Genomic DNA, 55,915 nt, shown 5'->3' on the forward strand with positions numbered 1-55,915 from the left:
CGAAGGACAGGATCAGCGCGGCGGCCTGTTTGGCCAGCGCGTCGGCCGTGGTGCCATGCGCCGCCCAGCGGGTGACGTGGCGCGGGACGTCGTGGTTGGAGAAGGCCCACATCGGCCAGCCGTTGGGGGCGCCTGTGAAGAAATCCTCGATCTTCTGGCGGAAGGTGGCGGGGGTGTAGTCATTCCCCATCATCTCGAAGCTGTAGCACTGGTGCAGGCGTTTCGGGCCTGTGTATTCGCCCATCAGGCGGATGGCGTGGTGGCTGTCGCCCACTTCGCCCACCGAGGCGCGGGCGTCATAGCTGTCGAGCAGGCTGCGGATGCGTTCCATCCAGCCTGTCGTTTCGGGGCGGTTCTTGTCGAACAGGTGATACTGCATCTCGTACGGGTTGCCGTCGGGGCGTGATTTTTCGCGGAAGTCGGCAGGATTGTCGCGGAGTTGGGGGTCGTGGAAGAAATAGTTGGCGGTGTCGAAGCGGAAGCCGTCCACGCCGCGGTCGAGCCAGAAGCGCATGTTGGCGAGGTGCCAGTCCTGCACGGCGGGGTTGTGGAAGTTGAAGTCGGGCTGTTCTGACAGGAAGTTGTGAAGATAGTACTGCTTGCGCCGTGCGTCCCATGTCCATGCGCTGCCGCCGAAGACGGAGAGCCAGTTGGTGGGGGGCGTGCCGTCCTTCTTCGGGTCGGCCCAGACGAACCAGTCGGCCCGCGGATTGTGGCGGCTGGCGCGGCTTTCGGCGAAGAAGGGGTGCCGGTCGGAGCAATGGCTAAGCACTTGGTCGATAATGATTTTCAGGCCGAGTGAATGGGCGCGTTCGATGAGGGCGTCGAAGTCCTGCAGGGTGCCGAAGGTAGGGTCGATATCGGTGTAATCGCTGACATCATAGCCCATGTCGCGCATGGGCGAGGTGAAGATCGGAGAGAGCCAGACGGCATCGACGCCGAGGTCTGCGATATGGGGAAGGCGGGCGGTGATGCCCGGAATATCGCCTATTCCGTCGCCGTTTGTATCCTGAAAACTGCGGGGATAGACCTGGTAGGTAACCGCCCCTTTCCACCATTCCTGCGATGACATCTGCACCCTTTCCTGCCTGCTTCGGGCAGCCTAGCGGGGTTCGTTTGCCGGAAACAAGCTGTTCAGCATGCGGTGCAGTGCGTCAGTGCAGCAGGCCGTGCATACGCAGCGCGCGCCTGATGAGGAATTGGGCAGGTTGGCGTTAAGGTTTTGGTGAGGGCGGGTGGGGATGCCCCCCTCTCCCTGACCCTCTCCCCCCGTTCCGGGAGGGAGAGGGAAGCGCTTCGTTCCCGAGGGGGCGCGCGGGGTGGTGGGCCTTGCAGGGGGTATTTGGGCCAAGGTGAAGGGGTGGGGGGCGGCGCGGGGTGTCGGGTGGCGCGATTGGGGAGGGAGAGGGAAGCGCTTCGGTCCTGGGGGGGGGCGCGGGGTGGCGGGCTGTGCAGGGGGTATTTGGGCCAAGGTGAAGGGGTGGGGGTGGGGCGGGGTGTCGGGTGGCGCGATTGGGGGAGGGAGAGGGAGGCGCTTCGGTCCGGGGGGCGCGCGGGGTGGCGGGCCGTGCAGGGGGTATTTGGGCCAAGGTGAAGGGGCGGGGGCGGCGCGGGGTGTCGGGTGGCGCGATTGTCTGCATCACAAATCTGCATTTGACCTTGCCGGGGGAGGGGAAGAGAAGGTTCGGGAAAGATCGAGGTTTTCCATGACGCGCAGCGCTGCCCCCCTGATGACCCCTGTCCTGATCGCAGGATGCGTCGTGCTGATGCTGGGCTTTGCCATCCGGGCCAGTTTCGGGGTGTTCCAGATCCCGATTGCCGAGGAATTCGGCTGGGCGCGGGCGGAGTTTTCGCTGGCCATCGCGATCCAGAACCTGGCCTGGGGGATCGGGCAGCCGCTGTTCGGGGCGGTGGCGGAACGGTTCGGGGACAGGAAGGCCATTGTCGCAGGCGCGCTGATGTATGCGGCGGGGCTGGTGCTTTCGGGCTGGGCCGTGACGCCGGGGCAGATGCAGATGCTGGAGATCCTGGTGGGGTTCGGCATCGCGGGAACGGGGTTCGGGGTGGTGCTGGCCATCGTGGGCCGGGCGGCGAGTGCGGAGAACCGGTCGATGGCGCTGGGCATTGCCACGGCGGCGGGATCGGCGGGGCAGGTGATCGGGGCGCCGATGGCCGAGTTCCTGCTGCAATCCTTCAGTTGGCAGGAAGTGTTCGTGATCTTTGCCGTGGTGATCCTGTCCTCGCTGTTTGCGCTGCCTTTCATCCGGTCGCCCAAGGTGGCGACGAAGGCGGAATTGGAGGAAAGCATGGGGGTGGTGCTGAAGCGCGCCTTCAGGGACCCGTCCTATACGCTGATCTTTCTGGGGTTCTTTTCCTGCGGCTATCAGCTGGCCTTCATCACCGCGCATTTCCCGGCCTTTGTGACCGAGCTTTGCGGGCCGATTGATCCCGGCAGCATGATTGCGGGGATGGGGATCGGGACGACATCGGCGCTGGGGGCGGTGTCGATTGCGGTGATCGGGCTGTTCAATATCGTGGGCACGATCCTTGCCGGGTGGCTGGGCAAGAAATACACCAAGAAATACCTGCTGGCGGGGATCTATACCGGGCGGACCATCGCGGCGGCGGTCTTCATCCTGCTGCCCGTCACGCCGGAATCGGTGCTGGTCTTTTCGGCGGTGATGGGGGCCTTGTGGCTGGCCACGGTGCCGCTGACGAGCGGGCTGGTCGCGCATCTTTACGGCTTGCGCTATATGGGCACGCTTTATGGCGTGGTGTTCCTGAGCCACCAGATCGGCGGGTTCCTGGGCGTGTGGCTGGGGGGCATGATGTATGACATGACCGGGGGCTATACGCTGGTCTGGTGGATCGGGGTGGGGGTCGGGGCGTTTTCGGCCATCGTCCATCTGCCGGTGCGCGAGAAGCAGGGGCCGGTGGCGGCGGCGGCCTGAGCCCCCCCCCGGGAGGGGAGGGCGGGATCAGCGCAAAGCGGCCTCGATATTGCCGCCATCCACTGTCATGACATGGCCGGTCGTGCGTTCGGCGCGGGCGAGCATGACGAAAGCCTCGGCGACGTGGCGGGCCTCTACCTCGGCCCTGAGCAGATTGCCCGCCATATAGGTGGCCTCGTCCAGGCCGCGGGCGGTGGAGCGGGCCTTGATCATGTCTGAGGAGAGCAGGCCTGAACGGATGCGATCCGCGTTGATGCCGTTGACGCGGATGCCTTCGGCCCCGAGTTCCAGCGCAAGCTGGCGCAAAAGGAAGAAGGTCGTGGCCTTGGGCAGGCCGTAGGCGGCAAAGCCGCGGCCCGGGTTCACGGCCTGTTTCGAGACGTTGAAGAGGATCTGGCCGGGTTCGGCCCCCCTGGTGCCGCGCGCGGCCTGCTGGGCGCGGAAATGGGCGATGGCGGCCTGGGAGAAGGCCAGATGGGCGAAGAAGTTCAGCTCGAAGCTGGAGCGGAGCGTGTCGTCGGGCAGGGTGGCGATGTCGCCGGTCACGGCGGCGCCTGCGTTGGAAAGCAGGATGTCGATGCCGCCGAAGCGGGCGACGCAGGCGGCGACGGCGGCCTCGGCCGCGCCGGGGGCGGTGATGTCGCAACCATGGCCCGCGTGATCGCGGCCAAGCGAGGCTGTGGCGTGATCCAGCGCCTCGCCCGGGCGATCCACGAGGAAGAGGCTGGCCCCCTGGGCGGCGAAGGCGCGGGCGGAGGCAAGGCCGATAGCCCCGGCGCCACCTGTCACCAGAACGATGCGGCCTTGCAGGGGGGCGGGTTTGCCGCTGCCGAGCTTGGCCTGTTCGAGCGACCAGTATTCCATGTCGAACAGGTCTTGCGCGCCGATGGGGAAGAAGCCGCCCACCGCTTCGCCATCGGCGCGGACGCGGGCGGATTGGCAGCCGATATCGGCGGCGATGCGGGCGGCGGCGGCGGTGGCGCCGATGCCGGCGATGCCCGCGCCTTCGAGCCAGACAAGGCCGGGCATGGGGGCGAGCATGGTTTTCGGCTCAGCCGCGCGGGGGGCGTGGCGTTCGAAATAGGCGCGGTAGCGGGTGGCGTAGTCCTGCACGGCGGCGCGCATCGCTTCGGCCGATTGGGCGGCGCGGCGCAGGAGCAGCGGTTCGGCCTTGGTGCGGATCACGTGATCGGGGGTGGCGACGCCGCGGGTGGCGAGGGTTTCCAGATCGGGGCGGGCGCAGAAGGCGCGGTCGGCCTCGGCCGTGCGGAGGTCGATCAGGGGAAGGGGGGCGTTGTCGGGCAGGGCCGAGGCGAGCGCGCCGCGCAGGGCGGAGAGGAGGGGGGCGCTGGCTGAGGCGGGCAGGGCGGCGGCGGGGACGAGCGGGGCGGGGCGGCGGTCGGCCAGCCAGGCGGCGACAAGGCCGGTATGGGCGAGGATGCGGTCATAGCTGGCGCGGGCATCGGGGCCCCAGGCGAAATGGCCGTGATTGACCAGAAGCAGACCTTCGGCTTCGGGATTTTCGTCATAGGCGCGGGCGGCGGCCTTGGCCAGGGCAAAGCCCGGCATGACATAGGGAACGAGAGTGAGCCGGTCGCCAAAGAGTTCGCGGGTGACGGCGGCGACTTCGGGCAGGTTGGCGAGGGTGAGGAAGGCCGTGGCATGGGTGTGATCCACGACCTTGTGCGGGATCCAGGCATGCAGCAGGGTTTCCACGGATGGGTTGGGGGCCTGGGGATCGAGGAGGTTCAGGCGCTGGACATTGACCATCGCCTCGTCCGAGAGGGCGGGCAGGTCGCGCAGGCGCATCAGGGGTTCCATCCGGACGGCGGGCAGGCCGCGGGCCTCGATCGTTTCGAGATCCCAGCCGGAGCCCTTGATGTGCAGCACATCGACCACCGCGCCGAAGACATCCGTGGCGGTGGATTTGAGCGAGGTGTTGCCGCCGCCATGCATGACCAGATCGGGATCGCGCCCGATGAGGCGCGAGGTATAGACCCGCAGCGCCAGATCGCGGGCCCGAGTCTCTGGCCCGGCGGCGGCGAGGAGGGCCTCGGCTTCGGCATCGTTCCAGAGATTGGTGATCATGGGCATCTCCTGCTAAGGCTGGGCGGCGGGCGGTGACGGGCGCGCTGCGCACTTGGAATTTCTACTTTTGTCAGATACTATTGTCAAAGGTCAAAAAGTGGGGTGGGGATGGCGGTGACGACACGGCGGCGCAATCTGGCGCAGGTCAGCGGCGAGAATGCCGTGATCCAGGTGGCGTGGATGTATTACCAGGATGGCCGGAACCAGCAGGAGATCGCCGAGACGCTGGGGATTTCGCGGGCGACGGTGGTGAATTACCTGCAGGAGGCGCGGGAGAAGGGGTTGATCCGCATCACCCTGGCCGCGCCGGCCTTCACGACGCATCGGCTGGCGCTGGAACTGACGGAAAGGTTCGGGCTGCGGGGGGCCTATGTCATCCCCGATGAGGGCACGGAGGCGGAAGAGGGGTTCCTGCGCGTGGTGCGGGGGGCGGCGAACTGGCTGCCTGACCTGATCGCCCCGGGCGACCGGCTGGGCGTGGCCTGGGGGCGGACGGTCTATGAACTGGCCGAGATGGTGGAGCCGATGCCGGTGGAGGATCTGACGATCCTGCAACTGGTGGGGTCGATGGCGACGCCCTATGGCTTTACCGCCGAAGCCTGTTCGACGCGGCTGGCGCAGCGGCTGCGGGCGCGCTGTCTGAACCTGCATGCCCCCGCCATCGTGAGCCGGGCCGCGCTGGCCGAGGAGTTGCGCGAGGAGCCCATCCTGAAGGCGCAGCTTGATCAGCTGGAGACGGTGAACAAGCTGCTGTTCTCGGTCGGGACGGCGACATCGGACAGCCATATCGTGCTGAGCGGTCTGGCCACGCGCGCGGATCTGGATTGGTATGTGGCGCAGGGCGCGGTGGGGGTGATCTGCGGGCGGTTCATTGATGCCGAGGGGCGGCAACTGCCCGGCCCGATGGAGGACCGGATGATCGGCGTGCCCCTGCCCCGGCTGGTGGGGCTGGAGATGGGCATCCTGATCACGCCGGGGATGGACAAGGTCGCCGCCACGCGGGCGGCGATCCGGGGTGGTTATGTCACGCATCTGGTGACCGGCACGACCGTGGCCGAGGCGCTGCTGGCCGCGCCCTAGGGCGCGACCGCGGCCTTGAGATCGGCGAACATGGCGGCCATGCCTTCGGCGGTGGCCGGGCAGAGGCCGCGTTCGGTGAGCAGGCCGGTGACAAGTTCGGCCGGGGTCACGTCGAAGGCCGGGTTGCGCGCGCCGGTTCCATCGGGCGAGATCTGGACCGAGGTGATAGCCCCATCCGGGCCGCGACCCTGCACCATCGTCACTTCGGCGGGGCTGCGTTCCTCGATCGGGATTTCGCGCAGGCCATCGTGGACGCGCCAGTCGATCGTGGGCGAGGGGAGGGCGACGTAGAAGGGCACGCCATTCGCATGCGCGGCCAGCGCCTTGAGATAGGTGCCGATCTTGTTGCAGACATCGCCGCGCGCGGTGGTGCGGTCGGTGCCGACGATGACCATGTCCACCTCGCCGTGCTGCATCAGATGGCCGCCGGCATTGTCGACGATCAGGTCATGCGGGATGCCGTGGCTGTTCAGTTCCCATGCGGTGAGTTGCGCGCCCTGGTTGCGGGGGCGGGTTTCATCGACGAAGACATGGACGGGAATGCCTGCGGCATCGGCATGATAGATCGGGCTGGTGGCGGTGCCCCAATCGACGGTGGCAAGCCAGCCCGCATTGCAATGGGTAAGGATATTGACCGGCTTGCCCGGCTTGCGCGCGGCGATGTCGCGGATGATGGCGAGGCCATGCAGGCCGATCTGGCGGTTGATTTCCACATCCTCGTCGCAGATTTCGGCGGCGCGGGCGGCGGCGGCGGCGGCGCGGGCGGCGGGGGGCAGTGGGGCGAGGTGGCTGCGCATGGCATCGAGCGCCCAGCGCAGGTTGATCGCCGTGGGGCGGGTTTCGTGCAGGATGTCCCAGGTTTCGGCCAGCGAGGCATCGGAGGGATCCGCGGCCATCTGCACGGCCATGCCCCAGGCGGCGGTGGCCCCGATCAAGGGCGCGCCGCGCACCCACATGTCGCGGATGGCGGTGGCGAATTCGGCGCGGTTGCGCAGGGGGACGATGCGCAGGTCATGCGGCAGCCAGCGCTGGTCGATCACCTGGACCACGCCATCGGCATCCTGCCAGATGGTGCGGTAGGGGGTTCCGTTGATCTTCACAGGTGGGTCTCCTTGTCCATGCGGCGGGCCATGGCGGTGACGGTGCCGATCCCGCGGATCGAGCCCGCGCCCAGCATGAGTTGGCGGCCCATGGCCAGCGCGCGCGCCTCGCAGGCGGCGCGGCGGCCTTCATCCGCAATCCGTTCGAAATCGGCATTGTGGGCGAGGCCGAGGATGCGGCGGTGCATCTCGATCCCGCAGAAGCCGAGCATGTCCTGCCAGATCCGGCCGAGCAGATCGTCAAGCGCCTGTTCGGCGGCGAGGGCGTGGCCCTGATCTTCGTAGAGGCTGGCCTGATAGAGGATGCCGCGGCGTTCCGTGCGCCAGAGGTGGCTGAATTCGGTGGTGAAGCTTTGCCAGAGGGTTTCGACGATGCCGAGGAGCCAGTCCTGGTGATCGGCGCGCTGGCCGGGGGCGGATTCGTGGCCCGGCTGGCTGAAATGGGCCATGAGGAAGTTGGCAATCAGCATCCCGATATCAAAGCCGAAGGGGCCGTAGGTGGCGAATTCCGGGTCGATCACCCGGGTTTCGGTATCGGTCACCATGATGGAGCCGGTGTGCAGATCGCCGTGCAGCAGGGTTTCGGCCCGGCTGGTGAAGGCCAGTTTCAGATGCTGGGCCGCGACCTTGAGCGAGAGATCGCCGCGCAGGCGGGCCACGATGCCATCAAGCCCCGGCGTGTGCCGGTTCAGGGGGGCGGCGAAATAGGGATCGGAGAAGACGAGGTTTTCGGTGATGTCGCAGAGTTCGACATTGGCTGCAAAGAGCGCCAGATCGGCCTTGCGGGCGGGGGCTGGCATGGAAAGATCGGAGCCGCGGAACAGGGTGCGGGCGCAGAATTCGCCCAGCCTTTCGCCAAGCCCCGCGACGCGCCGCCCGGCGATCAGGGCCTGACGCAGGATCACATGGGGGGTCAGGAATTCCATCACGACGATGGCCTGACCCTCGTCGAAATGCCAGACGGCGGGGACGGAGCCGGGATCGCGCGCCTCTTGCCGGATCAGGGCGTTGTATTCGAAGAAGGCGCGGCGCAGCGGCAGGGGCCAGCTTTCGCCCACCAGCCGGACATAGGGCAGGGCCTGCTTGACCACCGCCTGCCCGGCGCTGCCCGTGACGATGAAGACGAGGTTGAGGTTGCCATCGCCAACCTCTTTCACCTGCCAGGTTTCTGGGGGGCCGACCCTTTCGCGCAGGATCGCGAGCCCGCCCAGGCGCCTGGGCAGGCTTTCGGGTGACAATGCAAGATAGCCCTCTGCGGACATGCGGCATTCCTCCCGTTTCCGCCTTCCTCAGGTGCAGCATTTCCAAAATTCCAGCATATGTCAAACGCTATTGACAATTGATGAAGTGAAGGTAGCGTTGGCGTCAGGGAGAGAGACCGCATGACATCGCAGGCCATCACCATACGTGGGCTGACCAAGGCCTTTGGCCGCAACGCGGTGTTGCGTGGCGTGGATCTGGATCTGCCCGCGGGGCAGGTGACGGTGCTGATGGGGGCCAACGGGGCGGGGAAATCCACGCTGGTCAAGGTGCTGTGCGGGGTGCATGCGGCGGATGCGGGCGAGATCCGGCTGGATGGGCGGGCCTTTGCCCCGGCGGGGCCTGCGGCGGCGCTGCGGTCGGGCGTGGTGACGGTGCATCAGAACATCAATGATGGCGTGGTGCCGGATCTGGATGTGGCCTCGAACCTGCTGCTGGATTCGCTGGCCGAAGGGGGCGGGCTGTTCCTGAACCGGCGGCGGATGCGGGCCGAGGCGGGGAAGATCGCCGCGGCGATCGGGCTGGAGCTGGACATGGCGCGCCCGGTGGCGGGGCTGTCGCTGGCCGACCGGCAGCTTGTGGCGATTGCCCGGGCGATGGCGCATCGGCCGCGGCTTCTGATCCTGGATGAACCGACGTCATCGCTTTCGCTGACCGAGGCGCAGCGGTTGTTTGCGCTGATCGACAGGCTGCGGGGCGAGGGGGTGGCGATTCTTTATATCTCGCACCGCATGTCGGATATCCGGCGGCTGGCGGACCGGATCGTTTCCATGCGCGACGGGCAGGTTTCGGGCCTGTTCGAGACGGTGCCGCTGGATTATTCGGGCGCGGTGCGGGCCATGCTGGGGCATGAGATCACCGAGGTGGATATCGCGATCCCGGTGCCGGGGGCGGTGATGCTGGAGGCGCGGGGGCTGCGGTTGAAGCCCGAGGCGCGGGCCTTTGACCTGACCCTCCGGCGGAATGAGGTGGTGGCGATCACCGGGCTGGTGGGATCGGGCAAGTCGGCGCTGGCGGCGGCGCTGTTCGGGCTGGAGGCGCCGGTGGCGGGGGAGATGCGGCTGGACGGGCGGGACTATCGCCCGCGCCGCCCGGCCGAGGCGGTGGCGGAAGGGGTGTTCCTGGCGGCGAAGGACCGGCTGATCAATGCGGTGGTGCCCGGCTTTGACATCCAGCAGAACCTGACGCTGCCCTTCACGCCGCGCCATGCCGGGCCTCTGGGCCTGATCCGGCGGGCGGCAGAGCGGGCGGCGGCAGAGCGGGCCATCGCGGCGATGGGAGTGGTCTGTCAGGGGCCGCGGGACGGGATCCTGACGCTGTCGGGGGGCAATCAGCAGAAGGTGGTCGTCGGGCGCTGGATGGCCGAGGCGAGCCGGTTGCTGATCCTGGACGAGCCGTTTCAGGGCGTGGACATCCAGGCCCGGCGCGATATCGGGCGGCGCATCCGCGACAGCGCGGCCGAGCGCGCCACGCTGGTCCTGTGTGCCGAGATCGACGAGGCGCTGGAAGTGGCGGACCGCATCCTTGTGATGAGCGAGCATACGCTGGTGGGGGACCACCGGAACGAGAATATCGACCTTGCCCGCCTGATGACGGAAGTCTCGGGCGCGGCCGACCGGACGAAGGAACCCGCATGAAATCCCTTTCCCTGACCGAACTGGCGATCCGCTACGGCTTTCTTCTGCTGATGGCTGGGCTGATCGTGGTGTTTTCGGTCCTGCGCCCGGCCTTCCTTTCGCCGCAGAGCGGGGTGTTCATCCTGCAATCGGTGGCGATCACGGGGATTCTGGCGCTGGGGGTGACGGCCACGCTGGTGGTGGACGGGTTCGACCTGTCGATCGGGGCGGTGGCGACATCGGCGATGATGCTGTCGGCCTATGTGATGGTGATCTGGGAGATGGGCGCGGTGCCCGCCGTGCTGCTGTGCCTGGGGATGGGCGCGCTGGTGGGGCTGGTGAACGGGTTGCTGATCGTGAAGATGCGGGTGCCGGACCTGCTGGCCACGCTGGGGATGATGTTCCTGCTGGTGGGGTTGCAGCGCATTCCGACGCAGGGCAATTCCATCTCGACCGGGATGATGCTGCCGGGCGGGCAGGCCGCCGAGGGCAGTTTCGCGCCGGAATTCCTGATGCTGGGGCGGCATCGGATCGACTTCATCCTGCCGGATCTGGTGCCGCTTTCGGTGGTGGTGCTGATCGTGATCGCGCTTCTGACATGGGCCTTCCTGGAACTGACGCGGCATGGCCGGGTGATGTATGCGATCGGATCGAATGCGCAGGCGGCGGGGCTGGCGGGGATCAATGTCGCGGGATACCGGATACTCGCCTATGTGATTTCGGGGGTCATGGCCTCGATCGGGGGGATCCTGCTGGCGGCGCGGCTGGGGCGGGGGGATGTCGCCTCGGGGAACAACCTGCTGCTGGATTCGGTGGCGGCGGCGCTGATCGGCTTTGCCGTGCTGGGCGCGGCCAAGCCCAATGCCTTTGGCACGGCCATCGGGGCGCTGTTCGTGGGGATCCTGCTGCAGGGTCTGACCATGCTGAACGCGCCTTACTACACGCAGGATTTCATCAAGGGTGCCGTGCTGGTCGTGGCGCTTGTCTTCACCTTTGCCCTGTCCGGCCGTGTCGGCCGGGCGCGGCGCTGAGCCTGCCGGAAAGGCTGCCGGAAGAAGCGGCCCGCCGGTCACTGACATTCACGGAGAATGGGAGGAACCAATGATCTCCAGACGGATTTTCGCAGCACTCGTTTCCGGCGTCGCGCTGGTGCCTGGCCTTGCGCTGGCGCAGGATGCGCCCGCGCCCTTTGACAATCCCGGCGATGTGAACATCGCGCTGGTGCGCTATCTTTCGACCGGCGACTTCTTCCAGGCCTATCTTTCGGGCGTGGAGAAGCAGGCGGCGGCGCTGGGCGTGAACCTGCAGGTCTTTGACAGCCGTCAGGATGCGGCGCTGCAGGCGGATATGGTGGATCAGGCCATCGCGCTGGGCGTGGACGGGATCATCATCCAGCACGGGCTGACCGAATCCATGAAGGAGGCCGCGCAGCGGGCCGTGGATGCGGGGATCAAGGTCGTGGCCTTTGACGTGAACGTGGAGAATGCCGCCATTCCGCAGGTGGAACAGTCCGACGCCGCGCTGGCGCAACTGGCGCTGGATCAGGCGATTGCCGACAATGGTGCGGAATGGGTGGCGGGCTTCGTGCATGTTGCGGGGATCGCGCCGCTGGATCGCCGCGCCGCCGTCTGGGAAGAGGTGAAGGCCGCCAATCCCGGGATCAACGAAGTGGCGATGTTCGGCACGCTGGACAACCCCATCGCGAATTCGGTCGCCAATCAGGCGCGTTCGGTGCTGTCGGCCAATCCGAACATCCAGGTGATGTTCGCGCCCTATGACGAATTCGCCAAGGGCGTGAAGATCGCCGTGGACGAGGCGGGCATGTCGGGGCAGGTGTCGATCTATTCGGCCGATATCTCGACCGCCGATATCCAGCTGATGCGCGAGGAAGGATCGGCCTGGAAGGCCACGGCGGCCACCAACCCGGCCGTGGTGGGCGAGGTTTCGGTGCGGTCGCTGGCGCTGCTGCTGGCGGGCGAGAATCCGGGGGCGAGCGTGATCGTGCCGCCGACGCTGATCACCCAGGCGATGCTGAACGAGCTGGACATCAAGAACATGGAAGAGCTGGGCGCGAAGCTGCCCGCCTTTGCCCATGCCGATGTGGCGATGGCGCCGTGGATGACGCTGCCGCCCCGCTGAGGATGCACCAACCGGGCGGGCCGTCGCAGGCCCGCCCCCTGCCCGCACAGGAGAGAGAGCCCTTGCGCAACGAGAAGACCACCGAAGAGATCGCGCGCGGCATCCGTGCCCGCGTCTTCGAACATACGATCCGCAACAATGGTGGATATCTGAGCCAGGCCTGTTCGGCGGCGGAGCAGTTGGCCTTTCTGTATAACGAGGGGCTGAACCTTGGCCCGTCGACCATGCCGATGGTGCCGCCGCCCTTTGGCGGCGTGCCCTCGGCGGACAATCCGGATTATGTGACGGGCGCGGGCTATAACGGGCCCTTCGATGCCGTGCATGACCGGCTGTTCATCGCGCCCGCGCATTACGCGCTGGTCGCCTATGCCTGCCTGATCGAGGTGGGGCGCATGGCGCCCGAGGGGCTTGGGATGTTCAACCGCGACGGATCGTCGGTCGAGATGATCGGGGCCGAGCATTCTCCGGGGATGGAGGTGCATAACGGCACGCTGGGGATCGGGCTTTCGACGGCGGCGGGGCTGGCCTGGGGGCGCAAGCGGATGGGCCATAGCGGGCAGGTCTGCGTGTTCATGTCGGATGGCGAGGTGCAGGAGGGCCAGACATGGGAGGCCGTGCAGGCCGCCGCGCATCACGGGATCGACAATCTGTGGGCGATCATGGACGTGAACCGCCAGCAATGCGACGGCGCGATGGACGAGGTGATGACGGTGGGCGACATCGCCACGAAGTTCCGCGATTTCGGCGCGGTGGTGGCCGAATGCGATGCGCATGACCTGAAGGCGATGCGCGCGGCGCGGGCGACGCCGCATCCGGGGCGGCCGCTGATCGTGCTGGCCCATTCGCGCCCGACGCAGGGGATGGAAAGCCTGATGAGCCGCTTCCCGCGCCTGCATTACGTGCGTTTCAAATCCGAGGAGGAGCGCGCGCGGATGAATATCGAGATCGCCGCCGAGCTTGGCGTGGCGCCCGTTGCCCTGGAGGCCCATTGATGGAGATGGTCAACCGGCCCTATGCGGCCGCCTTTGAAGCCTATGCCGTGCAGCATCCCGAGGTTCTGTGCCTGTCGGCGGACCTGACGTCGAGCTGCGAGATCGACGGGTTCCGCGACCGGCATCCGGATCAGTTCCTGTCGCTGGGGATGGCCGAGCAGAACATGCTGTCTTTCGCGGGCGGCCTTGGCCTTGCCGGGTTCCGGCCCTTTCTGCATTCCTTCGGGGTATTCCTCTATCGGCGGCCCTATGACCAGCTGATGGCCTCGGTCGCCTATCCGCGGCGGAAGGTGCGGCTGATGGGGTTCCTGCCCGGGGTCACGACGCCGGGGGGCATGACGCATCAGGCGATCGAGGATATCTCGGTCATGCGGACGATCCCGAACATGACGGTGCTTGAGGCGGGGGATGCGACCGAGGTGGAAAGCATCGTGGCCGAGGCCGACCGGGTGGATGGCCCGGTCTATTGCCGCATCCTGCGCGGGGCGGTGCCGCGGCTGTTCGATACGCCGATCCGCATCGGGCAGATGCGGGTGCTGGCCGAGGGCGAGGATGTGCTGGTGGTGACCGCCGGGATCACCACGGAAGAGGCGATCCGCGCGCGGGGGGCGCTGGCGCGAGCGGGGGTTTCGGTGCGGCATCTGCATCTGAACACGTTGAAGCCCTTTGACGCGGCGCAGATCGTGGACCATGCCGCCAGCGTGCGCCATGGGGTGATCACGCTGGAGAACCATCTGGTGACCGGGGGGATCGGGTCGATGGTGGCCGAGGCGCTGGCCGAGGCGGGGCTGGCGCGGCGGCTGATCCGGCTGGGCTTGCAGGATACCTATGCGCATGGCGGGTCGCGGCCCTATCTGATGAAGCATTACGGGATGGATGCGCTGTCGCTGGTGCGGGCGGTGGAACGGCTGACCGGGCAGGCGACCGGGATCGACGAGGATGCGCTGGGCGCGGTGCGGATCGACGCGGTGCATTCCATCGTGAAGGCCGAGGCCCTGTGATGACCCGCTTCACGGTGACCTATCGCCTGCGTGCGGCGACGCGGGCCGAGGCGGTGGCGCGGGCCGAGGGGATCGCGCTGGAACAGACGGTGGAGATCCCGCGCGACGTGGTGCCGCCAGGCCCGGTGGAGGACGAAATCCTCGGGCGGGTGGAGGAGATCGGCGCGCTGGCGGACGGGGTCTGGCAGGCGGTGATCAGCTATTCGCCTGACAGCGCGGGGGCGGAGTTCACGCAGTTCCTGAATGTGGTTTTCGGCAATTCCTCGATCCAGACGGGGATCCGGGTGACGGGGATCACGCCGGGGGCCGAGATGGCGGCACGGATGCCCGGGCCGCGTTTCGGGATTGCGGGGATCCGCGCGCTGTGCGGGCGGGCGACGGGCGGGATGATCGCGCCGGTGCTGAAACCCATGGGCCTGACGCCCGAGGATTTCGCGCGGCTGGCCGCGGGCTGTGTGCGGGGTGGCGCGGATATCGTGAAGGAGGATCACGGTCTGGCCGGGCAACCCGCGGCGCCGTTTCGCGCGCGGGTCGAGGCGGTGTGCCGGGCGATGGAGGCGGTGCGGGCCGAGACGGGGCGGCGGGCGCTGTATTTTCCCAACCTGTCGGGGCGGCCCGAAGAGATCGAGGACAATCTGCGCTTTCTGAAGGAGGCGGGGGCGGACGGGGTTCTGGTGATGCCGGGGCTGTTCGGCTTTGGCCTTGTTCACCGGATCGCGGGGGATGCGGCGCTGGGCCTGCCGGTGATGACGCATCCGTCATTTCTGGGGCCCTATGTGCTAGCCCCCGACAACGGGATCGACCATGGCGTCCTGTTCGGCACGATCCAGCGGCTGGCGGGTTCGGATATCTCGGTCTTTCCGAATGTGGGGGGGCGTTTCGGATTCACCGCAGCGGACTGCGGGCAGATCGCGGCGGCCTGCCGCGCGCCCGGGGGGCCGGGCAAGCCGATGCTGCCCAGCCCGGGCGGCGGCATGAGCGTGGCGCGCGCCGCCGAGATGCAGGCGATGTATGGCGAGGATGTGGTCTATCTGCTGGGCGGAAGCCTGTTGCGGGATCCGGCGCGGATCGACGAGGCCGTGGCCGCGATGCGCGCGGCGCTGGATCGCGGATAGGGAGCGCGCCGCCTAGCCGGGCGGCGGGGTGACGATCAGGATTTCGAGATCGCGGTCGGGGGTGAAGTCGCGTTTGCGAACCTCGAATGTGGTGGGGCCTGTCTTTTCCACCCCGGAGGCGCAGAGGGAGATGACGTTCTCTGCCGCGCCCTTGTCGAGCGTGAGGCGGAAATCGCGGATCGGGCCTGCCCATGAATTCGCGGTGCGCAGGACATAGGCGAGGTTGAGGGCAATGCCATAGCCATCGGGGCCAAGCCGCTTTGCGATGGCGCGCGAGGTTCCGTCATCAATGCAGTAGCGGGACTGGAATTCCAGTTCCCAATCATTGCGGGGCGGGTGCGTCCAGCCGAAGAGGCCGCCGGGCGGGCGGTTTTCGTATTCATGCGAGATGGTCAGGGTCTGGCCTGCGGGGAAGGTCTGCGTCCAGTGGTGGCGCAGGACGATGGACCAGAGGGGCCAGACTTCGGCGGGCATGCCGGTTGCGGGATCGCCGTCGTGGAATTCGGCAAAGCCGGCTGCGGTAAGCGCCGCGCGTTCGGCGGGGGTTTTGACGAAGAGGGCGTCGGTCAGGCTTTTGATGTCGATGGTCAGGGGGAGATTGGCCGCGCGGAGGGCGGCGGTGACATCGGTTCCGGGCGTGTCGTATTGGGCGGAGAGGGGGCGGGTTTCATCCCATGGCGGTTCGATCACGGCGATGCGGTCGATGGTGACGGGGACGGGCTGGCCGTTCACCGTGGCGGTGAAGTTCACGAGGTTGTCGCGGTCGCCCTGGTGGATGTTGAAATCCGAGGTCATCAGCGCCTGAAGCGAGATGGGGGGGAGGGGGAAGATCACCTCGCCCGTCACATCGGCATCGGTGAGGTTGTGGAAGGTGTAGGTCACGCGGATGCGGTCGGGGGAGATGTAGAGGTCTTCCGATTCCATCGCGATGGCATCGGTGCGGGCGAAGTGGAGGCCGGTGGCGGACAGGCCGCCGAAGCCGTCATTTGCGCGGGCGGCGGGGGCGGGCAGCAGGGCGGCAGGGCCGAGGATCAGGCCCAGGATCAGGGCGCGGGCAGGGGCGGGCAGGCGGAACGGGGGGCGGAGCATGCGGCGCGATCCCTTGCTGGCTGACCGGGCAAGGATGCGCGCCTTGTCCGGGGCTGGCAAGGGTGATGCTGGGGCGATGCCGGGGGCTATGCCGGGGCTTTGCGGGGTTGCGGTGGCGGCGCGGGGTTGGCAGTGTGCGCGCCGGGATGGAGGAATTTTCACAATGATTGCGGGGATAGCGGCGCTGGTGGCGGCCTATGTGCTGTCACAGTTCTATCGGGCCTTTCTGGCGGTGCTGGCGCCGGTGCTGGGCAGCGAGATCGGGGCAAGCCCCGAGGATCTGGCGGCGGCCTCGGGGGTGTGGTTCCTGGTCTTTGCGGTGATGCAGATCCCTGTGGGATCGGCGCTGGACAGGGTGGGGCCGCGCCTGACGGCGGCGGTGCTGCTGGGTCTGGGCGGTGCGGGGGGCGCTGCGGTCTTTGCCATGGCCGAGGGGCCGGGGGCGGTGACGCTGGCCATGGCGCTGATCGGGGTGGGCTGCGCGCCGGTGCTGATGGCGGCCTATTACATCTTTGCGCGGACCTATTCGGCGGCGGTCTTCGGCACGCTGGCGGGGGTGGTGATCGGGGTGGGCTCAATGGGGAACATCGCGTCGAGCCTGCCCCTGGCTGCGGCGGTGGAGGCCTTCGGCTGGCGCGAGACGCTGTGGGGGCTGGCGGGGGTGACGCTGCTGGTGGCGCTGGCGCTGGGCCTTCTGGTGCGCGATCCGCCCAAGGTCGAGGGGGCGGGACGCGGGTCGCTGATGGACCTTTTGCGGATGCCTGCGCTGTGGCCGGTGCTGATCATGATGGCGGTGTGCTACGTGCCTGCGGCGGGGCTGCGGGGGCTGTGGGTGGGGCCTTACTATCGCGACGTCTTCGGCGCGGATGCGGCGGCGATCGGGGTGACCACACTGGTGATGGGGGTGGCCATGGTGGCGGGCAATTTCGCCTATGGGCCGCTGGACCGGCTGCTGGGCACGCGGAAATGGCTGATCTTCGGGGGCAATCTGGGGGTGCTGGTCTGCCTGATCGGCCTGTGGGCGATGCCCGCTGCCGGGGGGTGGTGGACGCTGGGCCTGCTGGCGGCGCTGGGATTCTTTGGCGCGTCCTTCCCGATGGTGATGGCGCATGGACGGGCATTCGTGCCGCCGCATCTGATGGGGCGGGGGGTGACGCTGCTCAATCTGTTCGGGATCGGGGCGGTGGGGCTGGCGCAGGTGGCGACGGGGCGGCTGCATGCCGTGCTGCAGGCCGGGGCCGGAGGCGCGGCGACCCTGCCCTATCAGGGACTGTTTGCCTTTTTCGCGCTGCTGCTGGCGGGGGGGATGGTGGTCTATCTGTTCTCGCAGGATCGCACTGACTGACGGATTGCCGCGCGGCCTGCGAATCCGCTTTTCCCCCTGACACGCTTGGGGTATGCGGCCCCGTCCCCGATGTTGGGGCGCAAGAAGGAGATCCATGATGGGCTACAAGGTCGTAGTCGTCGGTGCCACGGGCAACGTTGGCAAGGAAATGCTGAACATCCTCGCGGAACGCGAGTTTCCGGTCGATGAGATCGCGGCGCTGGCGTCGCGAAAATCGCTGGGGACGGAAGTCAGCTTTGGCGACCGAACTTTGAAGACGCAGGATCTGGACACGTTCGATTTCACGGGCTGGGATATTGCGCTGTTCGCCATCGGGTCGGACGCGACGAAGGTCTATGCGCCCAAGGCGGCAAGCCAGGGTTGCGTGGTGATCGACAACTCGTCGCTGTATCGCTACGACCCGGAGATCCCGCTGATCGTGCCGGAAGTGAACGCCGATGACGTGGTCCGCTACAAGAACAAGATGATCATCGCGAACCCGAACTGTTCCACCGCGCAGATGGTGGTGGCGCTGAAGCCGCTGCATGACCGCGCGCGGATCAAGCGGGTGGTGGTGGCGACCTATCAATCCGTGTCGGGGACCGGCAAGGAGGCGATGGACGAGCTGTGGAACCAGACCAAGGGCATTTTCGTGCCGGGTCAGGAAGTGGAGCCGAAGGTTTACCCCAAACAGATCGCTTTCAACGTGATCCCGCATATCGATGTGTTCCTGGACTCGGGCGAGACCAAGGAAGAATGGAAGATGGTGGCCGAGACGAAGAAGATCCTTGATCCCAAGATCAAGGTGACGGCGACCTGCGTGCGGGTGCCGGTCTTCGTGGGCCATTCGGAAGCCATCAACATCGAGTTCGAGGATTACCTCGACTGGGAAGAGGCGACGGACATCCTGCGCGAGGCGCCCGGTGTGCTGGTCGTCGACAAGCGCGAGGCCGGTGGCTACATCACCCCCATCGAATGCGTGGGCGAATATGCGACCTATATCAGCCGCATCCGGCAGGACAGCACGATCGAGAACGGGCTGAACATCTGGTGCGTGAGCGACAACCTGCGCAAGGGGGCCGCGCTGAACGCGGTGCAGATCGCCGAAGTGCTGGGAAGCCGCTGCCTGAAGAAGGGCTGATCGCGGATCGAGCGAGACAGGGGGCCGTCCCGGCGGGGCGGCCCTTTTTCATTCCGCGCAGTGATCTTGCGGAGCGGCGTGCCGCCGCGAGCCTTTCCTGTCGTCGGCGCCTGCGCGCCTCCTCCGGTGTCAGGGGGCGTTCCGCCCCCTCTGTCCGCGCGTGCCGCGCGGCCATTCACCCCCTGAGGGTATTTTTCGCCAAGATGAAGGAGACGGGGGCGGATCAGACCGGGATGAAGGCGGCGCGTGAGGGATCGAACTGTTCCAGCGCGCCGGCGCCGGTATCGTTCCAGAGCCCGTGCAGGGTGAGGCGGTCATCCTCGACGGCGGCGCGGACGAAGGGGAAGGTCATCAGGTTTTCGAGGCTGACGAGGACGGCTTCCTTTTCCAGGGCGCGGAGCGGATCTTCCGGCGCGGCCTGGCGGACGCGGTCGAAGCCGGGGCGGAGGATATCCATCCAGCGGCCGACGAAGGAGGATTTCTCCTCCAGGGCCGGGGCGTGGCCGGAGCACATGTCATGGCAGCCCTTGACGCCGCCGCAGTTGGAATGGCCCAGCACGACGATATGGGCGACGCCGAGCGAGGTGACGGCATATTCCACCGCCGCCGAGGTGCCATGGTATTCGCCGTCGGGATTGTAGGGCGGCACGAGGTTCGCCACGTTGCGATGGATGAAGAATTCGCCTTCATCCGCGCCGAAGATCGAGGTGACATGGACGCGGCTGTCGCAGCAGGAGATCACCATGGCGCGGGGATGCTGGCCGCTTTCGGCGAGGCGGCGGAACCAGGCCTTGTTGTCCTGATAGGTGGTCGCCCGCCAGCCGTGGAAGCGGCTGATCAGATAGGCGGGAAGGGGCCGGGCCTGTTGCATGGGGCATCCTTCTTGGGCGGCTGCGATGGGGCCTTCCTAGGATGAAGTATCAGAAAATTCGAGAGTCTATTTTTCCGCGCGGCAACCTTTCGTTCAGTGGCATGAAACATGCTGTCAGCGGGTGTGATGCGCTTTCGGGGGACGGAATGGCGGGCAGTGTGGTGATGCTGCACCCGCAGGAGCGGGTGGATGAGGATGAGGGGGCGATCCTGGCGATCTTTGACAGGCTGGGGCCGGATCCGGCGGCGAAGCTGGTCTCGCGGGCTGTCGGGGAACTGGCGCTGGCAGTCACGGTGATGGCGGCGCAGGTGGACCGACATGAACTGGACGGGTTGCCGCGCGGGTTGAAGCGGATCCAGGTGATGGCGGCAGGCGTCGGCATGGTGAGCCTGTCGCAGGTGGCCGGGGATGCGCGGTCGGTGCTGATGCGCGATGATCCCACGGCCTTTTCCGCCGTCTGGGCGCGGCTGGTGCGGGTGGCGGAGCGGTCGCTGGTGCGCGATTAGGCGCCTGCGCCCGGGCGTGGGTTTGCTCCTTAAGTCGCGCCGGGTGGCGTTTGCGGTGGCCGTCCCTTTCAATGCAGCGCCATGCCCTTTGCAGTGCCCTTGCGGGCGGGGCGGGGTGTTTCTAGGCTGCGGCACCTGCCCGGAGGTGGTTCCGGGCCTGATGCCGGATGCCTTTAGATGACCCTGGATGCGCTGCCTTTCCTGACGCCTGAATTCGCCGATGCCTCTGCCGAGGCGCGGGTGCTGCATGTCGTTTCGCCCGAGGGGGTGGAGGGGCTGGGCGCGGCCCTGGGGCCGGAGGCGGCGGCATGGCTGGCGGCGACGGGTTTCAAGGGCGATATGGGGGAGGTGCGGCTGTTGCCGGGGGCGGATGGGTCTGTCTTGGCGGCGGTGGCCGGGTTCGGCACGGCGAAGGCGCGGCGGCGGCAGCGGTTCGGGCTGGCCCGCGCGGTGGCGGGATTGCCTGCGGGGGCGTGGCGTCTGGCGGGGCTGGAGGCGGTGGCGGATCGGGCGGAGGCGGCGCTGGGGGCCTTGCTGGCAGTGTATCGGTTCGGCCGCTATCGCGCGGCGAAGGATGCGGCGGGGGCGCGGCTGATCTGCCCGGAGGGGGTGGATGCGGGGCGTCTTGTCGCGATGGCGCGGGGGGAGTTCCTGACGCGCGACCTGATCAACACGCCGGCGCAGGATATGGGGCCTGCGGAACTGGAGGCAGAGTTCGTGGCGCTGGCGGGGCGGCATGGGGCGGCCGTGACGGTGGTGCGGGGGGAAGACCTGCTGGAGCAGGGCTTTCCCATGGTGCATGCGGTGGGGCGGGCCAGTCCGCGCGCGCCGCGGATCATGGAGATGCGCTGGGGTGCGGCGGGGCCTCTTCTCACGCTGGTGGGCAAGGGGGTGTGTTTCGACACCGGAGGCCTGAACCTGAAGCCGTCGAACGGCATGAACCTGATGAAGAAGGACATGGGGGGTGCCGCCACGGTGATGGGGCTGGCGCAGATGATCATGGAACTGGGCCTGCCCGTCCGGCTGCGGGTGATCGTGCCTGCGGTGGAGAATGTGGTTTCGGGCAATGCATTGAAGCCGAAGGATATTCTGACCAGCCGGAAGGGATTGACGGTGGAGGTGAACGACACCGATGCCGAGGGGCGTCTGGTCCTTGGCGATGCGCTGGCCTGGGCGGGGGAGGAGCCTTGCGACCTGCTGGTGTCGATGGCCACGCTGACGGGGGCGGCGCGGGTGGCGGTGGGGCCGGATCTGGCGCCCTATTACTGCGACGATGCGGGGATCGTGGCGGCGCTGGAGGCGGGGGCGGTGGCGGGCTGCGATCCGGTCTGGCGGCTGCCCTTCCATGACGCCTATGAAAGCGTGATCGAGCCAGGGATTGCCGATCTGGACAATGCGCCGGGCTTTGGCTTTGCGGGGTCGATCACGGCGGCGCTTTTCCTGCGGCGGTTCGCGGATCATCCGCGCTATGTGCATTTCGACATCTATGGCCATACGCCGACCGAGGCGCCGGGGCGGCCCAAGGGCGGGGTCGGGCAGGGGGCGCGGGCCCTGCTGTGCGGGTTGCCCGCGATGCTGGGGCTGTGATGGACCGGAGGGTGACGCCGCATTCCGGCCGCGTGGCGCTGGAGGCGCTGCGCGGGCGGGTGGAGGCCGAGGCTTTCGTTGCCGGAGAGGCGGGGGCGGTGGCGGTGCCGTTGGTTGATCTGTGTGCAAGCCCCGGCGGGGCGCGGGATCGGCAGGTGGTGCTGGGCGAACCGCTGGTGGTGGTGGAGCGGCGCGGGGGCCATGCCTTCGTGCAGATGGGCAAGGATGGCTATTGCGGCTGGCTGGAGGCGGGGGCGGTCGGGCCTGCGCTGGCGGCGACGCATTGGGTGGCCGCGCGGGGCACGCATCTTTACCCCGAGGCGCGGGTGCAGGCACGGGAGATGGCGGCGCTGCCCTTCGGCGCACGGGTGGTGGTGCTGGAGGAGGATGGCAGATGGGCGCGGGTGGCGGGCGGGTTCTTGCCCGCGATGCATCTGCGGCGGCTGGGGGACTGGTGCGACGATCCTGTTGCGGTGGCCGAGGGGTTTCTGGGCGTGCCCTATCTGTGGGGCGGCAACAGCGCGGCGGGGATCGACTGTTCGGGATTGGTGCAGGCGGCGCTGCTGGCCTGCGGGCGGGACTGTCCGGGCGACAGCGACATGCAGGCGCGGATGGGTGCGCCGGTGGCGGCAGGGGATCTGCGGCGGGGGGACCTGATGTTCTGGAAGGGGCATGTGGCGATGGTCGTGGATGGGGCGCGACTGATCCATGCCAATGGGCACAGCATGGATGTGTGCCATGAGGGTATCGAGGCGGCCATCGCGCGCATCGCGGCGCAGGGGGGCGGGCCGGTGACGGCGCTGCGGCGGGTTTGACGGGTGCGGGCGGGGCGGTCTATGGTCGCGCGTTTCTAGGGGGTGGGTGGCATGGGTGACGAGAGCCAGGTGATCCGGCGGGGGCGCAAGTTCGATCAGGTGCTGGCGGGCGCGCGCGAGATATTCCTGCGCGACGGTTTCGAAGGCGCGTCGGTCGATGACATCGCCCGCGAGGCGGGGGTGAGCAAGGCCACGCTTTACAGCTATTTCCCCGACAAGCGGCTGCTGTTCCTTGAGGTGGCCAAGGCCGAGTGCCGCCGCGCGGCGGATGAGGCGGAGGCGCTGATCGGTGACGATGCCCCGGTGGCCGAGGTGCTGCGTCTGGCGGGGGAGCGGATCGTGGGCTTTGCGCAGTCGGAATTCGGGCAGCGCATGTTCCGGATGTGCGTGGCGGAGAGCGACAGGTTCCCGGCCTTGGGAACCGCGTTCTATGAGAGCGGGCCGGAACTGGTGCGCGGGCGGCTGGTGCGGTTCCTGACCAAGGCGGTCGCGCGGGGAGAGGTGCGGATCGACGATCTGGACCTTGCGGCGGATCAGTTCGCGCAACTGTGCAAGGCCGATCTGCATGACCGCGCGATCTTTGGCCTTGGCGCGGCCGCCCCGCGCGAGGTGAAGCGCGTGGTGGAAGGGGCGGTGGCCATGTTCATGGCGCGCTATGGGGTGAGAGGGGCTGGTTAGCGGACCAGCCGAACCCTGGACTGCGGGCCTTTCGGATCGCAGGTGAAGTGCTGCGGGCGGGCCTGAAGCCATTTACGCCATGACTTTTCCGGCTGAAGCGAGATGCGGACACCTTGGCGGTGCAGCAGCGGGTTGAGTGCCGCGATGGTGATGCCGTCCGGGCCGCCATGTGCCTTGATCGCGGCGCGGACCTTTTCCAGCAAGGATCCGCTGTCCGCCGCGAGGGCGGGGGCAGGGGGGCTGGCGCTTTGTGGTGCGGGCATTGTCTTGGCGGCTTCGGTGCTGGTGGCGGGCTGTGACCTGATCTGTATGGCGGTGCAGCCGATCCTGTGCAGGTGCCGGATCAGGGGTTCGAAATCGCGATCGTTCGAGGCGATGAGAAAGGCCGTCGCCAGCCCGCGATAGGCGAGGTCGAGGGCGGCAATGCAGAGCGAGATATCGGCGCTGTTCTTGCCGGGGCGACCTTTGCAATGGGTCGTGTCGATGCCGGTTTCGGCGGCCCAGTCGGACCTGAGTGAGAGGTCGCAGAAGAGTTGCGTGGAGGCGACGGAGCCCAGTCTGGCGGCTTCGAGGGCGATGCTTGGGCGAGAGGAGGGGGGAATGTGGTCACCGTCGATGAAGACGGCGACGCGGGCTTTGGTCTGGGAGGGAAGGGGGGAAAAGGCTGTCATGGAATGGAACCGTCATGGACAATGCGCCCAGCATGACGGGGATTCGGGCGCAAGTTTGGCCTTGGCGTGGGGAGGACGATTTTTCTGCGAAAAATCGGGATTGTTCGCAGAACAATCTTCGGGTCAGCCGTTCTCGCGGAGGATCGCGCCTGCGAGGTAGAGCGAGCCGCAGATGAGGATGCGGGCTTCGGGGTTTTCGTCCGTGATGGCGGATACTGCCTCGGCCACGGAGGGGGCTGTGGTGGCGTCGATCCCGGCGCTGCGGGCGGCGTCGCGCGTGGCCTCGGCCGGAAGGGTGTTCTTTTCGCCGGGGATGGAGACGGCGTGCAGGCGGGCGACATGGGGCGCGAGGGGGCGCATGTAGCCCGTCACGTCCTTGGTGTTCAGCATGCCGCAGATCAGATGCGTGTCGCGGTCGGGCATCCGGGCGAGGGTGGCGGCGACGGCCTCGCCGCCTGCCGGATTGTGGCCGCCGTCGAGCCAGAGTTCGGCATCCGGCGCGAGGTCGATCAGCGGGCCGCGGCGCAGGCGCTGCATCCTAGCGGGCCATTCGGCGCGGGTGACGGCGGCTTCGCAGGCGGCCTCGTCATGGCCGAGGAAGCGCAGGGCGGTGATTGCGGCGCCGGCGTTCTGGATCTGGTGGGGGCCGGGGAGGTTGGGGAGGGGGAGGTCGAGGAGGCCCGTCTCATCCTGATAGATCAGGCGACCGCGTTCTTCCCACACCTGCCAGTGCTGGCCATGGGCGAGGACGGGGGCGCCGAGGCGGGCGGCGGTGGTTTCCATGACCTGCAGCCCGTCGGGGTGCTGTGGGCCGAGGATGACCGGGATGCCGCGCTTGATGATGCCCGCCTTTTCGGCGGCGATCTTCGCCAGCGTGTCGCCGAGGAAGGCTTCGTGATCCATCGAGACGGGGGTGATGATCGACAGGCGGGGCGTGATGACATTGGTGGCGTCGAGCCGGCCGCCGAGGCCGACTTCGAGCAGCGTCCAGTCGGCTTGGGTACGGGCGAAGGCGAGGAAGGCCGCGCAGGTGGTGATTTCGAAGAAGGTGATCTCGTCCGGGCCGTTCTTCGCCACGCATTCGTCGAGCAGGGCGGCGAGGGCGGGTTCCTCGATAAGCGCCCCGGCGAGGCGGATGCGTTCTTGGAAGCGGGCGAGATGGGGCGAGGTATAGGCGTGGACCTTTTGGCCCGCCGCCTCGAGCCCGGCGCGGATCATGGCCTGGGTGCTGCCCTTGCCATTGGTGCCCGCGATATGGATCGCGGGGGGGATGGCGCGTTCGGGGTTGCCGAGAAGGGCGAGGAGGCGGTGGACGCGGTCAAGCGTCAGGTCGATGACCTTGGGGTGCAGGGTCATCATCCGTTCGAGGATGGCGTCGGAGGGGAGTGAGGTCACGGGTTCCGGTCTCTGCGGATCAGGCTTCGGCGGGTTGCGCGGTCAGTTCGCCCTTGATCGCCGGGGGCTGGTTGGTGAGCATCCGGAGGATGGTGACCAGTTCCTCGCGCAGGGCCTTTCTGTGGGTGACGCGGTCAAGCATGCCGTGGTCGAGCAGGTATTCTGCGCGCTGGAAGCCTTCGGGGAGTTTCTCGCGGATGGTCTGTTCGATGACGCGGGGGCCGGCGAAGCAGATCAGCGCATTGGGTTCCGCGATCTGGACATCGCCCAGCATGGCATAGGAGGCCGTCACCCCGCCCGTGGTGGGATGGGTGAGGACGACGATATAGGGAAGGTTCGCTTCCTTCAGCATCTGCACGGCAACGGTGGTGCGGGGCATCTGCATCAGCGAGAGGATGCCTTCCTGCATGCGCGCGCCGCCTGCGGCGGAAAAGAGGACGAGGGGACGTTTCATCTTCACCGCGCGTTCGGCGGCGGCGAGGATGGCGTTGCCGACATACATCCCCATGGAGCCTGCCATGAAGGAGAAATCCTGCGCCACGGCGACGATGGCTGTCTTGGCGATTTCGCCTTCGGCGACGAGCATCGCCTCTTTTTCGCCCGTTGCTTTCTGCGCGGCCTTGAGGCGTTCGGGGTATTTCTTCTGATCGCGGAAATGCAGGGGATCGGTGACGGGTTCGGGGACCTTCACCTCGGTGAAGATGCCGCCGTCGAAGAGGGCGGAGAAGCGGTCGCGCGGGCTGATCGCCATGTGATGGTCGCAGGAGGTGCAGACGTTCAGATTGGCGGCGAGTTCGCGGTGGAAGAGCATCGTCCCGCATTCGGGGCACTTCGTCCACAGGTTCTCGGGCACTTCCCGGCGGGAGAAGAGCGAGTTGATCTTGGGGCGGACGTAGTTGGAGATCCAGTTCATGCGGGCTTGGCCTTTATGCGCGGGTCCGTCGGTTGGCTGGCAGAGATAAGCCGAGGGGGTGGGAATTGCAATCGGGGCTTGCCGGGCGGGGCAGGAAGGCGCGCGGAGGATGGCCCGGGGCGCCCGGGGCGGCCAAATCGCGGCGTTGCGCCTTTGGTGATAGGGAAACGGGTATTTGGGCCAAGATGAAGGGGCGGGCGGCGGTCAGGTGGTGGGGACGGAATAGAGGATGAAGGGGGTTCGGGGGCGGTAGCTGTCGTAGAGGTGCCGTGCGGTCCTGTTGTCCTCGGCGGTGAGCCAGCGGACATTGGGCAGGCCGCGGTCGCGGGCGAAGGCGAGGACATGGTCGATCAGGGCGCGGCCTATGCCCTGACCGCGGGCCTCGGGCGTGGTGAAGAGGTCGGAGAGGTAGCAGACCATGGAACCGCCCAGGGAGCGGTGCATGAGCTGGTACTGGACGAGGCCGAGAGGGTGGCCGTCGTCGGAGAGTGCGAGGGCGCACCAGAAGGGGTTGGCGGGATCGTGGATCCAGCCCCAGACCGTGTCGCGCGTCTGATCGGTGAGCGGGGTTTGGTAGAAGGCGGCATAGGCGTCGAAGAGCGGGGTCCAGAGGGCGCGGTCGGACGGGGTGGCGAGGCGGATCAGGGGCATGGGTCAGACCTTGAAGGACGCGGCGGGAAGGCGGAGGAGGAGGTTCGGATCGGGGCTGATGTCGGACCAGACATCCATGAGGCCGCCATGGCCGACACCGAAGAAGTTGCCATCGGTGGCGAGGAGGTCGGTGATGATCTGGAAGTGGATATGCGGCGCCCAGCCGCCGTTTTCGGGCCAGTCGCCGAGATGGGCGATGATCTGGCCGGGTTCCACGCGGCCTGTCGGGTGGAGGCCCGGCAGGGTGGCGGCGAGGTGGCCGTAGAGGGTGAAGAAGCGCGTTCCGTTCAGGGCATGTTCGAGGATCAGCGTATGGCCGTAATCGAGCGGGTCGGCATTGTAGGTGAGATGCCTGACGCGGCCCGGAAGTGGGGCGTATACGGGGGTTCCGGCCGGGGCGAAGACGTCGATGCCGAGATGGATGGTGCGGCGTTCGGGGCTGGCGGCGTCGGCGAATTGCGGTGTGGCATAGACGGTGCGGTTTTCGCCGTAGAGGCCGAGGCCGTAGCGGATGCCGCCTGCCTGATGTGCGGCGAACCATGGATCGAAGGCCGGGTCCGAGAAGGCGGGCATGTCGGGGCGGGGGCCGGTCGTGGGCAGGGCCATCGTCAGGCTTGCGGCCGGATCGGGCAGGAAGAGGGGATGGGTCGGGACCTGTGCGAGATCGGCGCGCAGGCGGTCTGCACCGGGCACGGCAGAGCCGGTGGTGGCCTTGCGGGCAATGGCGGCAAGCAGGCCCGCATCGACGGCGGCAAGGCGGGCGGCGGTGGCGGGGTCGCAGGCGGCGATCAGGGCGGGAATGTCGGGCATCGCCTCGCCCGGGGCGAGGCCATGGCGCAGGGCGGCATAGAGATCCGCCTGCCCGGCAAGGCTGCGGGCCAGGCGCTGGACGGGATCCTGGGGCGGGGCGGTCTGTGCGGGCATGTCGTCCTGGGGATGGCGGTGCATGGGTAGCGGTTCGGCGGGCGCGGTTCGGCTGTGAGTGAAGACCTTTCCGCGCGGGGATGCAACCGGGGACGGGGGAGAGGGGGTTGGGGGAGAGGGGGCAGGGACGGAGAGGGGGCAGGGAAGGAGAGGGCGCAGGGAAGGAAAGGGGGTTCGGGTCGCGGATGGCAGCGTGGGGGGAAGGGTTCGCTGCACAGCGGTTGCAGGATCGTGGCGAGAGGGCGCTTTGGCGGGCGGGCTGGCGGGCGATTGCAGGGGAGACGGGGCGGCGTGGGGAGACGTGGGGCGGGGCCATGGCGAGAGGGCGCCCTGGCGGGAAGGGTTGGCAGGTGCAGGCGAGGGCTTGCCGGGGGCAGGGAGCGGCAATGGACGGGGCGCGGGCCGGGCGCTATGGAGGCGGTGCCGGGGTGGGGCGCGCGGATGCGTGCCGCTTGCAGACCGGACAGGAGGACAGGCGGGATCATGGTGGTAAGGGGTGTGGCTGCGCTGGTGCTGGCGGTCGGGCTGGCGGGATGCGTGGCGGAGGAAGGTGGTGGGATCCGGTCGGTCGCGCTGCTGGACGGTCAGATCACGGCCACGGCGCCGGCGGGCTATTGCATCGCGCCGGGGGCAGGACGCCGCGATGCGGACAGTGCGGTGATCCTGATGGGGCCTTGCCGCGCCGGGGGCGCGACGGTGCCCTCGCTGGTGACGGTGACCGTGGGACCGGGGGCCTCGGCCGGGGCGATGGCCGGGGGCGGCGAGGCGCTGGCCGCTTTCTTTGCATCGGAGGCGGGGCGTGCGACGCTAAGCCGGTCGGGCCGGGGGCGCGATGTCGTGGTGCTGGAGGCCAAGGCGCAGGGGGATGTGTTCCTCTTGCGGTTGCGTGACAGGATCGCAGGCGATTACTGGCGGGCCATTTCCGGGTTGCGCGGGCGACTTGTCAGCGTCACGGCGGATGGACCCGGGGGGGAGACGCTGGATCCGGCGGCGGGCAAGACGCTTGTGCTGGCGGCGATGGCGGCGATGGCGCGGGCCAATGCCGGCAAGGGGCCGACCAACGGGGTGGCGACGGGCGGCTGAGAACTTCGCATTCGAGGCGAAAAGGCGGTGGCGCGGTGCGGCCTTTCCGGCGATAGATAGGGTCGGGGTCGTGCAAGGACATGATCTGTCGGTGCTGTTTCGGGACAGGGTATGGTGGGGAAAGTGCAAGGCGTGCTGGATCGGCTGCTGCACAGGCGGTTTGTCCGGCGCTGGGAAGAAATGGCCGAGGCCGCGCCCTTGGCGGAGGCGGATTTGCTGCGGGGATGGCGGTCGCGGGCGCGATCGCTGCGGCGGCAGCTGGACCGGGTGATCCATGAGGCAGAGCATCGGCTGGCCCTGCCGGTGATCGGATCGAATGCGATGAAGAAGCCCCTGGGCACGGATTGGGCGTGGCGGCCTGATCTGTGGCGGGGGCCGATGCCGGTGCCGGGGCAGGCCTCGGTGCCGAACCGCATGGCCTTTTGCGAGGGGGCGACGGTCTTTCACGACTGCCGGCAGAGCGAGCTGACCGTCCGCCAGATCCGCAACGAACGCGAGAGCGATGTCGCCCCCTTCGGCTTTCGCATGGATGTGTTCCGCTTTGACGGATCCTTCCTGTCGCTGGTGATCGACCTGCCGGACCAGGCGGCGCAGGGGTTGAAGCTGCGCCATCTGATCCGGCTGGATGTGATCGTGGAACTGGAGAAGCCGCTGGAGATCTTTGCCCGGCTGAACGTGAAGCATGGGCCGAATACCGAGCAGATCGTGCTGGAACTGCCGCTGGGCGCGGAAGAGGTGATGGTGGAGTTCGACCTGACCTATACCAAGATCAACGAGAAGCGGATCGAGAGGCTGTGGATCGACCTGATCTTCGAGGGGCCGGAGATGAACCAGATCATCCTGCGGGATGTGACGGTCAGTCGTCGGCCGCGGGCGGAATTGTGAGGGGGTGGCGATGGACGGCGTGAAACTGACCAAGACGCGCATTCGGGCCGGCGTCTGGGAGGGTGTGCTGTCGGGCAGTGCCAGCCCGGCGCTGGAGGTGCGGCATCTCGAGGCCGAGGTGCCGGGCGTGACGGTGACGGCGATTCCAGAACGGCCCGGGGAATGGGCCGTGCGGGTGCCGGTGCCGGTGGCGTCGCTGACCGAGGGGGTTCAGACCTTCCTGATCCGCGACAAGGCGCTGGGCGAGACGCTGGCGCATTTCACCATCATCACCGGCGTGGCGATGGAAGATGACCTGCGGGCTGAGGTCGATCTGTTGCGGGCGGAACTGGACATGCTGAAGCGGGCCTTCCGGCGGCATTGCGTGGAAACGCTGGGGTAGCGCCTTTTGGGGGCGGCGGACCGGGGGCGCTTCGCCCCCCGGACCCCCCGAGGGTATTTTTCCCAAGATGAAGGGGCAGGGCCTTTTGCGCCGCTTGCGGGGTTTGCGCGCATGACGTCGCGTTGCCCGTGACAGGGCGCTGCGGCTGCGGCACTGTCGCAGGCCGGAGGATCTGAGCCATGACTGAATATCCGAACCTGTTGTCGCCCCTGGACCTTGGCCATGTGGTTCTGCCGAACCGTGTGCTGATGGGGTCGATGCATACCGGGCTGGAAGAGCGCGGCGACTGGAACCGGGTGGCGGAGTTCTATGCCGCGCGGGCGCGGGGGGGCGTCGGGCTGATGGTGACAGGGGGGATGGCGCCGAACCCGGAAGGGGGCGTCTTTCCCGGCGCGGCGGGGCTGTATTCGGCGCTGGACATTGCCAATCACCGGGTGGTGACGGAGAGGGTCCATGCGGCGGGCGGGCGGATCGCGATGCAGATCCTGCATGCGGGGCGCTATGCCTATGGCAAGGAATGTGTGGCGCCGAGTGCGATCCGGTCGCCGATTTCGCCTTTCGTGCCGCGCGAACTGGACGCGGCGGGGATCGAGAAGCAGATTGCCGATATCGTCACGGCGGCCTTGCGGGCGCGCGAGGCGGGTTATGACGGCGTGGAGGTGATGGGGAGCGAGGGCTATTTCCTGAACCAGTTCCTTGTCGCCCATACCAACCGTCGTGAAGACGACTGGGGCGGGAGTTATGAGAACCGGATGCGGCTGCCTGTCGAGGTGGTGCGGCGGGTGCGGGCGGCGGTGGGGGCGGATTTCATCCTGATCTATCGTATCAGCCTGATCGATCTGGTTCCGGATGGCAGCACTTGGGACGAAGTCGCACTTCTTGCGCGGGCGGTGGAGGCGGCGGGGGCCACGATCCTGAACACAGGCATCGGCTGGCATGAGGCGCGGGTGCCGACCATTGCCACCAGCGTGCCGCGCGCGGCTTTCGCGCATCTGACGGGGCGGCTGCGGGGGGAGGTGTCGATCCCGGTGATCACCTCGAACCGGATCAATACGCCGGAGGTGGCAGAGGGGCTGCTGGCCGATGGGATGGCCGACATGGTTTCCATGGCGCGGCCCTTTCTGGCGGATGCGGATTTCGTGGCCAAGGCGGCGGCGGGGCGGGCGGAGGAGATCGCGCCCTGCATCGCCTGCAATCAGGCCTGTCTGGACCATACGTTCAGCGGCAAGCTGACAAGCTGTCTTGTGAACCCGCGCGCCTGCCATGAGGTGGAGTTGACCTATGAGCCGGTGGCGGTGGCGAAATCCGTGGCGGTGGTGGGGGCGGGGCCTGCGGGCCTGATGGCGGCGGCGGTGGCGGCGGAGCGGGGGCATCGCGTCACGCTGTTCGACCGGGCGGACCGGATCGGGGGGCAGTTGAACCTGGCCAAGCAGGTGCCGGGGAAGGAGGAATTCCACGGTCTGGTGCGCTGGTTCGCGGCGCGGATCGCGCGGGCGGGGGTGGAGTTGCGGCTGGGCGCAGAGGTTTCGGTGCAGGATCTGCGCGGGTTTGACGAGGTGGTGGTGGCGACAGGGGTTACCCCGCGATCGCCGGGGATCGAGGGCGAGGAGCGGGCGCTGGGCTATGTCGACGTTCTGAACGGTGCGCCGGTGGGGCGGCGGGTGGCCGTGGTGGGCGCGGGCGGCATCGGCTTCGATGTGGCGGAATATCTGGTGCATCGCGGGGTATCCCCGAGCCTGGACCCGGCGCTGTGGCGGCGGGAATGGGGTGTGGGCGATCCGGCCGAGGTGCGGGGCGGGCTGGTGGCGCCGGAGCCGGAGCCTGCGGCGCGCGAAGTCTGGCTGTTGCAGCGCAAGGCCGAAAAGCCGGGGCGGGGCCTGGGCAAGACGACGGGATGGATCCACCGTGCGGCGCTGGCGGCGAAGGGCGTGAAGATGATCGGGGGCGTCAGCTATCGCCGGATCACGGAAGAAGGGCTGGTGGTGCAGCGCGACGGGGTGGAAGAGGTGATCGAGGTCGATTCGGTCGTGCTGTGCGCGGGGCAGGAACCAGCGCGGGGTCTGGCCGAGGATCTGGCGGCGGCGGGGATCGCGGCCCATGTCATCGGGGGGGCGGATGTGGCCGCCGAACTGGATGCGAAACGGGCGATTGATCAGGGCGCAAGGCTGGCTGCGCAGCTTTGACAGGGAATTTCCGGGACTTGCGGGCCGGGGCCTGTGTTTCCCCGCCTTCAACGATCCCAAGGAAAACCCCGGATCGGCCCCGCCTGCGCCCCGATCCTGCCTGAATTCGCGGTCAATCCTCGTCCACACGACCTCATAGCTTGCCAGAGGGTAACAATGGACCGACTGACGGAAATGGAAGCCTTTGCCATGGTCGTGGACCAGGGCGGCTTCACCGATGCGGCCAAGAAGATGGGAATTTCGAAATCTGCGGTGTCAAAGCATGTATCGGCACTGGAGGCGCGGCTGGGGGCCCGCCTTCTGAACCGGACCACGCGCCGCGTTTCGCCCACCGAGATTGGCCTTGCCTATTACGACCGCGCGCGCCGCGTCCTGAATGATGCAGGAGAGGCGGATGCGCTGGTCACATCCATGCAGTCGGCCCCTTCGGGCCTGTTGCGCATCAGTGTCGCCACCGATTTCGGGGTGAACCTCTTGTCGCCGATCCTGGGGGATTTCCTGCTGGAATACCCGGATATCACGGTGAACATGGTGCTGAACAACCGCTATGTCGAGTTGATCAGCGAAGGGTTCGACATGGCGATCCGGGTGGGGGAGCTGGAGGATTCGTCCTTGCGCGCGCGCAAACTGACGGAGACGACGAAGCGGATGATCGCCTCGCCCTCCTATTTCCAGCGCTATGGCCGCCCGATGAAGATCGACGATCTGAACGAGCACAAGCTGCTGCACTATTCGAATCAGGCCAATGGCAATGTGTGGAAGATCACCGCGCCATCGGGGGAAAAGCGGCAGGTGCGATCTGTCGGCTGGCTGACAGTGAATGACGGGCAATCCCTGCTGAATGCCGCGATTTCCGGGCTGGGCATCGCCTATCTGCCGTCCTTCCTTTACGCCGATGCGATGCGGCAGGGGTTGGTGGAAGAGGCGATCCCGGGACTGCCGACGGAAGTTCTGGGGATCTATGCCGTCTATCCGCCGGGGCGGTTCACGCAGCCCAAGGTGCGGGCCTTCATTGATTTTCTGGCGCGGCAACTGATCGACAAGGGGCCGGACAGCTGGTGAAATTCGCCGGTTTCCCGAAAGGGGGACCGTCAACTCCTGGGGGAGTTCACAGGGTCGGGGTCGCCAAGACCTCGACCCTTCTGTTCTGGGCGCGGCCTTCGGCCGTGTCGTTGCTGGCGACGGGCTCTGCCGGGCCTGCGCCGCGCGTGGAAATGCGGGCGGGATCCGCACCATAAAGCGTGACGAGCGCGTCGCGCGTGGCGTCCGCCCGGGCGAGGGAGAGGGCGGTGTTGGTCTGCGCGTTGCCCGAAGCATCGGTATGGCCGACAAGTTCGATCCGCGCTGCGGGATTTGCAGAGAGCCAGTCGGCCAGGGCCGCGAGCGAGGGATAGGTGCCGGGTTCGAGGCTGGCGCGGCCCGAAGCGAAGGCCAGGTCGGCAAGGGCATGGGGCCGCCCTTCGGCCAGGGCCGCGGCGAGCGGATCATCGGCCGGAAGCAAGGAAAGGGTTGGGGCGTCTGGCGCCGCGGGCAGGGTGCCTGTGGTCAGATCCGGGGCCGGAGAGAAGGGTGACTTGGTCGAGATGGTCAGATCCGGGGTGCCGATGCTGGGCGCGCTGATGCGGGTGAGCTGGACGAAGCCGGTATCAGCGCTGCGGCTGACGATCAGCGTCAGCCATTCCGGGGTCTTGCCGGTGCCACCGTCGCGGCGGGCGGCGAGAAAGCGGAAGTCGCCCAGATCCACATGCATTTCCGGTTCCGGCAGGATGTCGGTTCCATAGCGGAAGTCGAAGCCGCCGCAGGCGACGGTTTCGCATTCGAACAGGGTTTCGAAGCCCGCCGCGCGGATCTGTTCGCGCAGGGGTTGCAGGATCTGCAGGGTTGTCTGCTTCGCGGCCGGGATCTGCCAGGCGGTCTGGTCAAGGCGGCCTTCGGCAGTTTCGGCGGGGATCGTGCCAGCGCGCCAGGGGCCGGTGGCAACGGTGTAGGAGGCCAGCACCTCATGCCGCTTGCCCGAGGGGATGGCGGGCGTGCCGAAATCCAGCTCCATCGCCTGCGCGGGAAGCGCGGCCGAGAGGATCAGGGCAGGCATGGCCATGAGGCGGCCAAGCCGTTTGAGGACGTGCGGGCGCGTTTGGTTCACTGCTCAGCCTTCTGCGGGGCCTACAACTTGCGGTAGTGATAGTGTCCCACAATCTGCATGTTCAGGGAAGCATAGAGCGCGCGGGCGGCGGTGTTCCGCTCAGTCACCAGAAGCGCGATGGCTTCGGCCCCGTGATCGCGTGCCCAAAGCGCGGCTGCCCGCAAGATGTTGTGGCCGCAGCCATTTCTGCGCAGGGCGGGGGCGACCTCGAGCGCGTGAAGCATTGCAATATTTCCATGGATCGCCGTGAAGGCGATGCCCGCCGCGCGGTCGCCGCTGCGCCCGAGAATGGCGGTCTTCGGCCCCTGGACGCGGTGCATGACGGCAAGGCGGGCGGGGCCGATTCCGCCTTCGGCCCAGATCTGGGCGCCGACGGCGAGAGGGGGCCAATGCGGAAAGGCGGTGAGAAAGGGCGGTTCCGTGGCGGCGAGATCGGCGGTGGAGCCGGCATAGGCGACGACGGGATCGTGATGGGCGTAGCCGCGCGCGGCGAGGGCCTGGTCCAGCGCGGTTTCGGAGGGGCGCAGGACGAAAAGGGGCGATTGGCCAAGGGCGCGCATCGCGGATTCGGCCAGGGGAATGTCATCGGGCTGCCAGTCGCCGATGGCGGAGGCGGCCGAGACGCGCTGTCCGCCGCCCTTGCCTTCGCGGATGAGCCAAGGCCCCTGCCGATGGGTGGCGGCGGGGGGCCATGTCGCCTCGGCCAGTTGGGCGAGATCGTCTTCGGTCATGGGAAGAGGGCGGCGAGGCGGGTCATGGCGGCGTCGATCCGGCCCGGATCGGTGCCGCGGATGACAAGGTTGGTGCCATAGACGCCATTGGTGTTGAAGGGATAGCTGCCCATGGAGAGATCGGGGAATTCGGCGGCCAAGGCGCCGAATTCGGCCGCGATCTCGCCCTCGCCCCGGTTCACGCGCAGCGATTGCGACAGGAGCGGCGCGCCGCCGGTGAGGGTGGGGAGGATGCCTTCGAACATCGCTTCGAAGATGTTGGGGACGCCTGCCATGACATGGACATTGCCCAGCGTGAAGCCCGGCGCGGTGGAGATCGGGTTTTCGATCAGGGTTGCGCCATCGGGGATGCGGGCCATGCGCTGGCGCGCCTCGTTGAAGGGGAGGCCCGCGCGGTCGTAATGCGCCTGCAGGAGGGCCATGGCATCGGCGCGCTGGGTGATCGGGGTGGCGAAGGCGGCGGCGATGGCCTCGGCCGTGATGTCGTCATGGGTGGGGCCGATGCCGCCAGAGGTGAAGACATGGTCATGCCGGGCGCGCAGGTCGTTGACGGCGGCGATGATGGCGCCGTGATCGTCGGCCACGACGCGGGCCTCGGTCAGGCGGATGCCGTGATCCGTCAGGCGGCGGGCGAGATGGTGCATGTTCGAATCGCGCGTCCGGCCCGAGAGGATTTCGTCGCCGATCACAAGCATGGCTGCGGTGGGATTGGGCATGGCGATTCCTTCTGAGGCGGCAGAGAGGGGTATAGGCCGCGACGGGCGGCTTTCAAAGGGGATGCGGTGGCGCAGGTCTGGCCTTTGCGGGCGGCTTTGCTTATCTAGGCCGGGAAGCAGAAGGGGTGACAGGCGGTGGACGAGACGCGCGGGCGCATCACCAAGGACGGAATCCGGGTCCATGAGGATGCGGATTTCGCGGGCATGGCCAGGGCGGGCCGCGTGGCGGCGGAGATCCTTGATGCCATCGGGCCGCTGGTGGTGCCGGGGGCCACGACGGGCGAGATCGACGCCTTCATCACCGCCGAGGTGGAGCGGAGGGGGGTGACCTCGGCCACGATCGGTTACAAGGGCTATCGCCATGCGTCCTGCATCAGCGTGAACCATGTGGTCTGCCACGGGATCCCGGGGGCGAAGATCCCGGGGCGCAGCAGCGATGTGCTGCAGGCGCAGGACATCCTGAACGTGGATGTGACGGTGATCGTGGACGGTTGGTATGGCGATACGAGCCGGATGTATGTCGCGGGCACGGCCAAGCCCTTTGCGCAGCGCCTGATCAATGTGACGCATGAGGCGCTGATGCGGGGGATCGCGGCGGTGAAGCCGGGAAATACCTTTGGCGATATCGGTCATGCGATCCAGTCTTACGTGGAAAGCCAGCGGATGAGCGTGGTGCGCGATTTCTGCGGCCATGGGCTGGGACGGGTGTTCCATTCGCCGCCCAATGTGCTGCATTACGGGCGGCCCGGCAGCGGGCCGGTGCTGGAGGAAGGCATGTTCTTCACCATCGAGCCGATGGTGAATCTGGGGCGGCCGGAGACCAAGGTTCTGGCCGATGACTGGACAGCGATCACGCGGGACAAGTCGCTGTCGGCGCAGTTCGAGCATTCGGTTGGGGTGACGGCGACGGGCTGCGAGATATTCACCCTGTCGCCCGCCGGGAAATTCCATCCCACGCAGTGACGTTTCGGGCGCGGGCCGGGGGGGCATGCGCCCCCCCGGACCCCCCCCGTTCCCACCCCCCGATGTGGCGCCCTGTTGTCAGGTCGGATCGGGTATTTGGGCCAGGACGAAGGGGCGGTGGCTTGCATCCCTGTGCGGGGCATGGAAGCTTGCGCCAAAAGAGACGAGGTGAGGCATGAAGACCCTTTCGGAGAACCGGGCATTTGGCGGCGTGCAGGGGGTTTATTCCCACCCCTCGGCGGCCTGCGAATGCGACATGACCTTCGGGTTGTTCCTGCCCGAACAGGCCGAGGATGGGCCGGTGCCGGTGCTGTGGTATCTGTCGGGGCTGACCTGCACGCATGAGAATGCCATGGTGAAGGCCGGCGCGCAGCGCTGGGCGGCCGAGGCGGGGATTGCGCTGGTCTTTCCCGATACCAGCCCGCGCGGGCCGGGCGTGGCGAATGACGAGGCCTATGATCTGGGACAGGGGGCGGGGTTCTATGTGAATGCCAGCCAGGAGCCCTGGGCGCCGCATTTCCAGATGTGGGACTACATCACGGACGAATTGCCGACCGTGCTGTTTTCGGCCTTTCCCCTAGCCGAGGCCGCGCAGGCGATTACGGGCCATTCGATGGGGGGGCATGGTGCGCTGACCATTGCGATGAGCTTTCCGGGACGGTTCCGGTCGGTTTCGGCCTTTGCGCCGATCTGCAATCCGACCGCGAGTGACTGGGGGCGGAAGCAATTCACGGCCTATCTGGGCGCGGATGAGGCGGCCTGGGCGGGGTATGACGCGACGCTGCTGATGCGGCGCTATGGGTTTGACGGGCCGATGCTGATTGATACGGGGACGGCGGACCAGTTTCTTGATCTGCTGAAGCCCGAAGCGCTGGCCGAGGCGATGGCGGCGCGGCGGCAGGGGGGCGCGTTCCGGATGCAGAAGGGCTATGATCACAGCTATTTCTTCGTCTCGACCTTCATGGAAGAGCATGTCGCCTTCCACGCGGCGGCGCTGCTGGGATAGGCGATGGCGCGGCTGTTCGTGGATGCCGATGCCTGCCCCGTGAAGGAGGAATGCGAGCGCGTTGCCACGCGGCATGGGGTGCGGATGCTGGTGGTTTCCAATGGAGGCATCCGACCGAGTGCCAACCCCTTGGTGGAGAGCGTGTTCGTGGCAGCAGGGCCAGATGAGGCGGACAAGTGGATCGCGGATCAGGCGGGGCCGGGGGATGTGGTGGTGACGGGGGATATCCCCTTGGCCGCGCGTGTCATTGCGGGCGGCGCGGTGGTGGTGAAGCATAATGGCGAGGTGCTGACGGACCGCAATATCGGCAATGTGCTGGCGACGCGCGACCTGATGGCGGATCTGCGCAGCGCCGATCCGTTCCGGCAGGGGGGCGGACGGCCCTTTTCCAAGGCGGACCGGTCGCGGTTCCTTGAGGCGCTGGAACGGGTGATGCGGGGCGCGCTGGCGGGCGGGTGATCTGCGGCATGCCCGTGTCGCGGGGGGGACAGATTTCGCGCGGCGGCAGGGGTTTGCTGCTCCCATCATGACCGAGATTTCCAGCCGGGCCACATTGACCGGCATCCTTCTGGCGATTGGCGGCAGCGCGATGCTGTCGGTCAATGACGTGGCGATCAAGTTCCTGTCGGGGGATTATGCGCTGCATCAGGTGATCCTGATCCGGGCGGGAGTGGGGATGATCTTCCTGCTGGGCCTGATGCATTTTTCCGGCACCGGATTCCGGCAGATCCTGACGCGACGCGGGCGGGATCATCTGATCCGGGTCGGATTCGTGATGGTGTCGAATGTCTGCTATTTCCTTGGGCTGGCGGCGCTGCCCCTGGCGGATGCGGTAGCGATTGCCTTCGTGTCGCCCTTGCTGGTGACGCTGCTTTCGGTGGTGGTTCTGGGCGAGGCGGTGGGGCCGAGGCGCTGGGCGGCGGTGGCGGTGGGGATGCTGGGCGTGGTGGTGATGCTGCGGCCGGGGACGGGGGTGATCCAGCCTGCGGCGATCCTCGTGCTGATTTCGGCCTTCTGCTATGCGTCGAGCCATATGATGACGCGGCGGATGAAGGATACGGAAAGCGCGATGACGCTGTCCTTCTATGTGCAATGCGGGTTCATTCTGGTGTCCACCTCCATGGGGCTGGTGGTGGGGGATGGGCATCTGGCGGGGTCGTCCGATGCCTCGCTGGCCTTTCTGTTCCGGACATGGGTCTGGCCGCCGATGGCGGATTGGCCCTGGTTCCTGGCGACCGGGCTTTCGGTGGCGATCGGGGGGCTGATGGTGAGCCAGGCCTATCGGACGCTGGAGGCGGCGCTGGTGGCACCGTTCGAATATGCGGCGATGCCGCTGGCGATCTTCTGGGGGGTGTTGATCTTTGGCACCTGGCCCGATCTGATGGCGGCGCTGGGGATTGCCCTGATCTGCGGGGCGGGCCTTTACACGCTGTGGCGCGAGACGGTGCGCCGGAAGAAGGATGTGACGGGTGATCCCAGAGGCGGTGGTCTTTGACATCGGCAATGTGCTGCTGGAATGGCAGCCGGAGCGGTTCTATGACCGCGAGATCGGCGAGGCGCGGCGGCGGCGGCTGTTTGCCGAGGTCGATCTGGCAGGGATGAATGACGGGGTCGATCTGGGCGCGCCCTTTGCCGCATCGGTGGAGACGCTGGCCGAGACGCATCCGGACTGGGCGCCGGAGATCCGGATGTGGCGGGATCGGTGGTTCGAGATCGCGCATCCGCCCATCGACGGGTCGATCCGGTTGCTGCGGGCGCTGAAGGCGCGGGGGGTGCCGGTGTTGGCGCTGACGAATTTCGGGCGCGAGACATTCGATGCGGCGGTGGAGCGGTTGCCGTTTCTGGCAGAGTTCGACAGGGCATGGGTCAGTGGCCGGATGGGGGTGATGAAGCCCGATCCGGCGATCTTTGCCGCGCTGGAGGCGGAAAGCGGGATTGCGCCGGAGCGGTTGATCTTTACCGATGACCGGGCGGACAATATCGCCGCCGCGGCGGCGCGGGGCTGGCAGACGCATCTGTTCGAGGGATGGCAGGGCTGGGCGGCGCGGCTGGTGGCGGCGGGTATGCTGGACAGGACGGAGGCAGGGTTGTGAGCGTGGATTTCGTGCCCTTCGAGGCAGAGCGGCTGTTGACCTGGGCGGGGCTGCTGGCGGCCTTCGAGGTGGGGCATCGGCTGCCCAAGCCCGATATCAAGGATCTGTTCGTCTATCGCGGGGCGGACACGATCCTGGACCGGGCGACATGGATCGACGGGCTGGGCGCGCTGGTGAAGGTGGCCACGGTGGTGCCGGGGAATGTGGCGCGGGGCAAGCCCACGATCCATGGGGCGGTGACGCTGTATGACGATGTGACCGGGGAACTGACGGGGCTGGTCGATTTCCATCTGGTGACGAAGTGGAAGACGGCGGGGGACAGCCTGTTCGCGGCCAGCCGCCTTGCGCGCAGGGATGCGCGGCGGTTCCTGCTGGTGGGGGCGGGGAATGTGGCGCGGTCGATGGTGGATGCCTACCGGTCGATCTTTCCAGAGGCGGAATTCACGGTCTGGAGCCGGTCGCGCGAGAGTGCGGCGGCGATGGGCCTGCCGGTGGCCGATGATCTGGAAACTGCGGTGAAGGCGGCGGATGTGATCTGCACCGCCACGATGGCGACAGAGCCGCTGATCAGGGGAGAGTGGTTGCAGCCGGGCCAGCATCTGGATCTGATCGGGGCCTACAAGCCCGGCATGCGCGAGGTGGACGATACCGCGATGCAGCGGGCGCGGGTGTTCGTCGATGCGCGGGCGACGACGCTGCATCACATTGGCGAGTTGATCGAGCCGCTGAAATCGGGCGCGATCACGGAAGGCGATATCGTGGCCGATTACTATGATGATCCGGCGACGTTCTCCCGCCGGTCGGCGGAGGAGATCACCCTCGCCAAGAATGGCGGCGGGGCGCATCTTGATCTGATGACGGCGCTGTACATCCAGAGGGCCTGGCGCGCGCGCTGAGGCGCGAAAGGCGGCGGGGCGGGAAGGGATCGGGATGGACATACGCTGGTTGCAGGATTTTCTGGCGCTGGCCGAGTTGCGCAACTTCACCCGCGCGGCCGAGTTCCGCAATCTTTCGCAGGCGGCGTTTTCGCGGCGGATCCAGTCGCTGGAACATTGGGTGGGCACGGCGCTGGTGGTGAAGGGATCGCAGCCCGTGCGGCTGACCGAGGCAGGCGAGCAGTTCCGCGAAGGGGCGGGCGCGTCGGTGGAGCGGCTGCTGGAGACGCGGGCCGCGATCCGGGGCAGCCAGTTCGAAGTGATGAGCCAGATCCGGCTGGCCATGCCCAATGTGCTGGCGCGCAGCGATTTCCGGCGGATTCTGGCGGTGATCGGGCCGAAGGTGCGCAGTTCCTTTTCGGTGATCGTGGGCACGACGGCCGAGGTGACGGCGCGCTATCTGGCGGGGGATGCGGATATCCTTCTGGCGCATGATTGCCCGGCGCTGCCCAGCCATGAGACATTGGCCACGCAGGAAAGGGCGGTGCTGCGGGCGGACCGGTTCCTGCCCTATGCGGCGCGGGGGCAGGATTTCGGCTTTCCCGGCACGCCGAAGGCGCCCTTTCCCCTGATCGCCTATGCGCAGCGGGCCTATTTCGCGCGGCTTTTCGAACATGTGATCGAACGGGGCGGGGGGGTGCTGTCCTATCGGCTGGCGGTGCAGTGCGACATGTCGGATGTGCTGAAAGAGGTCATCGCGGCGGGGCATGGCGTGGGCTGGCTGCCCGAAAGTGCGGTGGAGCCGGGGGCGGGTCTTGTGGCGCTGGGCGGGGCGGAATGGGAATTGCCGCTGGAGATCTGCGCCTTTCGCCCGCGCCGGGCGGCGGGGCCGAAGCTGGATGCGCTTTGGGGGGCCTTGCAGGGCTAGGTGGTTCAACGTCTTTGGGGCCTGCATGGGCCATGCAGGATTTGCATTGGACCGATGGGCGGGTGCCGGTGCAGGTCTGCGCCAATGCGATTGGCCAGAGGATGCGCCCCATGATGATGCATGATATCCGCCGCGAGGAAGACAGCCTTGGTCCGATGGACCTGCCGCGAACCTGCCTCTGGGGGATCCATACCCAGCGTGCGATCGAGAATTTCCCGATCTCGGGCCTGCCGCTTTCGACTTTCCCGGAATTCATCCGTGCGCTGGCCTGGGTGAAGAAGGCGGCGGCGCGGGCCAATCTGGCGCTTGGGGTGCTGTCGGCGGAAAAGGCGCGGGTGATCGAGGAGGTCTGCGACGAGATCGCCGCCGGGCGCTGGCATGAGGCGTTCCGCGTGGACATGATCCAGGGCGGGGCCGGCACATCGACCAACATGAATGCCAATGAGGTGATCGCGAATCTTGGCCTGCTGAAGATGGGCCATCGCGCGGGGGATTACGCGCATCTGCACCCGAATGACGATGTGAACCGGTCGCAATCCACCAATGACGTCTATCCCACGGCGATGCGGCTGGCGATCGTCAGCCAGTGCGAGGCGTTCCGCGCGGCGCAGTCGCGGCTGGCGGATGCCTTTGGCGAAAGGGCGGTGGCCTTTGCGCAGGTGCGCAAGATCGGGCGGACGCAGTTGCAGGATGCGGTGCCCATGACGCTGGGCCAGGAATTCGCGGGCTTTGCCGTGACGATCCGCGAGGATGTGGAGATCATCGGGCGGCTGTCGAACCTGCTTCTGGAGGTGAACCTGGGCGGCACGGCCATCGGGACGCGGGTGAACACGCCCGACGGCTATGCCGAGGCGGCGGTGGCGGAACTGGCGCTGGTGACGGGGCTGCCGGTGAAGCTGGCGGGCGACCTGATCGAGGCGAGCAGCGATTGCGGGGCCTATGTCACCTTTTCCGGCGTGCTGAAGCGGATCGCGGTGAAGCTGTCGAAGATCTGCAACGATCTGCGGTTGCTGTCATCCGGGCCAAGGTCGGGCTTCAACGAGATCCGCCTGCCTGCGGTGCAGGCGGGATCGTCGATCATGCCGGGCAAGATCAACCCGGTGATCCCGGAAGTGGTCAACCAGGTGGCGTTTCAGGTGATCGGCAATGATCTGACGGTGACGATGGCGGCCGAGGCGGGGCAGTTGCAACTGAACGCGTTTGAGCCGGTGATCGTGCTGAACGTGCTGCAATCCATGCGGATCCTGATGCAGGCGATGGATACGCTGGCCACGCGCTGCGTGGCGGGGATCGAGGCGAATGTCGCGCAATGCGAGGGGGCGCTGGAGAACAGCCTGGTGCTGGCGACGATGCTGGTGCCCCATATCGGCTATGCCAAGGCCGCCAGCGTGGCCAAGCTCGCGCTGGCCGAGGGGGCATCGGTCGCGGCGACGGTGGTGAAGCTGGGCTATGCCGATGAGGCGGGGGCGGCGGCGATGCTGGCCGATCTGCCGGCAGGGTGATCCGCGCGGATCAGGCGGGGGTCAGGAAGGCGCGGATTTCGTCGGCGCGGGACAGCGTATCGGCATGGCCAAGGTCGATCAGCGCGCCGACATAGCCCGGTTCGAACATCAGGTAGCTTTCGATCCGGGCATCGCCCCCGGAATAGCCGATGCTGCGCAGCAGAAGGCGCAGGGAGCGGGGCATTTCCCCGGCATGGGCCTTGGCCAGATCGCGGATGTCGCGCGAGGGGGCGATGGACATCGCGTCGATCACGCGCAGGCGGGTCTTGGCGCGGGCCTCGTCCGAGAGCAGGGAAATGGTGTGGTTGATGCGTTCCAGCCGTTCGACATCGGCCTCGAGATTGTCGTTGAAAAGGATGTCGAGCGCGTGGCCCGCGATTTCGCCGAGGCTTGGCTGGGTGGAGCGGCGGGGGCCTACGGCATGGTCGCGCGTGCCGACGACAAGGATGCGGTCCGCGCCGGTATGGATGGCGGGCGAGAGGGGCGAGGTTGTCCTGAGCGCGCCATCGCCGAAATAGCGGTTGTCCAGATGCACGGGCGCAAAGGCGAAGGGCAGCGCCGCCGAGGCGAGGATGTGATCGGCCCGCAGCACCGCGCTTTCGCCAAGGCGGCGGGCGCGGGACCAGGGGCGGAGGCTGTCATCGCCCTGAAAGAAGGTGGTCGAGGTGCCGTCGGAATAGCTGGAGGTGGTGATGCAGAGCGCGTGCAGCGCACCCGAGCGGATCGCGCGGCGCAGGTGTTTCTGGCTGAATTCACGTTCGAGAAGGGCGCGGAGCGGGCTGTAATCGAGCAGGCCCCCCGTCACCCGCAGGCCAAGCTGGCCGAGGACCAGCGTCATGGCCCAGCGGGAACTGCGGGCCAGCATGGGCAGGGCGCGCGAATCGTAGATGGATTGGCAGTGCAAGGATCGCCAGAGGGATTCGAGCCGTTCGGCCCCCAGCCGGAAATCGACCGATGTCATGGCGATGGAAGCGGCGTTGATCGCCCCCACCGAGGAACCGCAGACGATCTGGAAGGGCGAGCGCTGGCCATCGGTGATTTCGGCAATCGCGCGCAGGACGCCCACATGATAGGCCCCCCGCGCCCCGCCCCCTTGCAGGACCAGCGCAATCTTCGGGGGCTGATCGGCCCTTGCCGACATCTGCCATCTCCTTCGTGACCGGATGCCACCGGAAGGAGCGTAACGCAGCCGGGGCAGATTGCTAAGAACGACCCGGCTGCAATTTTGTTCAGTTTTGCGTGGTTTCGCGGGTGGCCCCGGGGGCCACCTGCAACAGGATCAATCCACCTTGCCGATGGTCCAGAACAGGGTTTCGCCCGAACTGTCATCCACGCCGTCATTGTCGGTCACGACCCAGCCCTGGCCTTCGGCGTCGATGGCGAAGCCTTCGACCTTGTCGGGAACGAAACCGTTCAGAATGGCAAGATCGGGCAGAAGGTCGCGCACCATCTCTTTGGTGACGACGGGCAGGGGGCCGCCGAGTTCGGCCGGTTGCAGCGCCGAGGCGGGGATGCGGTAGAGCCGCTTCACCTGTGCGCGGTCGGCGATCTGGTTGTCGCGTTCAAGGACATAGACCCAATCGCCATGGGCGGTGATTTCGGACAGGCCCATCCATGCGCCTTCGGCCGGGGTTTCCAGCGGGTAGTGGACGGCCCCCCAGGTTTCATCGCCGATGTCATAGGAAACCAGCTTGACCATGCCCGCCGGATCATCCTGCCATTCGCGCTGCATCGCCAGCCAGAGCCTGTCGCCCATCACGGTGATGCCTTCCATGCCGAAGCGGATCTCGTTGTCGAGCAGGGCTTCGGGCAGGGCGATGGATTGGGTGATGGCACCCTCTGCATCGACATGATGGATCGCATGCGGGATCAGGCGGTCGCTGCGGCCCTCGCTGGCCAGCCAGAAGCCGCCTTCGCCATCGGGGGCGATGCCTTCGAGATCGAGGAGCTGGGCCGGTTGGCCGCCGCGGGTGATGTCGATCGCGGCTGTGATGCGGGCGGGGGTGGTGGTGGTGTCGATGCGATAGATGCGTGGCATGCTGCCATAGACGCTGTCCGACACGGCGAAAAGCTCGCCCGGGCCAGCCCCGGCGGCGAGGCCCGACAGGGCCCCCCAGCCGATCAGGGGATCGCTGCCTTCGCTGGTCAGCATCGGATAGGCGGGGCTGCCTTCGGCGTGTTCGAAAAGCATCACATGCGCGGGGGCAAGCCCGTCGGCGCGCAGGTCCACCTCGTTTGCCGTGGCAAGGAGGTTGCGGGCAGGGATGGCTGCCAGCCCTTCGGGGCTGATCCCGGAGGGCAGGAGTTGGCGCAGCGCGGGCGCGGCCGGATCGGTGACATCGTAGACGGCGATCATCGAGCCGCGTTCGGAGGCCACGAAGAGATGCGGCACGCCGTCGAACGTAGCGAAGGCTAGTCCTTCGGGTTCCACCCCCTTTGAGCCGGAGCGATGTTCGGGATAGTGGCCGATGGCGGCGATGGCGCGTTCGAGGCTGGCCCCGGCTTCGAAGACGGGGGTGCCATCCTTGCGCCAGATGGTGAAGCCGCGCGCACCGCCGTTGTAATCGCCTTCATTGGCGGTGGCGAAGTGATCGGCGTCGATCCATTTCACGGCATCGGGTTCGCGGAGGACGGATGTCAGGCTGCCGGTGAAATCGAGACGGCCGTCGCGGCGCGTGTCGATCCCGGCCAGATCAACCGATCCGGCGCTGAAATGGGTGGCAACCGCACCATCCGCGCCGATGACGACGATTTCGTTGTTTTCCTGCAGCGTCACGACGATCTCGCCCGCCGCGTTCACATCGAGGAATTCGGGTTCCGGATCTTCGGGGGCGATGGCGGCAAGGCCCGTCAGGCCGATGCGCTGCTGCGCGGCGCAATCCATCGCGCCGTCCAGGACCGGGATCTTGACGACATAACCGGCGGGCATCTGCGGCAGGGCGCCGTCATTCAGATCTTCGTCGCGTTCGTTTTCCACCGCGATGGCGATGAAGCCGCCATCCGCGGCCCGGGCCACGGCATCCGGCTGGCCGCCGATATCGCATTCCGCGGCGATGCTGCGCGAGGCGAGGTCGACCATCACGACCTTGCCCGAGGGATTGGTGAAGCTTTCGGATGTGTTGACCCCGGCAAAGGCGCGGTTGCCGATGACGACCGTGGTCGTCGGTTCGCCGCCCATGGCGATGTTGCCCAGCGGTTTCGGTGCGCGGGGATCGGTGATGTCAACGAGGCCAAGAACGCCGAGCGGGCTGTCGGAATAGATCAGCGTCATGCCGTCTTCGGTGGCGGTGATGATCTCGGCGCTGCTTTCGCGCGCGGTGTCCTCGCCTTCGGCCATGTTCGCGGGGGTGGCGAAGGTGGCGATCCGGTTGAAGACAGGATCCGCCGCAACCGGAAGCGCCGAGGCAAGGGCAAGCGCGGATGACAGGCAGGCAAGGCGGCGTGACATGGCACACTCCGTTCTGTTTCGATGCCCGTCCAGTGACAGTGGCCTGTATCGGGCGTTCGACAGGGAGGTGAAAGCTTTGTGACAGACAGGCCGCGGCACAGAAAGCGGGGCCGGGTCCGTGGTGGCATGCGAGGCGGTTTCCGCCTGAGCCTGGGTAAGGTTTTTCGGGATTCTTTATTTGGTCGGAGCGAGAGGATTCGAACCTCCGACCCCCTGCTCCCGAAGCAGGTGCGCTACCAGGCTGCGCTACGCTCCGACCGTGGGGGTGGGTTACAGCCCCGCCGGAGCATTTGCAAGGGGGCTTGGGCGGGGTTGTGTCAATCCTGACGTTCGGGAATCCCCATCCGTTGCATCATCACGCTGACACGCGGCATCCCGCCGTTTTCAGGGCGGCCCTTGGTGGAGAGGACGGGGCGGTTGCCCGAGACGGAGGGCGTCCCCTCGCGCAGGACGATGTAGATGCCCGAGGCGATGATGATCGCGCTGCCGATGGCGGTGAAGCGGTCGATCGTTTCATCGAAAAGGAGCGTGCCGTAGAGGGCGGCCCAGAGGATCTGCGAATACTGCATGGGGGCCACGATGATTGCAGGGGCCGTGCGATAGGCCTTGATCACCAGAAGACCGGCGAGGAAGGAAAACAGCGCGATGATGCCCATCAGGCCAAGGTCGGTGATCTGCATGGGCTGATAGACGAAGGGCAGCGCTGCCCCCATGGCCAGCACGTTGCCCAGCATGGGGTAGAGCATGAGGACGGCCGAGCGTTCGTCCTTGCCGATCTTGCGCACGATGACAGAGCCGAGGGCCGCCGTGACGGCGGCGGCCAGCGCCGCGAGATGGCCGAGTTCCAGATCGGCCTGGCCGGGGCGCAGCACGACGAGGACACCCAGCAGCCCGACGATCACGGCGACGCCGCGGCGCAGGCCCACCTTTTCGCCCAGCATGGGAATGGCCATCAGGGTGATGAGCAGCGGCATGGAGAAGAAGATTGCATAGCATTGTGCCAGCGGCAGTTTGGAAAAGGCGTAGAAACCGAGGACGCCACTGATGACGGCAGAACCTGCGCGCAGCAGGCTCCACCATGGGTGGCGGGGGACGAGGTTCTCGTCCCGCCTGTCGCCCAACAGCATGACCGACAGGATCGGAAAGGACAGCAGTCCGGAAAAGAAGATGATCTGCACCGCCGAGAAGGAACCGCCGAGGTATTTCACCACGACGTCATGGGTGGCGTAGATGCCGAAGGCGGCAAGCGAAAGCGCCGCGCCCTTGAGGTTGGAATGCGATGTGGTCATGGAGAGCGGCCTTCGGTCCGGGCGCGGGCTGATAGCGGTAACCTAATGGACCGGGACGCGCCTTTGCGCAAGGTGGGGTTGTGCCAGCCAGCGAAAAGGGGGCACCGCTGGTGCCCCCTTCCTGATGATCATCCCGGCCCGCCGGGTGCGCGTGGCGTCAGATCGAGGCGTCGAGCGCGGCGACCACCGCATCGCCCATCTGCGAGGTGGAGACGGGCGTGCCGCCATCCGGGCCCATCAGATCGGCGGTGCGCAGGCCGTTGGCAAGGACGGTTTCGACCGCAGCCTCGACGCGCGCGGCCTCATCCCCCAGATCGAAGCTGTAGCGCAGCGCCATGGCGAAGGAGAGGATGCAGGCGATGGGGTTGGCCTTGCCCTGACCGGCGATGTCGGGGGCAGAGCCGTGGACGGGTTCGTAAAGCGCCTTGGGTCGGCCATTGGCCATCGGCGCGCCGAGGGAGGCCGAGGGCAGCATGCCCAGCGAGCCGGTCAGCATGGCGGCGGCATCCGACAGCAGGTCGCCGAAGAGGTTGTCGGTCACGATCACGTCGAACTGTTTCGGCCAGCGGCAGAGCTGCATGGCGCCCGCATCGGCATACATGTGGGAAAGCTGGACGTCGGGATATTCCTTGTCGTGGATTTCCTGCACGACCTGACGCCACAGGATGCCCGATTCCATGACATTGGCCTTCTCCATCGAGCAGACCTTGTTGTTGCGGCGGCGGGCGAGTTCGAAGGCCGAGCGGGCGACGCGGGCGATTTCGCTTTCGGTATAGCGCTGGGTGTTGATGCCCACGCGTTCATTGCCCTCGGTGAAGATGCCGCGCGGTTCGCCGAAATAGACGCCCGAGGTGAGTTCGCGGACGATGACGATATCCAGACCGGCAACGACTTCCTTCTTCAGCGAGGAGAAGTCGGCCAGCGCGTCGAAGCACTGGGCGGGGCGGAGGTTGGAATAGAGGTCCATCTCCTTGCGCAGGCGCAGCAGGCCGCGTTCGGGTTTCACCGAGAAATCGAGATTGTCGTATTGCGGGCCGCCCACGGCGCCCAGAAGGACGGCGTCGACTTCCTGCGCCTTGGCCATCGTGTCGTCATGCAGGGGGGTGCCGTGCTTGTCATAGGCGCAGCCGCCGACGAGGTCTTCGGTCACGTCGAAGGTGATGCCGCGCCGGGTGCCGAACCAGCCGATGATCTTTTTCACCTCGGCCATGACTTCGGGGCCGATGCCGTCGCCGGCGAGGATGAGGATGGAGGGATTTGCCAAGGCGGGCTCCTGCGCTGATCGGAAGGGTCGCGGGGTGGCCTAGCGGGTCGGCCCTTCCCGGTCAAGGTCGGGCGAGGCGGTGGGGGCGGTGTCGGGGGCAAGAGCTGGCCAAAAGTATAGTCGCGCGGATCGAAAAGGCCGTGCGCTTGCCGCAGGCGCGGAGTGGCCCTAACATTTCTTTCTGTATGTTCGATTGGTGGCTTATGGTTACACTTGCAGATTTCGTTTCCCGGATGACCGCCCGAGATGATCAGGAAGAGACGTCTGCCCTGACGGCGGACAGGGGCATCGTGCTGGCGCAGTTGGGGGCGGCCGTCCATTTTTCCGATACCGCAGAGGTGATGGCAGCCTTCCGGCACCGCTATCTTCTGGCGCATTACTTTGCCTTTTCGGTAAAGGTGCTTGTCCTGAGCTATCTGCTTTCGCTGTCGGATTCCGTGGTCGGCGTCCTTTACCCGGCGATCTTGATCGGCTTTGCGGCGGCCTTCTGGACGGTGGCGGCCTATCTTTGGGTCGCGTTCCGGCTGCGGCGCCCCGCAGAGGCAAGGGAACCTGTGCGGATGCGCCTTGAGCCCGGCATTGTGCTGGGCGGGTTGGCCATGGGTCTTGCCATGGCCTTTGTGGTGTCGCGGATCGGTGCAGGCCATAGCGGGCGGATGGAGCCCGACCTGTCGGGGATCCTGCTGCCTGTTCTCTATCTGCTTCTGGCTGTTGCCTATCTTTTGCGTCGGCCAATTCCCCGGGCGCTGAACCGCCTGCGTGGTGATCATGCAAGCGCGCCGGTGGCTGAGGCGCGGCCGGTGGCCGGATTGCCAATTGCAGAGGCCGGGGAGGACGCCCCGCCGGAAGGCGATCCTGCGGGGGATGATGCCCGATCGGATGATGGTCCCGCGGGGGATGCGGCAGAGCAGGCCGTGGAGATAGGGGATGATCTGAAGGGATCGGTGGAACAGGCTGCCTTGGCCGCCGTCCTGCGGCTGGAGGCGGATGGAAATTATGTGACCGTCGTGACCGAGCGGGGCCGGATGTCGGTGCCGGGCCCCTTTGCCGCTGTCGTGGCGCGGATGCCCGTCGGGGCCGGGCGGCAGGTGCATCGGTCTCATTGGGTGGCGCGGCGCGCCGTCACGGGTGACCGGCGGGTGGGCCGCGATGTGCGGTTGCAGACGGTGGACGGCGAAAGCGTGCCCGTTTCCGCAGCACAGGTGGCCGCCGTCCGGGCGTGGCTGTCGCAGGGCGGCGAGGGGCGCGGCCATGGCAAATCGCGGGAGGCGAGGACCTGGTGAAGGCCCCTGCGCGCCCCGCATTCCGAGATCGATGGCTTGAGATCCAGATGTTCTCGGGCGACGTTATCGCATTCCGCGGCACGGAATTCCTGCGCGTTGTCGTGCATCGCTATCTTCTGGCCCATTACGTGCTGATCGCCCTTGGGATTGCCCTGCTGGAGGTCCGCAGCGGCAATTATGACATGACCGGGGTGGAGATGATGCAGGTTGTCGTCATCTCGATCTCGGTGGCGGTGGTCATCCTTGTCGCCTTGCCTGCCTTGGCGATGGTGCTGGTGCCGATGCCGTCGGGCGTGTTGCGATTGCGATCTTCGGTGCTGCAGGTTTCGGCCACCGTTCTCGCTGTTGGGGCAGGTCAGGTCGCGCTTGTCACCATTTCGGGGAATTGGCCGGCCGGCTTTGTGCCGGTGATTGTGATGACCGTCTTCTATTACCTGCTTTGCGAGGCGATCTGTCATTACGTGATGCTGGTGGTGGTGCCGCGCGTCCTGCGCGACATGCGGGGCGATGTGCCGCAACGCCCGCGCCCGCAGCCAGAGGATGCCAGGGCAATCACGATCCGGGGGGAGCGTTTCCTGCCGGAAACGCTGTTCCATCTGCGGGCGGATGGGAACTACATGCATGTGCGGACCACAGAGCGACGTGCCTTTCTGCCGGGGCCGTTCGGACCAGTCGTCGAGGCCATTCCCGAGGAATTGGGCATGCGGGTTTCCAGATCCGATTGGGTGGCGCGGTCTGCCGCGAAGCGGACCATGCTCAGCGGGCGAGAGGTGACGCTGGAACTTGTCGATGGAACGCTTGTGCGCGTCGCCCAGTCCCGGGCAAAGGCGGTGCAGGAATGGGTCTTGGCCGCGCGTCAGGGAGGGGGAGGCGAGGCTGTTGTCGGCGGGGGTCCCGATGGCGGGACGGAGATGTCGATCCAGACCGGAAAGTGACGCGACGCCGTCGTCAGGGACGCGTGCAGGGGATCGGTCCGGTCCGGCCAGAACACGCCCGCCGCCCGCAGGTCGATGTCCCTCGATGGCAGGATGTATTCCAGCCGCAGCCCGCCCAATTGCGGATAAAGGACGGTGTCGAGCGCGGGATCGCCGCGGTGGCCCGGTTCGCTGCGGCCATGGCTGCCCCTGGGTGCGGGGTCCTGCAGGCCGGGATGGGCGAGCAGGGCCGAGATCGCCCCGGCCCGCCCGTCCCCGTCAAGCGGATCGAGATTGGCATCGCCCATCAGGATGAAGGGCGGAGTCGGGGCCGGGTAGGGAAGCCTGCCGTCGATCAGATGAAGCCAGAAGGCGGCCTCGTCCGCGTTGCGGCGGCCATTGCGATCCTCGGGCCCGTCGAAGACGGGTGGGGTTGCATGCCAGATCAGCAGCGTAAGCCTGCCGCCGCCGGGCAGTTGCACCGGCAGGGCTGCGTGGCTGCGTGAGGAGAGGGGCAGATCGGCCAGCGGGCTGGCCGCATCCCCCGGGGGAAGATTGGCGCCGGGCAGATCGCGCCAGGGGAAGGCAGAGTAATCCTGCGCCTCGTCGGCCAGCAGGGGCAGGCGTGACAGGATCGCAAGACCGCCCGCGCCGGGGAAGGGCCCCCAGCCAAGCGCATCCTCTGCCTCGTTCAGGCGGCCATCGCCATCGAGATCGCGGCCGCTGGGCTGGCCGCTGTTGGGGCGGGGGGCGTAGAGGTGGGGATAGGGCTGGCCTGCGGCTTGCAGCAGGGCTTCCAGCGCGGAGAGTGCCTGCAGGCCCGGATCGTGATCCACCCCGGCAAGGACGAGGATATCGGCATCGAGCCGGGCGATGACGGCAAGCGCTGCGGTGATCGCGGGATCATCGCCGCGGTCAAGATCGCGCAGAAGAAGGCCGGGGCCCTTGCGTTCCAGCCCGATATTCCACAGCGCAAGGCGCAGGGTTTCCGCCGCCGTTGCGGGGATGGCTGGCAGCAGCGGCAGGCAGGCCAGCAGGGCAAGGACGGCCCGCGCGCGCGGCATCAGGCGGCGAAGAGTGCCTCGGAATGCGAGCGGGTGCTTTCGCGGCGCTTGTCGCGCACCATCTGCGCCACACGATGCATCGCGATGCCGCGCATGAAGAGACTTGCCGGAAGGAAGGCCCATGCTGTCACCGTCCAGATCAGGCTGTGCGGCGAGTCGAGGCTGGCGGGGTCGATCCCGCCCATGACAAGTTGCACCAGCGCCGGGGCCAAGAATGGCAGCAGAAACCCTAATGCAATGTTAATGCGGGCATCCCTTTCCAGCCGGCCGACGATATCGGAGCCGCTGGTGGGGTCGAAGGTCGGCAGGTTGATCCAGACGTTGAACACCTGGCCGGAACGCGGCCAGTAGCCGCGCCGCATGTGGAAGGAGAAGAGGATCATCGTCAGCAGCGCTGTCAGATAGGCCATGCCTGCCGAAGCGCGCAGGAGGGCGATATCGGCATCTGTGGCACCTTCCGTCAGCGTCAGGGTGACAAGGCGCACCGGGCTGTAGGGGAAATCCATCGCCTGCCCGACCAGTGCCCCGATGGCATCGAGCAGCTGGCTGAGCGTCGAGGGATCGGTGCGGCCGCGTTCGATGAGCGAAAGCGTCAGCAGGGTGGTGGCAAGCAGAATGTAGCGGATGCGGTTGAACGGGGCGGCATCGCGGAATTCCACGAGACCGGGCGCCTCGGCCTTGTATTCCACGAAGGTGAGCAGGCCTGCGAAAAGGGCGACAAGGGCGACGGTCTGCTGGGCATCCGCTTCCATGCCGGGGACCAGCATGGAGGGCGCGACCACCACCGCCACTATCAACACCGCACGCATGAACGCGCCAGCCAGTCGTGAGACCACTGCCCTGTTTCCTTCCCGCCAGTGATCGACCCGCGGTTTGCCCGTGGTGCCTTTCCCGGCGATTTTCCGCACATTGTGGCGGACTGCCTCAATCTTGCCCAATTTGTGCCTACTTTCGCGAACCGTTACAACACCTATGCGGATGGAAGCAGAGCAATACGGCCATTTCGCGAACAAGGTGTCGCGCGATTGCATCAAGATTCTGGTAATAAATGGGCCGCCCCGAGGGACGGCCCAAGATATTGTGGTTAATGAAAAATAAACCGCAAGCGGGCGGCAGGGTCAGGCCCAGGGGCGCAGCGTGGCGTTCCTTGCCTCGAACGCGTCGATGGAGGCGGCCTTTTCCAGCGTGAGGCCGATGTCATCCAGCCCGTTCAGCAGGCAGTGCTTGCGGTGGGGGTCCACCTCGAAGCTGAAGGACTGGCCATCAGAGGTGGTGACGGTCTGGCTGGGCAGGTCGACGGTGACGCGGGCATTGGCGCCATTTTTCGCGTCGGCCATCAGGATATCGACCTGATCCTGCGGCAGGACGATGGGCAGGATGCCGTTCTTGAAGCAGTTGTTGAAGAAGATGTCGGCAAAGCTGGTGGAGATCACGCAGCGGATGCCGAAATCCAGAAGCGCCCAAGGCGCGTGTTCGCGCGAGGAGCCGCAGCCGAAATTGTCGCCCGCGACGATGATCTCGGCCTTGCGATAGGCGGGCTGGTTCAGGACGAAATCGGGGATTTCCTGCCCGTCCTGGGTATAGCGCATCTCGTCGAACAGGTTCTTGCCGAGACCCGAACGCTGGATCGTCTTCAGGAACTGCTTGGGGATGATCATGTCGGTGTCGATGTTGACCAGCGGCATGGGGGCCGCGATGCCGGTCAGGGTGGTGAATTTGTCCATTCGGGGTGCACCTTTGGTTAGCTGACTTGGCCCTTGTCGATGATGTCCAAAGCCTTTCGCTCAACCTTGTTCATCCAGCGGAGCGCAGACACTAGGTAGACCAGCGCCACAGCGTAGAGAACAAGATTAGCAGGATAGAAAAGGCCAAGGAGATCGCCGACATAGGCGATTATGACGGCAATGAAGAACAAGCGCAGAGCTCGTGCCTGCGCGATACCGAAAGCGAAAGGAGCGAAGTGGCTCGCGGAACTTAGTGCCGCTTCGAACTTCTCGTCTTTGCGTCGTTCTTGCTCGGATTTGGTTCTCCATGTCGCAACGGATGTTCGAAAAACGTAGAGAAAGGATCCGATAATCGCGGCTGCCAAGATGGACGAAGCGACCCCGATCCAAACCCCCTTCAGCTCCTCGGCACTCAGGTACTGTGCAAACATTTAGATTTACACCTGTTCCGACATCATCTCGCGCACGTCGGTCAGATGACCGGTGATCGCCGCCGCCGCCGCCATCGCGGGCGAGAGGAGGTGCGTGCGGCCGCCGCGGCCCTGACGGCCTTCGAAGTTGCGGTTCGACGTTGCCGCGCAGCGTTCGCCGGGGGCGAGCTGGTCAGGGTTCATCGCGAGGCACATGGAGCAGCCCGCAAGCCGCCATTCAAACCCTGCGTCGATGAAGATCTGGGCCAGACCTTCCTCTTCCGCCTGCGCGCGGACGAGGCCGGAGCCGGGCACGACCATGGCGCGTTTGACCTTGATCTTCTTGCCCTTCAGGATCGCCGCCGCGGCGCGGAGGTCTTCGATCCGGCCATTGGTGCAGGAGCCGATGAAGACCGTGTCGATGGCGATATCGGTCAGCTTCATGCCGGGGGTCAGGCCCATGTAATCGAGCGAGCGCTTGGCTGCGTCGACCTTGCCGCCGGTGAAGTCTTCGGGGGAGGGCACGGTGCCGGTGATGGGCAGCACGTCTTCGGGCGAGGTGCCCCAGGTCACGACGGGGGCGATGTCTTCGCCCTTGATCGTGATGACCTTGTCGAAATGCGCGCCTTCATCGGTGAAGAGGGTTTTCCAATAGGCGAGTGCGGCTTCCCACTTCGCGCCTTTCGGCGCGTGGGGGCGGCCCTGCACATACTGATAGGTCTTTTCATCGGGGGCGATGAGGCCCGCGCGGGCGCCGCCTTCGATGGCCATGTTGCAGACGGTCATGCGGCCTTCCATCGACAACTCGCGGATCGCCTGGCCGCAATATTCGATGACATAGCCCGTGCCGCCCGCCGTGCCGGTCGCGCCGATCACCGACAGGGTGATGTCCTTCGCCGTGACGCCGGGGCGGAGGGAGCCGGTGATTTCCACCTTCATGTTCTTCGATTTCTTCTGGATCAGCGTCTGGGTGGCCAGAACATGTTCCACTTCCGACGTGCCGATGCCGTGGGCCAGCGCGCCGAAGGCGCCGTGGGTGGCGGTGTGCGAGTCACCGCAGACCACGGTCATGCCCGGCAGCGTCCAGCCCTGTTCGGGGCCGACGATGTGGACGATGCCTTG

52 protein-coding genes and 1 tRNA gene (2 of these 53 running past the window's edge) are annotated in these 55,915 nt (G+C 66.9%); 29 read left to right on the forward strand and 24 right to left on the reverse strand.

The genetic code is table 11. The features are described from left to right. Window positions 1-1,072, reverse strand: partial view of an alpha-amylase family glycosyl hydrolase gene (locus G5V65_RS04385; RefSeq protein ID WP_165047365.1) — the 5' portion only. 536 nt of this gene lie to the left of the window's left edge; the window shows 1,072 of its 1,608 coding nt (coding positions 1-1,072); the start codon lies at window positions 1,070-1,072; its stop codon lies beyond the left edge, outside the window. 634 nt (window positions 1,073-1,706) lie between these two features. On the opposite strand from G5V65_RS04385, the gene G5V65_RS04390 reads away from it, so the two are divergent. Beyond that, the gene (locus G5V65_RS04390; RefSeq protein ID WP_165047366.1) at window positions 1,707-2,951 is read left to right on the forward strand and encodes an MFS transporter; all 1,245 of its coding nucleotides are present in this window, start codon (window positions 1,707-1,709) and stop codon (window positions 2,949-2,951) included. Between the two features lie 27 nt (window positions 2,952-2,978). Here G5V65_RS04390 and G5V65_RS04395 read toward each other — a convergent pair whose 3' ends face one another. Then, window positions 2,979-5,039: a bifunctional aldolase/short-chain dehydrogenase gene (locus G5V65_RS04395; RefSeq protein WP_206526661.1), complete on the reverse strand. Its 2,061-nt coding sequence runs from the start codon at window positions 5,037-5,039 to the stop codon at window positions 2,979-2,981. 108 nt (window positions 5,040-5,147) lie between these two features. Between G5V65_RS04395 and G5V65_RS04400 the strand changes: the two genes are divergently transcribed. Continuing rightward, on the forward strand, window positions 5,148-6,119 hold the full coding sequence (locus G5V65_RS04400; RefSeq protein WP_165047368.1) for a sugar-binding transcriptional regulator: 972 nt from the start codon (window positions 5,148-5,150) through the stop codon (window positions 6,117-6,119). Here G5V65_RS04400 and mtnA read toward each other — a convergent pair. Together mtnA and mtnK are read right to left on the reverse strand one after the other, a co-directional pair. Continuing rightward, entirely contained in the window at window positions 6,116-7,219 is a 1,104-nt protein-coding gene (gene mtnA / locus G5V65_RS04405) for an S-methyl-5-thioribose-1-phosphate isomerase (RefSeq protein WP_165047369.1), read from the reverse strand. The two genes, G5V65_RS04400 and mtnA, sit on opposite strands and share 4 nt — an antisense overlap. Then, on the reverse strand, window positions 7,216-8,481 hold the full coding sequence (gene mtnK, locus G5V65_RS04410; RefSeq protein WP_165047370.1) for an S-methyl-5-thioribose kinase: 1,266 nt from the start codon (window positions 8,479-8,481) through the stop codon (window positions 7,216-7,218). The genes mtnA and mtnK overlap by 4 nt, the downstream gene beginning before the upstream one ends. Before the next feature lie 120 nt (window positions 8,482-8,601). On the opposite strand from mtnK, the gene G5V65_RS04415 reads away from it, so the two are divergent. The 6 genes from G5V65_RS04415 to G5V65_RS04440 all read left to right on the forward strand — a co-directional run bounded on the left by G5V65_RS04415 (window position 8,602) and on the right by G5V65_RS04440 (window position 15,342). Then, complete coding sequence (locus G5V65_RS04415) at window positions 8,602-10,116, forward strand: sugar ABC transporter ATP-binding protein (protein ID WP_165047371.1); 1,515 nt, start codon at window positions 8,602-8,604, stop codon at window positions 10,114-10,116. Next, window positions 10,113-11,126, forward strand: a complete 1,014-nt coding sequence (locus tag G5V65_RS04420; protein WP_165047372.1) for an ABC transporter permease — start codon at window positions 10,113-10,115, stop codon at window positions 11,124-11,126. The genes G5V65_RS04415 and G5V65_RS04420 overlap by 4 nt, the downstream gene beginning before the upstream one ends. 70 nt (window positions 11,127-11,196) lie before the next feature. After that, a complete protein-coding gene (locus G5V65_RS04425) occupies window positions 11,197-12,234 on the forward strand; it encodes a substrate-binding domain-containing protein (protein WP_165047374.1) in 1,038 nt (345 codons plus the stop codon). 62 nt (window positions 12,235-12,296) lie between these two features. Next, the gene (locus G5V65_RS04430; protein ID WP_241250435.1) at window positions 12,297-13,226 is read left to right on the forward strand and encodes a transketolase; all 930 of its coding nucleotides are present in this window, start codon (window positions 12,297-12,299) and stop codon (window positions 13,224-13,226) included. Then, window positions 13,226-14,227 (forward strand): transketolase family protein, encoded by a 1,002-nt coding sequence (locus G5V65_RS04435; RefSeq protein WP_241250436.1) that lies wholly within the window; start codon window positions 13,226-13,228, stop codon window positions 14,225-14,227. The genes G5V65_RS04430 and G5V65_RS04435 overlap by 1 nt, the downstream gene beginning before the upstream one ends. Beyond that, window positions 14,227-15,342: a RuBisCO large subunit C-terminal-like domain-containing protein gene (locus G5V65_RS04440; protein WP_165047378.1), complete on the forward strand. Its 1,116-nt coding sequence runs from the start codon at window positions 14,227-14,229 to the stop codon at window positions 15,340-15,342. The genes G5V65_RS04435 and G5V65_RS04440 overlap by 1 nt, the downstream gene beginning before the upstream one ends. 12 nt (window positions 15,343-15,354) lie before the next feature. On the opposite strand, the gene G5V65_RS04445 is transcribed toward G5V65_RS04440, so the two are convergent. After that, complete coding sequence (locus tag G5V65_RS04445; protein ID WP_165047379.1) at window positions 15,355-16,431, reverse strand: DUF4424 family protein; 1,077 nt, start codon at window positions 16,429-16,431, stop codon at window positions 15,355-15,357. Between the two features lie 163 nt (window positions 16,432-16,594). On the opposite strand from G5V65_RS04445, the gene G5V65_RS04450 reads away from it, so the two are divergent. Then, window positions 16,595-17,776, forward strand: a complete 1,182-nt coding sequence (locus tag G5V65_RS04450; protein WP_165047380.1) for an MFS transporter — start codon at window positions 16,595-16,597, stop codon at window positions 17,774-17,776. Window positions 17,777-17,873: 97 nt separating this feature from the next. Further along, entirely contained in the window at window positions 17,874-18,896 is a 1,023-nt protein-coding gene (locus G5V65_RS04455; RefSeq protein WP_165047547.1) for an aspartate-semialdehyde dehydrogenase, read from the forward strand. Between the two features lie 223 nt (window positions 18,897-19,119). On the opposite strand, the gene G5V65_RS04460 is transcribed toward G5V65_RS04455, so the two are convergent. Beyond that, the gene (locus G5V65_RS04460; RefSeq protein ID WP_165047381.1) at window positions 19,120-19,767 is read right to left on the reverse strand and encodes a carbonic anhydrase; all 648 of its coding nucleotides are present in this window, start codon (window positions 19,765-19,767) and stop codon (window positions 19,120-19,122) included. Between the two features lie 146 nt (window positions 19,768-19,913). Here G5V65_RS04460 and G5V65_RS04465 point away from each other — a divergent pair, with 146 nt between their 5' ends. The 4 genes from G5V65_RS04465 to G5V65_RS04480 all read left to right on the forward strand — a co-directional run bounded on the left by G5V65_RS04465 (window position 19,914) and on the right by G5V65_RS04480 (window position 23,353). After that, entirely contained in the window at window positions 19,914-20,273 is a 360-nt protein-coding gene (locus G5V65_RS04465; protein WP_165047382.1) for a hypothetical protein, read from the forward strand. Between the two features lie 201 nt (window positions 20,274-20,474). Then, complete coding sequence (locus G5V65_RS04470) at window positions 20,475-21,860, forward strand: leucyl aminopeptidase family protein (protein WP_165047548.1); 1,386 nt, start codon at window positions 20,475-20,477, stop codon at window positions 21,858-21,860. Then, the gene (locus tag G5V65_RS04475) at window positions 21,860-22,675 is read left to right on the forward strand and encodes a C40 family peptidase (protein WP_165047383.1); all 816 of its coding nucleotides are present in this window, start codon (window positions 21,860-21,862) and stop codon (window positions 22,673-22,675) included. Before G5V65_RS04470 ends, G5V65_RS04475 begins: the two co-directional genes overlap by 1 nt. A 51-nt stretch (window positions 22,676-22,726) precedes the next feature. Continuing rightward, a complete protein-coding gene (locus G5V65_RS04480) occupies window positions 22,727-23,353 on the forward strand; it encodes a TetR/AcrR family transcriptional regulator (RefSeq protein WP_165047385.1) in 627 nt (208 codons plus the stop codon). Here G5V65_RS04480 and G5V65_RS04485 read toward each other — a convergent pair. From G5V65_RS04485 to G5V65_RS04505, 5 genes are all read right to left on the reverse strand, one after another. Next, window positions 23,350-24,024, reverse strand: coding sequence for an NYN domain-containing protein (locus tag G5V65_RS04485; protein ID WP_165047386.1), 675 nt, complete (start codon window positions 24,022-24,024; stop codon window positions 23,350-23,352). The genes G5V65_RS04480 and G5V65_RS04485 overlap by 4 nt on opposite strands. Window positions 24,025-24,147: 123 nt before the next feature. Next, the gene (locus tag G5V65_RS04490; protein WP_165047549.1) at window positions 24,148-25,383 is read right to left on the reverse strand and encodes a bifunctional folylpolyglutamate synthase/dihydrofolate synthase; all 1,236 of its coding nucleotides are present in this window, start codon (window positions 25,381-25,383) and stop codon (window positions 24,148-24,150) included. 55 nt (window positions 25,384-25,438) lie between these two features. Further along, complete coding sequence (accD, locus tag G5V65_RS04495; protein WP_165047387.1) at window positions 25,439-26,332, reverse strand: acetyl-CoA carboxylase, carboxyltransferase subunit beta; 894 nt, start codon at window positions 26,330-26,332, stop codon at window positions 25,439-25,441. Between the two features lie 204 nt (window positions 26,333-26,536). Continuing rightward, on the reverse strand, window positions 26,537-26,983 hold the full coding sequence (locus tag G5V65_RS04500) for a GNAT family N-acetyltransferase (protein WP_165047388.1): 447 nt from the start codon (window positions 26,981-26,983) through the stop codon (window positions 26,537-26,539). A 3-nt stretch (window positions 26,984-26,986) separates the two neighbouring features. After that, entirely contained in the window at window positions 26,987-27,931 is a 945-nt protein-coding gene (locus G5V65_RS04505; RefSeq protein WP_165047390.1) for a peptidoglycan DD-metalloendopeptidase family protein, read from the reverse strand. A gap of 459 nt (window positions 27,932-28,390) precedes the next feature. Between G5V65_RS04505 and G5V65_RS04510 the strand changes: the two genes are divergently transcribed. The 5 genes from G5V65_RS04510 to G5V65_RS04530 all read left to right on the forward strand — a co-directional run bounded on the left by G5V65_RS04510 (window position 28,391) and on the right by G5V65_RS04530 (window position 33,502). Further along, window positions 28,391-28,990 (forward strand): cation transport ATPase, encoded by a 600-nt coding sequence (locus G5V65_RS04510; protein ID WP_165047391.1) that lies wholly within the window; start codon window positions 28,391-28,393, stop codon window positions 28,988-28,990. Between the two features lie 111 nt (window positions 28,991-29,101). After that, window positions 29,102-29,875, forward strand: a complete 774-nt coding sequence (locus tag G5V65_RS04515) for a DUF6478 family protein (protein WP_165047392.1) — start codon at window positions 29,102-29,104, stop codon at window positions 29,873-29,875. 10 nt (window positions 29,876-29,885) lie between these two features. After that, window positions 29,886-30,257 carry a hypothetical protein gene (locus tag G5V65_RS04520; protein ID WP_165047393.1) on the forward strand — a complete coding sequence of 124 codons (372 nt, stop codon included), beginning with the start codon at window positions 29,886-29,888 and terminating at the stop codon, window positions 30,255-30,257. Between the two features lie 179 nt (window positions 30,258-30,436). Continuing rightward, window positions 30,437-32,440 carry an NADPH-dependent 2,4-dienoyl-CoA reductase gene (locus G5V65_RS04525; RefSeq protein WP_165047394.1) on the forward strand — a complete coding sequence of 668 codons (2,004 nt, stop codon included), beginning with the start codon at window positions 30,437-30,439 and terminating at the stop codon, window positions 32,438-32,440. 156 nt (window positions 32,441-32,596) lie between these two features. Then, window positions 32,597-33,502 (forward strand): LysR family transcriptional regulator, encoded by a 906-nt coding sequence (locus G5V65_RS04530; RefSeq protein WP_165047395.1) that lies wholly within the window; start codon window positions 32,597-32,599, stop codon window positions 33,500-33,502. A 46-nt stretch (window positions 33,503-33,548) separates the two neighbouring features. Here the strand turns inward: G5V65_RS04530 and G5V65_RS22775 are convergent, their stop codons facing one another. From G5V65_RS22775 to G5V65_RS04545, 3 genes are read right to left on the reverse strand one after another with little or no spacing between them, the layout of a single operon-like run. Continuing rightward, window positions 33,549-34,583 (reverse strand): OmpA family protein, encoded by a 1,035-nt coding sequence (locus tag G5V65_RS22775; RefSeq protein WP_165047397.1) that lies wholly within the window; start codon window positions 34,581-34,583, stop codon window positions 33,549-33,551. A 20-nt stretch (window positions 34,584-34,603) separates the two neighbouring features. Beyond that, complete coding sequence (locus tag G5V65_RS04540) at window positions 34,604-35,314, reverse strand: GNAT family N-acetyltransferase (RefSeq protein ID WP_165047398.1); 711 nt, start codon at window positions 35,312-35,314, stop codon at window positions 34,604-34,606. Continuing rightward, window positions 35,311-36,030, reverse strand: a complete 720-nt coding sequence (locus tag G5V65_RS04545) for a competence/damage-inducible protein A (RefSeq protein WP_165047399.1) — start codon at window positions 36,028-36,030, stop codon at window positions 35,311-35,313. The genes G5V65_RS04540 and G5V65_RS04545 overlap by 4 nt, the downstream gene beginning before the upstream one ends. Before the next feature lie 135 nt (window positions 36,031-36,165). On the opposite strand from G5V65_RS04545, the gene map reads away from it, so the two are divergent. The 8 genes from map to G5V65_RS04585 all read left to right on the forward strand — a co-directional run bounded on the left by map (window position 36,166) and on the right by G5V65_RS04585 (window position 43,397). After that, window positions 36,166-36,993, forward strand: coding sequence for a type I methionyl aminopeptidase (map, locus tag G5V65_RS04550; protein WP_165047400.1), 828 nt, complete (start codon window positions 36,166-36,168; stop codon window positions 36,991-36,993). 175 nt (window positions 36,994-37,168) lie between these two features. Beyond that, on the forward strand, window positions 37,169-37,999 hold the full coding sequence (gene fghA, locus G5V65_RS04555; RefSeq protein WP_165047401.1) for an S-formylglutathione hydrolase: 831 nt from the start codon (window positions 37,169-37,171) through the stop codon (window positions 37,997-37,999). A gap of 3 nt (window positions 38,000-38,002) precedes the next feature. Next, on the forward strand, window positions 38,003-38,458 hold the full coding sequence (locus G5V65_RS04560) for a YaiI/YqxD family protein (RefSeq protein WP_165047402.1): 456 nt from the start codon (window positions 38,003-38,005) through the stop codon (window positions 38,456-38,458). 67 nt (window positions 38,459-38,525) lie between these two features. Beyond that, window positions 38,526-39,494 carry a DMT family transporter gene (locus G5V65_RS04565; RefSeq protein ID WP_206526662.1) on the forward strand — a complete coding sequence of 323 codons (969 nt, stop codon included), beginning with the start codon at window positions 38,526-38,528 and terminating at the stop codon, window positions 39,492-39,494. Continuing rightward, window positions 39,469-40,092: an HAD-IA family hydrolase gene (locus G5V65_RS04570; protein ID WP_165047404.1), complete on the forward strand. Its 624-nt coding sequence runs from the start codon at window positions 39,469-39,471 to the stop codon at window positions 40,090-40,092. Before G5V65_RS04565 ends, G5V65_RS04570 begins: the two co-directional genes overlap by 26 nt. After that, window positions 40,089-40,988, forward strand: a complete 900-nt coding sequence (locus tag G5V65_RS04575; RefSeq protein WP_165047405.1) for an ornithine cyclodeaminase — start codon at window positions 40,089-40,091, stop codon at window positions 40,986-40,988. Before G5V65_RS04570 ends, G5V65_RS04575 begins: the two co-directional genes overlap by 4 nt. Window positions 40,989-41,022: 34 nt before the next feature. Beyond that, the gene (locus G5V65_RS04580) at window positions 41,023-41,895 is read left to right on the forward strand and encodes a LysR family transcriptional regulator (protein WP_165047406.1); all 873 of its coding nucleotides are present in this window, start codon (window positions 41,023-41,025) and stop codon (window positions 41,893-41,895) included. 32 nt (window positions 41,896-41,927) lie between these two features. Then, window positions 41,928-43,397, forward strand: coding sequence for an aspartate ammonia-lyase (locus G5V65_RS04585; RefSeq protein ID WP_241250437.1), 1,470 nt, complete (start codon window positions 41,928-41,930; stop codon window positions 43,395-43,397). Window positions 43,398-43,407: 10 nt separating this feature from the next. On the opposite strand, the gene G5V65_RS04590 is transcribed toward G5V65_RS04585, so the two are convergent. The 5 genes from G5V65_RS04590 to leuB all read right to left on the reverse strand — a co-directional run bounded on the left by G5V65_RS04590 (window position 43,408) and on the right by leuB (window position 49,398). Next, window positions 43,408-44,538: a patatin-like phospholipase family protein gene (locus G5V65_RS04590; protein WP_165047407.1), complete on the reverse strand. Its 1,131-nt coding sequence runs from the start codon at window positions 44,536-44,538 to the stop codon at window positions 43,408-43,410. 138 nt (window positions 44,539-44,676) lie between these two features. Next, window positions 44,677-46,845: an esterase-like activity of phytase family protein gene (locus G5V65_RS04595; RefSeq protein ID WP_165047408.1), complete on the reverse strand. Its 2,169-nt coding sequence runs from the start codon at window positions 46,843-46,845 to the stop codon at window positions 44,677-44,679. A gap of 179 nt (window positions 46,846-47,024) precedes the next feature. Further along, window positions 47,025-47,101 (reverse strand) — tRNA-Pro (locus G5V65_RS04600). A 61-nt stretch (window positions 47,102-47,162) separates the two neighbouring features. Next, window positions 47,163-48,134, reverse strand: a complete 972-nt coding sequence (locus G5V65_RS04605; RefSeq protein WP_165047410.1) for a DMT family transporter — start codon at window positions 48,132-48,134, stop codon at window positions 47,163-47,165. 157 nt (window positions 48,135-48,291) lie between these two features. Next, a complete protein-coding gene (gene leuB, locus G5V65_RS04610; protein WP_165047411.1) occupies window positions 48,292-49,398 on the reverse strand; it encodes a 3-isopropylmalate dehydrogenase in 1,107 nt (368 codons plus the stop codon). A gap of 233 nt (window positions 49,399-49,631) precedes the next feature. Here leuB and G5V65_RS04615 point away from each other — a divergent pair, with 233 nt between their 5' ends. Together G5V65_RS04615 and G5V65_RS04620 are read left to right on the forward strand one after the other, a co-directional pair. After that, window positions 49,632-50,681, forward strand: a complete 1,050-nt coding sequence (locus tag G5V65_RS04615; protein ID WP_165047412.1) for a LytTR family DNA-binding domain-containing protein — start codon at window positions 49,632-49,634, stop codon at window positions 50,679-50,681. 47 nt (window positions 50,682-50,728) lie between these two features. Then, on the forward strand, window positions 50,729-51,616 hold the full coding sequence (locus tag G5V65_RS04620; RefSeq protein WP_165047413.1) for a LytTR family DNA-binding domain-containing protein: 888 nt from the start codon (window positions 50,729-50,731) through the stop codon (window positions 51,614-51,616). On the opposite strand, the gene G5V65_RS04625 is transcribed toward G5V65_RS04620, so the two are convergent. The 5 genes from G5V65_RS04625 to leuC form a co-directional block, all read right to left on the reverse strand. Then, window positions 51,538-52,557, reverse strand: coding sequence for an endonuclease/exonuclease/phosphatase family protein (locus G5V65_RS04625; RefSeq protein ID WP_165047553.1), 1,020 nt, complete (start codon window positions 52,555-52,557; stop codon window positions 51,538-51,540). The two genes, G5V65_RS04620 and G5V65_RS04625, sit on opposite strands and share 79 nt — an antisense overlap. A 101-nt stretch (window positions 52,558-52,658) precedes the next feature. Further along, window positions 52,659-53,468, reverse strand: a complete 810-nt coding sequence (locus tag G5V65_RS04630) for a hypothetical protein (RefSeq protein ID WP_165047415.1) — start codon at window positions 53,466-53,468, stop codon at window positions 52,659-52,661. A 309-nt stretch (window positions 53,469-53,777) separates the two neighbouring features. Next, complete coding sequence (leuD, locus tag G5V65_RS04635) at window positions 53,778-54,383, reverse strand: 3-isopropylmalate dehydratase small subunit (RefSeq protein WP_165047416.1); 606 nt, start codon at window positions 54,381-54,383, stop codon at window positions 53,778-53,780. Window positions 54,384-54,400: 17 nt separating this feature from the next. Beyond that, window positions 54,401-54,814 (reverse strand): hypothetical protein, encoded by a 414-nt coding sequence (locus tag G5V65_RS04640; RefSeq protein WP_165047417.1) that lies wholly within the window; start codon window positions 54,812-54,814, stop codon window positions 54,401-54,403. A gap of 6 nt (window positions 54,815-54,820) precedes the next feature. After that, a protein-coding gene (gene leuC, locus G5V65_RS04645; RefSeq protein ID WP_165047418.1) for a 3-isopropylmalate dehydratase large subunit crosses the window boundary here: on the reverse strand, window positions 54,821-55,915 show its 3' portion. Its footprint extends 321 nt past the window's final position; only the last 1,095 of its 1,416 coding nucleotides appear in the window; its start codon lies off the right edge, out of view; its stop codon occupies window positions 54,821-54,823.

Source organism: Paragemmobacter kunshanensis (assembly GCF_011059185.1).
Taxonomy (GTDB): Bacteria; Pseudomonadota; Alphaproteobacteria; order Rhodobacterales; family Rhodobacteraceae; genus Paragemmobacter; species Paragemmobacter kunshanensis.

Excerpts from the sequence above, each read along its gene's own strand:
- G5V65_RS04390 (WP_165047366.1), top strand. The coding sequence starts at position 1,707 with ATGACGCGCAGCGCTGCCCCCCTGATGACCCCTGTCCTGATCGCAGGA.
- G5V65_RS04395 (WP_206526661.1), bottom strand. The coding sequence starts at position 5,039 with ATGATCACCAATCTCTGGAACGATGCCGAAGCCGAGGCCCTCCTCGCC.
- G5V65_RS04400 (WP_165047368.1), top strand. The coding sequence starts at position 5,148 with ATGGCGGTGACGACACGGCGGCGCAATCTGGCGCAGGTCAGCGGCGAG.
- mtnK (WP_165047370.1), bottom strand. The coding sequence starts at position 8,481 with ATGTCCGCAGAGGGCTATCTTGCATTGTCACCCGAAAGCCTGCCCAGG.
- G5V65_RS04415 (WP_165047371.1), top strand. The coding sequence starts at position 8,602 with ATGACATCGCAGGCCATCACCATACGTGGGCTGACCAAGGCCTTTGGC.
- G5V65_RS04420 (WP_165047372.1), top strand. The coding sequence starts at position 10,113 with ATGAAATCCCTTTCCCTGACCGAACTGGCGATCCGCTACGGCTTTCTT.
- G5V65_RS04425 (WP_165047374.1), top strand. The coding sequence starts at position 11,197 with ATGATCTCCAGACGGATTTTCGCAGCACTCGTTTCCGGCGTCGCGCTG.
- G5V65_RS04435 (WP_241250436.1), top strand. The coding sequence starts at position 13,226 with ATGGAGATGGTCAACCGGCCCTATGCGGCCGCCTTTGAAGCCTATGCC.
- G5V65_RS04440 (WP_165047378.1), top strand. The coding sequence starts at position 14,227 with ATGACCCGCTTCACGGTGACCTATCGCCTGCGTGCGGCGACGCGGGCC.
- G5V65_RS04445 (WP_165047379.1), bottom strand. The coding sequence starts at position 16,431 with ATGCTCCGCCCCCCGTTCCGCCTGCCCGCCCCTGCCCGCGCCCTGATC.
- G5V65_RS04450 (WP_165047380.1), top strand. The coding sequence starts at position 16,595 with ATGATTGCGGGGATAGCGGCGCTGGTGGCGGCCTATGTGCTGTCACAG.
- G5V65_RS04455 (WP_165047547.1), top strand. The coding sequence starts at position 17,874 with ATGGGCTACAAGGTCGTAGTCGTCGGTGCCACGGGCAACGTTGGCAAG.
- G5V65_RS04460 (WP_165047381.1), bottom strand. The coding sequence starts at position 19,767 with ATGCAACAGGCCCGGCCCCTTCCCGCCTATCTGATCAGCCGCTTCCAC.
- G5V65_RS04465 (WP_165047382.1), top strand. The coding sequence starts at position 19,914 with ATGGCGGGCAGTGTGGTGATGCTGCACCCGCAGGAGCGGGTGGATGAG.
- G5V65_RS04475 (WP_165047383.1), top strand. The coding sequence starts at position 21,860 with ATGGACCGGAGGGTGACGCCGCATTCCGGCCGCGTGGCGCTGGAGGCG.
- G5V65_RS04480 (WP_165047385.1), top strand. The coding sequence starts at position 22,727 with ATGGGTGACGAGAGCCAGGTGATCCGGCGGGGGCGCAAGTTCGATCAG.
- G5V65_RS04485 (WP_165047386.1), bottom strand. The coding sequence starts at position 24,024 with ATGACAGCCTTTTCCCCCCTTCCCTCCCAGACCAAAGCCCGCGTCGCC.
- G5V65_RS04490 (WP_165047549.1), bottom strand. The coding sequence starts at position 25,383 with ATGATGACCCTGCACCCCAAGGTCATCGACCTGACGCTTGACCGCGTC.
- accD (WP_165047387.1), bottom strand. The coding sequence starts at position 26,332 with ATGAACTGGATCTCCAACTACGTCCGCCCCAAGATCAACTCGCTCTTC.
- G5V65_RS04500 (WP_165047388.1), bottom strand. The coding sequence starts at position 26,983 with ATGCCCCTGATCCGCCTCGCCACCCCGTCCGACCGCGCCCTCTGGACC.
- G5V65_RS04505 (WP_165047390.1), bottom strand. The coding sequence starts at position 27,931 with ATGCACCGCCATCCCCAGGACGACATGCCCGCACAGACCGCCCCGCCC.
- G5V65_RS04510 (WP_165047391.1), top strand. The coding sequence starts at position 28,391 with ATGGTGGTAAGGGGTGTGGCTGCGCTGGTGCTGGCGGTCGGGCTGGCG.
- G5V65_RS04515 (WP_165047392.1), top strand. The coding sequence starts at position 29,102 with ATGGTGGGGAAAGTGCAAGGCGTGCTGGATCGGCTGCTGCACAGGCGG.
- G5V65_RS04520 (WP_165047393.1), top strand. The coding sequence starts at position 29,886 with ATGGACGGCGTGAAACTGACCAAGACGCGCATTCGGGCCGGCGTCTGG.
- G5V65_RS04525 (WP_165047394.1), top strand. The coding sequence starts at position 30,437 with ATGACTGAATATCCGAACCTGTTGTCGCCCCTGGACCTTGGCCATGTG.
- G5V65_RS04530 (WP_165047395.1), top strand. The coding sequence starts at position 32,597 with ATGGACCGACTGACGGAAATGGAAGCCTTTGCCATGGTCGTGGACCAG.
- G5V65_RS04540 (WP_165047398.1), bottom strand. The coding sequence starts at position 35,314 with ATGACCGAAGACGATCTCGCCCAACTGGCCGAGGCGACATGGCCCCCC.
- G5V65_RS04545 (WP_165047399.1), bottom strand. The coding sequence starts at position 36,030 with ATGCCCAATCCCACCGCAGCCATGCTTGTGATCGGCGACGAAATCCTC.
- fghA (WP_165047401.1), top strand. The coding sequence starts at position 37,169 with ATGAAGACCCTTTCGGAGAACCGGGCATTTGGCGGCGTGCAGGGGGTT.
- G5V65_RS04560 (WP_165047402.1), top strand. The coding sequence starts at position 38,003 with ATGGCGCGGCTGTTCGTGGATGCCGATGCCTGCCCCGTGAAGGAGGAA.
- G5V65_RS04565 (WP_206526662.1), top strand. The coding sequence starts at position 38,526 with ATGACCGAGATTTCCAGCCGGGCCACATTGACCGGCATCCTTCTGGCG.
- G5V65_RS04580 (WP_165047406.1), top strand. The coding sequence starts at position 41,023 with ATGGACATACGCTGGTTGCAGGATTTTCTGGCGCTGGCCGAGTTGCGC.
- G5V65_RS04585 (WP_241250437.1), top strand. The coding sequence starts at position 41,928 with ATGCAGGATTTGCATTGGACCGATGGGCGGGTGCCGGTGCAGGTCTGC.
- G5V65_RS04590 (WP_165047407.1), bottom strand. The coding sequence starts at position 44,538 with ATGTCGGCAAGGGCCGATCAGCCCCCGAAGATTGCGCTGGTCCTGCAA.
- G5V65_RS04595 (WP_165047408.1), bottom strand. The coding sequence starts at position 46,845 with ATGTCACGCCGCCTTGCCTGCCTGTCATCCGCGCTTGCCCTTGCCTCG.
- G5V65_RS04605 (WP_165047410.1), bottom strand. The coding sequence starts at position 48,134 with ATGACCACATCGCATTCCAACCTCAAGGGCGCGGCGCTTTCGCTTGCC.
- G5V65_RS04615 (WP_165047412.1), top strand. The coding sequence starts at position 49,632 with ATGACCGCCCGAGATGATCAGGAAGAGACGTCTGCCCTGACGGCGGAC.
- G5V65_RS04620 (WP_165047413.1), top strand. The coding sequence starts at position 50,729 with ATGTTCTCGGGCGACGTTATCGCATTCCGCGGCACGGAATTCCTGCGC.
- G5V65_RS04630 (WP_165047415.1), bottom strand. The coding sequence starts at position 53,468 with ATGCGTGCGGTGTTGATAGTGGCGGTGGTGGTCGCGCCCTCCATGCTG.
- leuD (WP_165047416.1), bottom strand. The coding sequence starts at position 54,383 with ATGGACAAATTCACCACCCTGACCGGCATCGCGGCCCCCATGCCGCTG.
- G5V65_RS04640 (WP_165047417.1), bottom strand. The coding sequence starts at position 54,814 with ATGTTTGCACAGTACCTGAGTGCCGAGGAGCTGAAGGGGGTTTGGATC.